Genomic DNA, 57,671 nt, shown 5'->3' with positions numbered 1-57,671 from the left:
CTCCAACAAAAGCAACTGAGTAGTTGTCATAATTTACAATTGTAGGTGTAGAATAGATAATATCTCCTAATTTCCAAGTATTACCTGCAGCATCTGCTCTTCTATCTCTACATCCATTAATATGTTCTCCACGTATATAATTAATTAAATTATCAATATCACTATTTAAACAGCTTGGAAATGTAGAAGTATTTCCTAAAAAGCTACTAAATTGAGAAGCGTTAGAAGTTGTGAATTCTATTAACGAATCAGAGGAACTAACTGTGTATATAACTCTATTATTTGGGCTTGTATCTTTTAATTTTTCTCCTGCTTCCCATAACGATTTTACTTCATCTAAGGAATTATAAGTAGCTTGTAGAGTATCACTATTATCATAAGCATTGATTTTTAAATTTCCGCTTGTATCTACTATAAAGTCTAATTTGTAGTCTTGATTTAAATCTAAGGAATAGTTTAGATTTGTATCTTCTCTTATACTTTGATCAGTTAAAGAGTAATAAAACCAATAATTATAAAGGTATCCAACCCAATCTATATTATTTCCATTTGGAAAAGATTTTTGAGGATAAAATACAGCTTGCAATACTGTATTTCCTGAAGTATTTCTTTTAGATAAAATAGATACAGAACTTGCAGAAGAAGTCCTTTTTAGTATGTCCCTTATAAATGCTAAGAGACTATCTTTAATTTGAGTAGCATTTTTAGCATTTAAGAATGTATCAGGAAGTCCATCTCCATTTTTATCCCAATCTGGATGAGAGTCTCCTGTTGGAAGAGGTGTACAAGCACTTCCTTTACCATTTCCACAATCATCCATATAACAGGTATCCCATGGATATTGTCTTCCATCTCCATCCCAATGGCTACCATCTGTTCCAGAAGGCCAATCTCCATAAGAGGTATCAAAAGAACCATACATTGCTATATTTTTTAGGGATTGTTCACCTCTTCCACCTAAAAATAACCCAAGTGAATAAACTGCAGAAATATTTATATCATTACCTAACAATGTTCTTCCTAACTTGGTATGCAACCAATATGCAGGAACAACAGGATCTGCTGAATTATCTTCAGAGCCAGAATCTATTGAGCAAGAAGCTCCTGTAGGTCCTCTATTCCATTGTCCATCTGAAGCTAATATTATAAAGTTTTTAGCACAAGGTGCAGGTTGACAGTTCTTCCCCTGATAATCACAAAAATACATAGGGTCTTTATATGTACCTTTTTCTAATTTAAATTGGTTAGTAAAATTATGATCATCACTTTGTTTAAAATAATCATAAGCTTCCCACATTGCTATAGATGTCCCGGTTCCACCATACGGTACCAGTGCATTTATAAATCTTTTAAAATATGTATAAGGATGATCAGGATCAGCATTACCAGCATTATTTCCACTAGTATATGGATAATCTCCAATATAAACTTTTGCTTGCATTATATTACTACTGAAAAATAGAGCTCCTAAACGAGGTTTTATATCCCCTTTTTCAAGCTGTTGTACAATTCCATTTAACCTTGATTTTGGAACTTTAACTTTAGCTCCATTTGTAGATTTTAATATACAATAACTTCCCGTACATGCTAAATCAGGATCACAATTTTGATCTGTATAATCATAGTCTGGACAATCTATAGGTTTACCACCAGTTGTCGCCCATCTTAATAAATCCATTCTTGACATGTAATACCAGTTTAATCTATTTCCAGAACATATACCTTTTTTTCTTCTAATCTTACATCCAATTTCGCTACTTGCTGAAGTTTCTTCCCATATACCATTATTATACTTATAAAACTTATTTGGTATAAAGTAACCCTCATAGGTGATACTAGAATCATAAGAATCTCCATATGCATCCCAACTCATACTTCCACTTTTATCAATTACAAATAGAATATTAGGTGGAACTGTTGTTGTGAGAAATGGTGGTATATTACATGAAGTTTGAGCTTTTACTAATGAAAAAATTATTATTGGTAATAATATTAATTTCTTCATTTCCCATTTCTCCAAATACGAATTTCCTTAACAATGAAAGGTTCTTTATTATTTGTGCTAAAACATAAACTTCTATCTGTTAAAAATAAAATATCTTTACCTTCTTCAATATTTGGTGGAAGTTTTTCTACTTTTAATTTTACTCCTTTTTCAGGACATTTATGTACCTTGACAAGTAGTATATGATCTTTTATTTTTTGAACAGTTCCAGTGAAGATATTTAGATCTGTTTCATCTAAAGCCCATGAAATATTCATTAAAGCTAATATTAAAAGAATTATCCTTTTCAATTTAACTTTTCCTCCTTTTAGGAAAAACACCAACAGGTATAATCCTACATGCTTTATAAATTTTGTCAATAATAAATATATAGTTTTAAATTTGATTATAATTCCCACAAAATTTTTAATCAATGTTATTCTAAATTTTACTTAAAAAAACTTGATTTTAAATTTTTATTATGAGACTGAAACAATATAAATTTTAAGAAGTTTTTTTATTCCATTTAGGTTAAATTTCCTTTAAAATATTCAAAACATTATTTTTTACAGGAGATATTTTATTGAAAATAAGAATTGGAACAAGAGGAAGTAAACTTGCTTTATGGCAAGCTAATTTTGTTGCAAGCAAGTTAAAGAAACATTTTCCTGAAATTGAAATAGAAATTATAAAAATAAAAACAAAAGGAGATAAAATTCTTGATGTTCCTCTTGCAAAGATAGGAGGAAAAGGCCTTTTTGTTAAAGAAATAGAAGATGCTCTTTTAAAAAATGAAATAGATATTGCAGTCCATTCTTTAAAAGATGTTCCAACTTACTTTCCTGATGGCCTTGGGCTAACAGCTATTATGGAAAGAGAAGATCCAAGAGATGCCTTTTTATCTGTTAAATATAACTCTTTAAATGAACTTCCTAAAGGAGCAAGTGTTGGCACTTCTTCTTTAAGAAGAAAAGTTCAACTAAAACTAAAAAGATCTGATTTAAATATAAAAGATTTAAGAGGGAATGTTGATACAAGAATAAGAAAACTTGAAGAAGGTCAATATGATGCAATAATACTTGCTTATGCAGGATTAAAAAGACTTGGCCTTGAAAATAAAGTAAAACAAATATTAGATATTGATATTATGCTTCCTGCAGTTGCTCAAGGCTTTCTTGCAATTGAAACAAGATTGGAAGATAAAAAAACAAATAATATAATATCTACCTTAAACCATAAAGAAAGTGAAATAAGGGCAAAAGCAGAAAGAGCATTTTTAAAAACTCTTGAAGGTGGATGTCAAGTACCTCTTGCAGGATATTCAGAAATAAAAGATGGAAAATTATATTTAACAGGTTTTATATCAGATTTAGAAGCTAAAAGAGTGTTTAAAGATAAAATTAGTGGTAATTTAGAAGAAGCAGAAGATTTAGGAATAAACCTTGCAAAAAATCTTTTAGAAAAAGGTGCAAAGGAAGTTTTAGAAGAACTTTATAGTGAGGAATAAGTGGAAAATCTATTAAAAGATAAGTTTAAGTTTTCTTTCTTGCTTATAATTTTAGCTATACTTTCTTTTTTTCCAAACATAAATTTTTACGAATTTAGAAATGAAGAATCTTTAAGAACTATTGTCGCCTTTGAAATGGCTTATAGCCATAATTTATTACAACCAACCTTTTTAGGAGATTTATATTTCAATAAACCACCTCTTTTTAACTGGTTTATTATTTTTTCTTCTTATCTTATACCTTGGTCAGAGCTTACTGCTAGGATTGTTAGTATATTTTTTGTAATATTAACATTAGTTTTAATTTATAAATTTAGTTTTAAACTTACAAAAAATAAAGAAATATCTATTTTGGCTTCTTTAATCTATATTACATTTGTTGACATTTTATTTTGGTATGGATATTTAGCAGAAATAGATGCTACTTTAGCATTTTTTGTATTTTTAATGTTTTACTTTCTATTTTGGGGTTATAAAGAGAAAAAAGGTATATTTTTAATTTTAGCAGGAATTATCACAGGTATAGCATTTTTATTGAAAGGATTTCCAGCTTATGCTTTTTTTGGATTATCTTATTTAGCTTTACTTATTTATTATAAAGATTTGAAAGGGTTATTTAATCCATATATATGGATAGGTGGTATATGTTCTCTTTTTATACCTTTAATATGGATATTTAATACTGCAAACCCAGATATATATTTACAAAAATTATTTGTTGAAAGTTTTAACAGAGTTGAACAATCTAAAGATTTTTCTAAATTTTTCATTCATTTAATATCTTATCCAGTATTAAACTTTAAGCAGATATTACCTGCAAGTTTATTTGTTTTGATAGGAATTTTCATTTATAGAAAAAATTTAAGAATACCTTCAGAAATAAAATTATTACTTTTTATAGCTTTTATAAATTATATTCCATACTTAATATCAGTTGGAAGTAGAGGGAGATATATAATACCTTTATTTCCTATATTGGCAGTTATTTTTGCTTATTTGATTTATTCTTTTAATAAAGAAAAAATCATTAAAATATTTTTATATACTGCTTTAAGTTTTATCATAATAAGATTTTTAGTAGGTTTTATTGGATTTCCTATAATGATGAAATATAAAGAGTCAAGAAAGAAAATAGCATATGATATTGCTAAAACAATAGATATACGCCAAAAAATAGCTTTTGACTGTGCATCTGAAAAATCTATATGTCTTTATTTAGATTTCATAAAAAACAAACCAATATTCAAATCAAGTCATACAAAAGATTGGAAATATTTAATAACTTGTGAAGAAAAACCCCAGTATAAAATTGTTAAATCTTATAAATTTAAGAAAAAAATTATAAAACTTTATGAAAGATAATGGAAAATTTGAAATTTTTAATTAATATCTATAAAAGATATTGGCTTTTATTTGTGTTTGCCTTTATTGGTTCTTTACTTGAATCTGGTGCTTTAGCAGGAATGGCATACCTTGTAAAAAATGTAATAGATGATGTATTTATATCTAAAAGTTATGAAAGTCTAATATTTGTAATATTTGTTTTAATTATACTTGCAATTATAAAACAAACAGGTTTTTTATTAAAAGATTTTTTATATCCATTAATTATATTTAAAGCATTAAAAAACTTAAGAGAAACTTTTTATAACAAACTTCTTTCTACAGAACCTTCCTATTTAATGAAACTTTCAACAGGTAATATTATAAGTAGATTTACTAATGATCTTGAAAGATTTTCGCAAATATCTTCAATGATAGGAATTAATGTAATTACAGAAGTTCTAACAATTATAGCTATAATAGGAGTTTTGATATATAGAGATTGGAAACTATTTTTAATTTTTGTAATTTCTGTTCCATTTTTAGCTTTAGCTTTGAATTATTTTGGAGAAAAAAGGAAAAAATATTCACGAAAACTGCAAGAAAGCCTTGCAGATTATACCCAGCATATAAGTCAAGTAATATCAGGATTTGAGATTGTTAAGATTTTTAATAGAAATATTTTTAAAAAAATATTTGAAAAAATAAACAATGAGCTTTATAAAAGAGAAAAAAAGAATCAACTTTATGAAAGCTTATATGTAGCTTCAGTAGAAATTATAGCCTATGCAGCTACTGCAGGAATAATTTTTTATGGTGGAGTTAGAATAATCAAAGGGGAAATTACCGCAGGTGATTTTTTTTCATTTCTTGGCGGTATTTTAATATTAGTTAATTCTTTACAAGTTCTGCAAAGAGGAGTTGTAAATCTAAAAGCTTTATCACCAGTTATAGATAGAATTAAATTTTTGTTAGACTTTCCAGAAGAAAAAGATGAAGGAATAGAGTTTAAAGGATTAAAAGAAAAAATAGAGTATAAAAATGTTTCTTTAAGAATAGACAAAAATCAAATATTGAAAGATATAAATCTTATTATAAAAAAAGGAGAAAAAGTAGGAATTGTTGGGGCAACAGGTTCAGGAAAATCTACATTAATTAAGATACTACCTGCTTTAATAAAAGATTATCAAGGTAAAGTTTTCTTAGACAATAATGAGTTAAGAAAGTATTCAGTTTCGTCATTAAGAAAGCATATAGGAATGATTTCTCAGGAAGTTTTTATTTTTAATGATACTTTAAGAAATAATCTTTTAATTGCCAAACCAGATGCTACAGATGAAGAGCTTTATGAAGCTTTAAAGAAAGCAAAAGCAGATTTTGTATTTAAATTAGAAAAAGGTCTTGATACAAATTTAGGGGAAAAAGGTTCAAGGCTTTCAGGTGGAGAAAGACAAAGAATATCAATAGCAAGAATATTTTTAAAAAATCCAGATATAGTAATAATAGATGAAGGAACTTCTGCTTTAGATGTAGAAACAGAAGAGTATATTATGGAGGAGATAAAAAAAGAATTTTCTGACAAAACAATAATAATGATAACTCACAGATTAAAAGTGCTTGATATAGTAAATAAAATAATAGTAATGGATAATGGAAAGATTATAGAAGAAGGTTCAAAAGAAGAGCTTTTAAAGAAAAAAGGTATATTTTATAAACTATATACCCTTTCTAATACATAGAAAAGGATATTTTTATGAAAAAAAAGGCTTTTATATCTGTTGGAGAAATTTCAGGAGATAATTATGCATCTGAGCTTGTAAAAAGATTACCAGAGTTTGAATGGATTGGTATAACTGGTCCAAAAATGGAAAAAGCAGGTGTTAAAAGCATAGAAAATATAAACAATATCTCTGTCGTTGGATTAACAGAAGCTTTAACTAAGTATACAAAAATAAAAGAAACATTTAAAAAAGTAGTTAATCAGCTTGATAATATAGATTTATTAGTAGTTGTTGATTTTCCTGGATTTAATCTAAAACTTCTTGAAGAAGCTAAAAAAAGAAATATCAAAACAGTTTATTTTATAGCACCGCAAGTATGGGCTTGGGGAAAAAAGAGAATTCCTAAAATAGCAAAAAATACAGACCTTTTAATATCTATATTTCCATTTGAAGAAGGTTTATATAAGCCATATATAAATAAAAACTTTAAATTTGCATATGTTGGACACCCTCTTTTAGACATTATAAAAACAACAGAAACAGAAGAAAGTTTTAAATATAAACTAAATATTCCAAAAGAGTATAAAATATTTGGACTTCTTGCAGGAAGTAGAGAAAGCGAGGTTAAAGCACTCCTTCCTACGCTTTTAGAAACTGCAAAACTTTTACATAAAGTTTACCCAAATCTTTATTTTGTAATTCCAGCAACAGAAAATCAAGAAGAGAGAGTAAAAAATTTAGTAGAAGAATATAAAGATTTACCAGTAAAAGTAATAACAAGAAAAAATTTCCTATATTCTTCTTATGAAGTTATGGAAAAAGCTATATTTTCTTTAATAGCATCAGGCACTGCAACCTTAGAAGCATCTTTATTTGGAAAGCCTTTTGCACTTGTTTATAAAGTATCACCAATTACTTTTGCTATAGGTAAAAGGCTTGTAAATATTAATTATTTAGGTCTTCCAAATATAATTGCAGGAAAAGAGATTATTAAAGAGTTCTTACAAGAAGAGTGTAATCCTATTAATTTAGCAAACTATACAATTGAAATTCTTTCTGATAAAAACAAGTATAATAAAATAAAAAAAGATTTAAAATCTGTAAAAACAAAACTTGGAGAAAAAGGAGCTTTAGATAAAACGGCCAAACTAATAAAAAATTTAGCAATGGAGGGATAATTTATGAAAAAAACAAAAATAGTTGCTACTCTTGGACCTGCAACAGCAGCAGAAGAAATGATAGAAAAACTTATAAATGAAGGAGTGGATGTATTTAGATTTAATTTTTCCCATGGAGACCATAAAACCCATAAAGAAAATTTAGAAAAAGTTAGAAAAATTAGTGAAAAACTAAATAAACATGTAGCAGTTTTGCAAGATTTATCAGGACCAAAAATCAGAATTGGACAAGTTGAAAAACCTTTTACTGTTCATTATGGAGATGAAATAAAAATAGTAAAAGAGGAAGTTATTGGAACAAAAGAGAAGATAAGTATAAATCATCCAGAGATACTAAATAAATTAAATATTGGAGATAGAATCTACATAGCAGATGGTTTAATAAGGCTAAAAGTAATAGATAAAGATGAAGAAGGAATTGTTGCAAAAGTGATTGTTGGTGGAGTTATATCTTCAAGAAAAGGAGTAAACTTTCCAAATGTGAAGCTTGATATATCAGCTCTTACAGAAAAAGATATAAAAGATATAGAATTTGGAGTAAAAGAAGGAATAGATATTATAGCTCTTTCCTTTGTAAAAACAGCAGAAGATGTTTTAAAAGCTAAACAGATTATCCAGTCTTATGGTGGAGATCAGCCATTATTTGCAAAAATAGAAAAGCATGAAGCAGTTGAGAATATAGATAAGATAATAGAAGTATCAGATGGAATAATGGTTGCAAGAGGAGATTTAGGAGTTGAAATAGAGATGGAAAAAGTGCCAGTAATTCAAAAAATGGTTATAAAGAAATGTAATGAAAAAGGAAAACCAGTAATTACAGCTACCCAGATGCTTACTTCAATGTTGAACTCACCAAGACCAACAAGAGCAGAAGTTTCTGACATAGCAAATGCAGTACTAGATGGTACTGATGCAGTAATGCTTTCAGATGAAACTGCAGTTGGTAAATATCCTATAGAAGCAGTAAATGTTATGAAAAAAACAATAATAGAAGCAGAAAAGATATATCCTTATATAAAAGAGTATCAATCAATAGATGATAAAACCCAATCTATAGCTTATTCAGCAACAAAACTTTCAGATAGGTTAAAAGCAAAAGCTATTGTTGCATTTACAAAATCAGGAAGGACAGCAAGAAATGTATCAAAATTTAGACCAAAAGCCCCAATTATTGCAATTACCCATGATTTAAAAACTTTTAGAAGATTAAATATTGTTTGGGGAGTTAATCCTTATATGATTATAGAAAAAGGAAACTCTGAAGAACTTTTATGTAAATTTGTAAAACAAGCTTATGAAAAAGATTTTAATAAAGAAGATATTTTAGTAGCACTTGTTGGATTTTTAGGGGGAATATCTGGTTCTACAAGTATTATAAGAGTTCTTGACAAAGATGATGTAAGTTATATGCTTAATGAGAAATGCTAAAAGTTTTTAAAATATTTTCTTTTAGCTCCTCTTTTACTTCTGATAGATGTATATTTTTATAATCAGATATATTGACAACAGGGGTATTTATTCCACAAGGATTTATATAGCTAAAATATTTTTTATCTACATTTACATTTAAAGATGCACCATGAATTGTTATATATCTTGAAACTCTAACACCTACAAATCCTATTTTTCCTTCTTTTGTAAAAACTCCCGGATATCCTTTTTTTCTAAAAGCATTAATTCCGTATCTTCTGCAAGTATCTAAAATTATTTCCTCAAGGGTATAAACATAATCTTTAACAGATAGATTATAATGTCTTAAATCTAAAATAGGATAAATTACAATCTGGCCTTCTCCATGAAAGGTTATACTACCACCTCTTTCTATATTTAAAACAGGTATATTTTCTGGATTTTTATATATATGTTCTGGCTTAGTTCTTTTTCCACAAGTATAAACATTAAAATGTTCTCCAACTAAAACAAAATCTTCCTTTAGTTGCCCTTCTAATTTCTTATTAAAAAAATTTTCCTGTTTTTTTAAAATTTTGATGTAATCTTCTTTTTGAAAGTCTATAATATTTAACATAATAAAAAAATTATCTCATAAAGAGGAGAAATATGCTAAAAATAAAAAAAGAACATATTGAACAGATAAAGAAACAAGGCGAAAAAGGTTATCCTTATGAAATATGTGGATTTTTAATAGGAAAAATAGATTATGAAAATAATATAAGAGAAGTTTTAGAAGTTTTTCAAGTTGAAAATCAAAATAAAGAAAGGGCAAATGATAGATTTGAGATAGATCCAAAGGATTATTTAAAGGTAGAGGAATATGCAGATAAAAATGGAATGCAGATAGTAGGTATTTATCATACCCATCCAGACCATCCTGATAGGCCTTCTCAAACTGATTTAATGTTTGCTCAGCCAGATATGTCTTATATAATAATGTCAATTGAAAATGGAAAATATAAAAGTTTTGGAAACTATGTTTTAGATTTAGATAAAAATCAATTTGTTGAAGAAAAGGTAGAAATATTATAAAAGGGACTAAAAAGTCCCTTCTTTATTTAATGTTGATGGCCACCTTCTCCATGAGCATGTCCATGAAGTATTTCATCAGGAGTTGCTTCTCTTACATTTACAACTTCTATTTCAAATACTAAATCTTTTCCTGCAAGAGGATGATTCATATCAACAGTAACTTCATTATCATCAAAATCAACAACTACCATATTTATTATTTGGCCTTCTGGTGTTTGAGCTTGTAAAGGCATTCCTTTTTCAAGAGGAATATCATTAAAATACTCTCTTGGTACTTTCTGTATTAAAGATTCATCTTTTTCACCATATGCTTCTGCTGCTGGAACTTCTATTTCCTTAGTTTCTCCTACTTTCATTCCCATCATTCTTTCTTCAAGTCCTGGTATTATTTCCCCTTTACCTGCTAAAATAGTAAGAGGTTGCCCATGCATCTGGCTTGAATCAAGAACTTGGCCTGTTTCTTTGTCTTTCAATGTGTAATTGAAAGATACAACTGTGTTTTTTGATACTTCTTGTGTCATAATATAACTCCTTTAAAATATTAATTAAAATTTTTTATTTTAGAATTTCTTCTATATTTTTAATTTCAAACTCTTTTTTGTTTTTATAAATATGTATTCTTTCTGTATTTTTTTCAATACCTATTACTATAACATTTTTATATCCTGATTTAAAGGCAAAATTTAAAGACTCTTCTAAAGGCCTATCTACAATATCTCTCCCAACTTTATATCCTTTTTTTCTTAATGTTATTCCTATTTTATAAGCTAACTTTTTATTATCTGTAAGGTCTATTATGAAATAATCTTTAAAAACAGATTTTGAAACTAAATCTTTTTCTTTCATATATTGCCATAAATTTATAATATCAAAAGCAAAACCAGTAGCTGGGATATTACCATTAAATTTACTTAAAAGGTTATCATATCTACCACCAATTCCAATTGGCTTTTTAAAATCTTTTATAAATATTTCAAATACTAAACCTGTATAATAATCAAATTCCTTTGGTTCTCCAAGATCAAATCTAATATTTTCTGTTAGATTGTACTCTTTTAAGATTTGATAAATATCAATTAATTTTTGAAGGGCTTTATTTATACTTTTAAATTTTGAAAGTTTTTCTTTTAAATCTATTATTAGATTTATATCTCCTTGATATTTTGGTAAGTTTAAGACAAATTCCTTTAAAACTTCATCTATATCTCTATCAGAGGTAAATCTTTTTATATTAAAAATTTCTCTTTTTTTAATAAATTCCATAAAAGTTTTAAACTCTTTATCTGTCAAATTAAGTAAATCTTTTAGAGAATAGAAAATAGCAACATTATTTATATCTATCTGAAAATTTTCTATATTTAAATTTTTTAAAGAGTTTACAGCTATTGCTATTACTTCTGCATCTGCTTCGTATCTATCACTTCCAATTAGTTCTATTCCTAACTGTCTTATCTGCCAAAGTTTATCAGCTTTTGGATATGTATATCTATAAACATCATCATTGTAATAAAATCTAAGTGGAAACTCTTTTTCTTTTAATGATGCAACATATCTTGCTATCTGAGCTGTAAAATCTGCTCTTAATGTAAGAATATCTCCTTCATTTCTATCAACAAATCTAAATGTAAGATTTTTTAAATTATCTCCTATCCCTTTTTTATGAACTTCATAATACTCAAAAATAGGAAGATATAATTTTTCATATCCCCATTTTTCTATAGTATCAGATATATTTTTTTGGATATATTCTATCTGTACAGTTTCCTGTGGTGAAAAAGATTTTACACCTTTTGGAAGTCCTATATTCACCTTTCTTTCTCTTTAAGTTTTTTTATTCTATAAAAAGTTGGAATTACCATAATTCCTATACCAAAAATTAAAAGTAATGTTTCTATTATTAATGTTTTATCCATTATTTAACCTTTATAAAGCATCTAATGCTGGAATAAATAAATCTCCTAAAAAATAAGTATTATTTAGTTTATATAAAATAGGTCTTACTTTATCAAAATCTAAAATTGAGTAAGAGGCATTATCACATCCAAAAGACCAGAATTTTTTTAAATCTAAATTAAGGCCTGCTACTAAAGAAGCTCTTATAGGTACTGTATGAGATACGGCTATTATAGTTTCTCCATCATGTTTTTCAAGCATTCTTTCTTGGAATCTTTTTACTCTTTCATAAACATCTAACAAAGATTCTCCATTTGGAAATTTTACTGTTTCAGGGTGATAAAGCCAGTCATGAAACATTTCAGGATATTTTTCTTTTACTTCTTCAACTAACATTCCTGACCAATCACCATGATCTATCTCTATAATATCTTCATCTACATTTATAGGAAGGTTTAATTTTTTGCTTATATATTCAGCCGTCATATAAGTTCTTTTAAGTGGACTTGAATATAAAGCAGTAGGATTATATTTTTCTAAAGCTTCTGCTAACCTTTCTGCTTGTTTATGACCTTTTTCTGAAAGTTCAGGATCAAGTTTTCCTTGATATCTTCCAATTGGATTCCATAAACTTTCTGCATGTCTTACATATATTATCCTTACTGCCAATATTTTACCTCTAATTTTTTTATAATTTTATTTTACAATAAAATTTATTTTAAAGATGTCCTAAATATTGTCCTAAAAAAGCCATTGCTAAAAAGCGAGGAAATCTTCCTAAGAATGCTCCTAATATAAATCCACCTAAGGGCATCTCAAATATACCAGCAAGCCAGCATATAACTTTAAAAGGAATAGGTGTTATTCCTGCTATTATTACTGCCCATATTCCATACTTTCTAAAAAGTAGTTCACCTTTTTCATAATGTTTTTCTTTAACAAACTTTTTTACAAAAGGTTCTCCTAAAAATTTTCCTAAAAAATATCCAACTATTCCACCTAAAACACTACCAATTGCGGCTATTATTGCTGCTGTAATTACATTTAAACCAAAAGCAGTACCTCCTGTAATAAATGGGTCAGGAGGCACAGGCTGGATTATACTTTCTGTAAATGCTACTAAGAAAATACCAATATATCCATAATCAGCAACAATTTCCTCTGCAAAAGATTTTAAGGTTTCAAACATATATTAACCTTCTATTTTTATATTTTCTGGTTTGATTTTGGCAAATTTTCTCTTTCCAACTTGTAAAACAAATTCTTTTGTTAAATCAACTTCAAAATTAAAATCAGTGAATTTTTCACTATCTATTTTGACTGCACCACTTTTTATTAATCTTCTTGCTTCTGATTTTGAAGGTGCAAATCCTAATTTATAAACAAGTTCATAAAGAGGTATTTTTTTATTTTCAGAGGCAATAATTATTTCCGGTTCAGGTAAATCTTCTGGAAGTTCTTTTTTAGAGTGTACTTTTTCAAAATGTTCTTTTGCTTTTATTGCATCTTCTTTTGAATGAAATCTTTCAACAATATACATAGCAAGTTCCTTTTTAACTTCCATTGGATGAAGAATTCCTTTTTCCACATCTTGTTTCATTTTGTTTATTTCTTCTTCAGTTAAATCAGTTAACAGTTCCCAGTAATTCCACATTAATTCGTCTGGAATAGACATTATTTTTCCAAACATATCTTCAGGTTTTTCAGTTATACCAATATAGTTTCCATAAGATTTACTCATTTTTCTAACGCCATCAGTTCCAACAAGAAGAGGAAGAAGAATAGCAACTTGAGGTTTTTCAATTCCATACTCTTTTTGAATATCTCTTCCTATTAAAAGATTAAATCTTTGGTCGGAACCTCCAAGCTCAACATCAGCTTTTATGGCAACAGAATCATAAGCTTGAAGAAGAGGATATATAAATTCATGTATAGCTATAGGTCTATTTTCTTTAAATCTTTTTTTGAAATCATCTCTTTCAAGCATTCTTGCTACTGTATATTTTGCAGTAAGTCTTATTAAATCCTCAGCTGACATACTACCAAGCCATTCACTATTGTAAACAACTACTGTTTTTTCAGGATCTAAAACTTTAAAAACTTGTTCTTTATATGTTTTTGCATTTTCTTCTACTTGTTCTCTTGTTAATGGAGGCCTTGTTTTATCTTTACCTGAAGGATCTCCAATCATTGCAGTAAAATCACCAATTATAAAATATACAGTATGTCCAAGCTGTTGGAATGTTCTTAATTTTTGAAGTAATACAGTATGCCCTAAATGAAGATCAGGAGCAGTAGGATCAAAACCTGCTTTAACTATTAAAGGTCTTCCTTCTTTTAGTTTTTCAAGTAATTCTTCTTCTGAAATTATATCTATTGTTCCTTTTTTGATATATTTAAGTTGTTCTTCTGGGGATAAATTTTTTAAATCTGCCAAAACTACCTCCTTTAAAATAAATAAGCTTAACTTACTATCTATAAATCATAAAACCTTATGAAGCTAATTTCAATAATTACAGGATATTAGTATTTAGTTAAAGAGTAGTTTTTGATTTTTAATAAAACTAAAAAATACTTTTAAAGCTTTAAATTTACTTTAATTAAATAAACGCACTAGATCCCTTTATGTAGAGAATCCTTAGATTTATCAAAGCCTTCTTATGAAGATCCATTTTTCTAAGAATTTGTCGATCAGGTAATTTTAGGGAAATTTTAGTGCTTTTAAGATGTTAAAATTTTGCCAAAATTTAACTCTAAGCTAATAATGATGCTGATTTGTCGATCCCCAAGGATTTTTACAGGATTGAAGGTCGACAGAAAATAAACTCAATTTGACAAAAAAAATTTTTTAATGTAAATTTTAAATATAGCTAATATTTATGCTGGTTTCTTGGCAATAGAATATGAATAAAGAATAAAGGGTTTGTAGCCTACCTATAAGGAATTGAAACGCTGATTTTTCATCTAATATAACATTTGCAGGAAATCTATGTTTGTAGCCTACCTATAAGGAATTGAAACAAGTTTTCACCTCTTGTTCTTTTACTTCTAATTCTTGTTTGTAGCCTACCTATAAGGAATTGAAACCCCCCAAATAAAAAGAAAGAACTTTTAGCTATTTACAAGTTTGTAGCCTACCTATAAGGAATTGAAACTTAGGATCCCACCATTTAAAAAAGTGCTTTGAGCAAAGTTTGTAGCCTACCTATAAGGAATTGAAACATAACTCTATCTACAATTTTCTTGGGGTGAGTAGATAGTTTGTAGCCTACCTATAAGGAATTGAAACAACTGTCAAGATAGTCCCTATAAATAAGTTCTAACTGTTTGTAGCCTACCTATAAGGAATTGAAACACAAAAAAGACGGCTTAAGCCGTCCAGGGGATTTGTTTGTAGCCTACTTATAAGGAATTGAGATCCTATAAAAATTGATATATTAGTTAAAGAGTAGCTTTTAATTTTTAATAAAAGTGGAAAAATATTTTTAAAGCTTTAAATTTACTTTAATTAGAATTGAAAATTACAATATGAGACATTTAAAAAGTATTTTGGCTTTAGGTTTGTTTTTTGCTTTTGCTCCTTTAATTTTATTTTCCATAGGTGCTTTTCTTTCTTTTTCTTTGCAATTTATAGTTTCTATTTTTTCATATCTTATTTCTTTTATATTTTTCCTTTTGCCATATGTGTTTACTGTTTTATTTTTTGTTTTTGTTTTCATTTTGCTTGCTATTTTAGTTTTTGGTATCAAATTTCTTATAGATTTAAATAGAGAGGTTAAGAAGAAGGTAAAGTTATACAAATATAATAATCATTTGTATTAATCTTATGGTTCTAACAGTTTTTTTCCTTTGTTTTATATATTCAATTTTTAAGTTAAGCAGAAAGAAAGCATTCTTCTATAGGTAAAAACTTAAGTTATAATTATAATTAAATACAAAAATACAAGTTGGAGTCTATAATGAGTTATAAATTTCCAGATGAAAAAGGATATTATGGTTTATATGGTGGAAAATTTTTACCAGAAACTTTAATTCCTGCCCTTCAAGAACTTGAAGAAAACTATCTTAAAATAAAAGAAGATGGAGATTTCCAAAGAGAGCTTGTTTATTATCTTAATGAGTATGCAGGAAGGCCTACAGTACTTTATTATGCTCATAGATTAACAGAGTTTGTTGGTGGAGCAAAAATATATTTAAAAAGAGAAGATTTACTTCATACAGGAGCTCATAAAATAAATAATACCTTAGGACAAGTTTTACTAACAAAAAGACTTGGTAAAAAAAGAATTATTGCAGAAACAGGTGCAGGTCAGCATGGAGTTTCAACAGCAACTGCTGCTGCTTTATTTGGATTAGAATGTGTTGTTTATATGGGAGAAGTAGATGCAGAAAGGCAAGCTTTAAATGTTTTTAGAATGAAACTTCTTGGGGCTAAAGTAGAAATTGTAAAATCAGGAAATAGATTATTAAAAGATGCAGTAAATGAAGCTTTAAGAGATTGGGTTACAAATGTTAGAACAACTCATTATGTAATTGGTTCAGCTCTTGGCCCTCATCCTTTTCCAATGATAGTTAGAGATTTTCAATCTGTTATAGGAAAAGAAACAAAAGAACAGATATTAGAAATAGAAGGAAAACTTCCAAATGCAGTTGTTGCGTGTGTTGGTGGTGGTAGTAATGCTATAGGAATGTTTTATCCATTTATTGAAGATGAAGATGTTGAGCTAATTGGTGTTGAAGCAGGAGGATATGGATTAGAAACAGGACAACATGCGGCAAGTATAAACGGTGGAGAAGTAGGAATTCTGCATGGTATGAAATCATATTTTCTCCAAGATGAATGGGGACAAATAGAAGATACTCATTCAATATCTGCAGGATTAGATTATCCGGGAGTAGGCCCAGAGCATGCACATCTTAAAGAGATAGGTAGAGCTAAATACATAACTGCTACAGATGAAGAAGCCCTTAAAGGTTTTCTTTTACTTTCAAGAACAGAAGGAATTATCCCTGCATTAGAAAGTTCTCATGCTGTTATAAAAGGTGTAGAAAAAGCAAAAGAGTTAGGTAAAGATGCAGTAGTAGTTATAAATCTTTCAGGTAGAGGAGATAAAGATGTTAATCAGGTAAAAAATTTCTTTGATACTAATCCAGAAATTCTTGAAAAGATAGAAAAGGAATTAAATCTTTAAGTTTTTGTATTTAGAGATTATAAAAAAAGTAAATTTAGATTGGAGCTTAATCAAAATCAGATAAAAGAGCTTATAGAAGATTGGGATTGGGTAATAAATTATAGTTTCCATGGAGATAAGGGATTACCTAACCTTTTAAATACAGATATAAATGATGTATGGATAGCATCAAGAGATAAAATTCACGATTTAGGATTAGATAACCTTCCAGAAGTAATAAAATTAGATAAACAAGCCTTAAAATTAGTATTTAAGTATGGTGGAATGGCATATAGAGTAAAACCAGAAGAAGCTAAAGACCAAAAAAGATGGTGGTGGCATTTAGATGAAATAGCAGAAAAAAAATATCCTGAAAATTTACTCCCGGATCATTTAAGAAATATTTATATTAAATTTAAGCAAAATTCTTAAAATTCTTATTTAAATCTAAGAGGTGAAAACTCTTTTAGATACCTGCTTTCTTTTCCTGAATAAATATATTCAGAAATAACTTTTGCAGTTATTGGTGCAAGTAAAATACCATTTCTGTGATGGCCTGTAGCATATATAAGATTTTCAATATCTGCCTCTCCAAGAATTGGAAGTTCATCTTTTGTAGCAGGCCTATATCCAAACCAAAGTTCTTGAATATTTTTATCTTCAAGAATTTTTAATGTATCTCTTGCACCTGTTAAAAGTTGCATAGTTCCTTTTAATGTATTTCCATCTTTAAACCCAACATCTTCTTGAGTAGCACCTACTACTAATCTATGGTAATTTTTTCTTGGTATTAGATAAGCTCTACTACTATATAAAACTCTATCTATATCCTCTTTTTCTATATCTAAAGCTACCATTTCTCCTTTTAATGGAAAAACATCAACTCCAAAATCCATACTCCAAGCCCCTGCTGATACTACACATTTATCTGCCTCTATATAAACATTTTCTCCAACTACTGCTTTAAACTTTCCATTCTCTGTTTTTATCTCTTTTACTTTTTCAAATTCATAAACATCTGCATTTCTTTTTACAAATTCTTCAAGAGCTAAAACTAATTTTCTATTATCTACCTGTGCATCATCTTCATATAAAGCGCCACCTAAAACTTCTTCTCCAAGATTTTTGTATATCTTTTCAAGTTCTTCTCTATCAAGCCACTTTGCTTTCAATCCTAATTTTTTGTATCTATTTATATCTTCTTGTAATTCTTTCTTCTCTTCTTCTGAAAAAGCAAGTTTCAATATTCCACATTGCCAATATCCTGTTTCTATTCCTGTATCTTTTTCAAGTTTTTCAACAAAATCTTTATATAAATTTCTACTTTCAAGGCAAAAATCTAAAAATGACCCTTCTTTTAATCCTTCTGATTGAGGAGCAAGCATTCCACCAGCTACCCAAGAAGCACTTCTTCCTACCCTGTTTTTTTCAATAAGAGAGACTTTTATATCAAGTTTTATTAAAGCTCTTGCTATTGATAAGCCTATTACACCACCACCAATTATTACTACATGCATTTTTAACCACTTGTTTTTTTATTTGAAAAATTTTAGCATAAAAGTATAAAAATAATAAAAAATATATAAAGGAGAGGCAATGAGTATACTTTTTTCAAAAGAAAAAGATAAAAAAATAGAAAAAAGATATATAAATGAAAAAGTAGCTATATTTATAGATGGTGGAAATATGTTTCATGCCTCAAACTATATTAATATAAAAATTGATTATAGAAAACTTGTAAATTTTTTAGCAAAAGATAGATGGCTATTAAGAGCTTATTTTTATACTGGAATTCCTCAAGGAGATTTTCCTGAAGAGATGAAAAAGCAATGGAAAAAACAGAAAAGTTTTTTAAATGAACTAAAAAATATAGGAATTAAAGTAAGAACAATGCCTTTAAAAAAAACACCTGAAGGTTTTATAGAAAAAGGAGTTGATATTTTACTTGCTACAGATATGTTAAGTCTTGCTTTTAGAGATGCTTATGATACTGCTATTTTAGTAAGTGGAGATAGTGATTATATTCCTGTTGTTGAAGAAATTCAGCAACTTGGAAAAAGAGTTGAAAATGTATCTTTTAAAAAAACAAGCTCTTATGAGCTTAGAAATGTATGTGATAAATATATGATTCTTGATAAATATATTGATTTATTTACTTATGTAGATAAACAGATTGAACTGAAAAAACAGCCTAAAATAACCTTTGTTGATAAAATAAAAGAGATATTAAAAAATATAATTAAGGGGAATAAGAAATGAAAAAAGTAGGTTATTTTTATAATCCAATTTATTTACAACATAGAACACCTGAAGGCCATCCAGAAAGGCCAGAAAGGGTGGAAGTTATAGATAATGCTGTTTCTAATATAGAAGGATTAATTCATCTTCAACCAAGAAGGGCTACTGCTACAGATATAGCCATGGTACATGATACATATTATCCTCAAGAAATAATGGATTTATGTTCAGCAGGAGGAACACAGCTTGATCCTGATACTTACTGCTCTATAAAGTCTTATGAAGCGGCTACTTATGCAGTTGGAGCAGGGCTTGAAGCAGTAGACAAAATAAAAGAAGGAGTTATAGAAAGAGCCTTTTGTAATGTTAGGCCACCAGGACATCATGCAGAATATTCAAAAGCAATGGGATTTTGTATATTTAATAATATAGCTATTACTGCAAGATATGCTCAAAAACAAGGATATGAAAAAGTATTTATTGTTGATTTTGATGTTCACCATGGAAATGGTACCCAAAAAGCATTTTATGAAGATGATACAGTTTTTTATTTTTCTACCCATGAATATCCATTTTATCCAGGTACAGGTTCAAAAGAAGAAAAAGGAGCAGGAAAAGGATATGGATATACATATAATGTACCACTTCCTGCAGGAACAGGAGATGAAGAATATGAAGAAATATATTCTGAAATACTGCCTGAACTTGTAAATAAGTTTAATCCGGATATTATTTTAGTATCTGCAGGATATGATTTACACAAAGATGATCCACTTGCTTATATGGAAGTGTCTACTGAAGGTATTGGTAAAATAGTTGAAAACATTTTAAAAACAAAAGATGTACCTTATATATTTATGCTTGAAGGTGGATATAACTTATCTGCTTTAGCAGAAAGCGCAAAAATAACAATAGAAAAGATGTTAAATGAATAAATATAAACTTTTGTATAAAGATTTTAAGATTTTAAAAGATTCTAAATCTGAAGAAATTATTCATATAACTAACAATACAAAAGATATAAAACCAAATTCTATATTTTTTGCTATTAAAGGTAGTAAATTTGATGGACATCAATTTATAAAAAAGGCAGTTTCTAAAGGCGCAAAAGTAATATTTATTTCTGATAAATCTAAAATAAAAGATTTAAAAAATATAAATGCAACAATTGTATTAGTAGATAATACAAGAAAAGCACAAGCTTTAGTAGCAAAAAAATTTTATGGTAATCCTTCAAAAGATTTAAAAGTTATAGGAATAACAGGGACAAATGGTAAAACAACTGTTTCAAATCTAATATATCAATATTTATCTATGTATGGAAAAGAAATTGGAATTATTGGGACTATATGGTATAGATTTAAAGATAAAATATATGATGCAGGAAGAACTACACCAGATTCTATAAAATGGAATGAATTACTAAGAAAAATGAAAAATCAAGGGGCTCAATTTATATCAGCAGAAATTTCTTCTCATGCTATAGATCAATACAGAGTTTATGGAACTAAATTTGAAGGTGGAATATTCACAAATCTTACACAAGATCATCTTGATTATCATAAAGATATGGAAAGCTATTTTCAAACTAAAAAATCCTTTTTTGATTATATTTTGCAAGAAAAAGAAGATGCATTAATATCAACTAATGTAGATAACTATTATGGAAAAAGAATTTATGAAGAATTTAAAAATAAAAATATAATTAGTTATGGGAAAGAAAGCAGTCAGTTTAAAATTAAAAATTTTGAAACATCTATGGAAGGTTTATATTTTGAAGTAAATTATAAAGGGAAAATATTAAAGTTAAAATCAAGATTAAGAGGAGATTTTAATATATACAATATATCAGCAGCTTTCTCATTTTTGGCAGAATATGGAATTGATATTGAGTTTTTGAAAGAGGCAACAAGAAAGCTTATTCCAATAAAAGGAAGATTTGAGATAATTCCTGCAAAAGATTTTTTAGTAGTAAATGATTATGCACATACACCTGATGCCCTTGAAAATATATTAAAAAGTTTATTGAAAATAAAAAAAAGAAGAATAATTATAGTTTTTGGAGCAGGAGGAGATAGAGATAAAACAAAAAGGCCAAAAATGGGGAGTATAGCAGAAAAATATGCAGACATTATTATACTAACCTCTGACAATCCAAGATCAGAAGATCCAGTTGATATTATAGAAGATATAAAAACAGGAATGGAAATGAAAAAAGATATAATTGAGATTGTAGATAGAGAAGAAGCTATAAAAGAAGCTATAAAAATAGCTATGCCAGAAGATATAGTTCTAATATCAGGGAAAGGACATGAAACGTATCAGATAATAGGAGAAAATATTTATCATTTTGATGATTCAGATGTTGCAAAAAAATATTTAAAAATGTTTAATAAATCAAGATGAGACTGATTTTAGCTATTTTAGTTTTTATATTTTCTGCAAAAGCAGAAAGTTTTAAAGATTGTTATAAGCTTTTTAAAGAAGAAAGATTTTTAAAAGCAAAAAAATGTTTTTTATCAGTTAATGATAAAGATTTAAAGCCTTATATTAATCATTATTTAATGCTAATTAATCAGATATATAATGAAGATTTTAAAATAAAAGATTCAGCTTATGCTATTAAAAGTTATGATTATTTAAAACTTTCAGCAGATAGTTTTTATAGAAAAGAATTTCAAAAATCCAAAAATTATTTCCAAAAGATAGATATAAAAGCTTTAGATAAAGATGATATACCTTTTTATTTATATCTAAAAGCAAATTTATATAATGATTTTTCAATAAAAAAACAGCTTGCTACAGAGTATATATACGATAGAAATTATGGATATAAAACATTCTTAGAAATTTATAAAAATTTATCCCAAAAAGATTTAGAAAAAGCAGTAAAAACTTTAATATCTTATAGAATGTATGAAAGAGCCTTAGGGATAATGCCTTTATTAAAGACTAATGATAAAGTTTTATACTACTATTTATATTTGTATGTAAAAACTGAAGATTTTGAAAAAGCAAAAAGCTTTTTAGAAAAAATAAATAAAAAATCAAAATATTATCCAGTAGCTCTTTATATTCTTGGATATTACTCAAAATCTTGGGAAGAAAGAAAAAGATACTTTGATAAATTAGTTGAAACAAAAAATAAAAAATATATAAACAAACTTGGCATTCCACTTACTAAAAAAGCTTTTCATTATAAAAAGCTAAATTATTTTAATTATTTTCTATCAAAATTAGATAAATCAGAAGATAAAGTTTGGTATACATTTTTGTATAAATACTTTTTTGACTCAAAGAAAAAAGCTTATTCATATTTATTAAAAAATACAAACTGGATAAAAGATAAAAATAAACTGTATTACTGGCTTTATTTAGCATCAGGAAATAAGCATTACATTATGAGAGTAAAAAATTCCAAAATTGATGATTTTTATAAAATAATAGCAGGTGGAAATGTATCAGTAAGAAGAAATATAAGAATTTGTAAAGGAATACCATATATAGAAAAAATAAAAGAAGTAGATTATAATCTTGCTTATATTGAAAGTAAGTATTTACTAAAAAAAGGAAAAATTAAAAATTTATACTGTACAATGCCAGAAGTAGTTGTTAGAAAGCTTCCAAAAAAAGAAAGATTTATTAAGCCTTTTGGAAACTTAAAAGATTTAATATATGCAGTTATGAAACAAGAAAGCCTTTTTTATTATAAAGCAATATCTTATTCAAATGCAGTTGGTTTAATGCAGTTTATTCCACCTACTGCTTACTGGGTAGCTAAAAAAAGGGATATAAAAAATTTTGATATCACAGATTTATTTAATCCAGATATATCTATAGATTTTGGTAGATGGTATTTAAAATATCTTTTAGATAAATTTAATGGAAATATATATTATGCAATAGCATCTTATAATGGTGGAGCTACAAATGTGTCAAGAACCCTACGAAGATTTAAACCTAAGAATATAGCCGAATTTGTAGAAACACATCCTTTTGATGAAACAAGAGATTATCTTAAAAAAGTTTATACTAATTATGTAATATACAGAAAGTTAAATGGAGTAAGTTATGTTTACCGGTCTAATAGAAGAAGTAGGTAAAGTTAATCAGATAATACCAAAACAAGATGGAATATTATTAAAAGTAAATGCTAAAAAAATTTTAGAAGATATAAAGCTTGGAGATAGTATAGCAGTAAATGGTGTATGTCTTACTACAGTAGATTTTGATAATAGCAGTGTATCATTTGAAGTATCAAAAGAAACCTTAAAAAGATCAAATCTTAAAAATATAAAAACTGGAGATTTTGTTAATCTTGAAAGGGCTTTAAAAGCTTCAGATAGACTTGGAGGACATATTGTCCAAGGACATGTAGATACAACAGGAACAATATATCAAAAATCAAAGGTAGGAGAGCATACTGAGCTTATAATAGAAATACCTTTAGATTACACATCTTTAGTAATAGAAAAAGGGTCAATAGCAATAGATGGTATAAGTTTAACAATAAACTATATAAAATCAAATAAAATTTATATTAATATCATTCCACATACTTTAGAAAATACAAATCTTAAATATAAAAAAGTAGGAGAGTTAGTAAACATTGAGTTTGATATATTTAGTAAATATATACTAAAGTTTGTTAATAGCGTAGATATAAATAAGCTAAAAGATAAAAAACTTGAGGAACTTCTAAATGAATTCTAATAAGAAAAAAACTCCTCATTATGGAAATGTAAAACCAAAAAACTATAAAGCAATATATGAAGAACAGTTTTATAATGTTCTTTTTAAACTTCGTTGGCCTTTAATGACAGTTATCTTTACAACAACTGTTGGTGTTTTACTTTTAATGATAATTAATGGAAAAACAGATGGAGAGAGTGTTTTAAACTATCTTTTTCATATTGTTATTACAATATCCACAGTAGGATATACTGAAGGATATACAGATCATATAGATTTAAATAGACTTTTTTCAATTTTATTTATATTAATAGCATTTCCTATTGCCTATCTATATGGTCTTGTTGTAACTGTTCAAGTATTTTTGCAAAGTGATATAGTAAATATTTATAGATATTGGAGGATGTATAAGGCTATGGAAGAACTATATGGGCATTATATTGTTTGTAATTTTAATGAAATAACTAAGGAAACTATAAAAAACTTAAGAAAAAGAGGTATAAAAGTTGTTTTAATAGAGCCTAATAAATCTAAAGAAAAAGATATCCGAGATTTTGGTGTTGAGTATTATGTATTTGATGAACCATATAAAAGAAGTGTTTTGCTTGGTGTTGGAATAGAAAAAGCCAAAGGGTTAGTATCTGCTTTTGAGGAAAATACTCAAGATCTATCTGTAATTGTTACTGCAAGACTTATAAGACCTGAAAAAGATGAATTTTATATAATAGCAACAGCTACTAATGAAGGTGCAGCTGAAAAAATGAAATTACTTGGAGCTAATGAAGTGATAGTTCCAAGTATAACAATTGGAAGAAGAATATCAACATTAATACTTCACCCACCTTCACCTACAGTTTCTAAATTCTTAGAAAAGATTGCTTATGGAGAAAGAACAGATATAGATATTGTAGAAATACATATTCCTGAAAATTCAGACTTGATTGGTAAAAAATTAAAAGATATTCATATGAGACAAGAAACTGGTGCAACAATTGTTGCAATAATAAGAAAAGATGGAAAAATGAAAATAGCGCCTTCTGGTAATGCAGAAATTAAAGAAGGAGATTCTTTATTAATTTTAGGACATCCCAAAGCATTAAGAAGAGCTGAAGAATTTTTTGAAAAGCATATAAAAATAGAATCTGAAGAAGAAAATATGGAAAATTTAGAAAAAATTAAAGAAGGAGAAGAAGTAAGATGATTAACTGGGGAAAAGTTTGGGCAGACTTTTTTATAGTTCTTGCATTGACAAGTAATGTAGGTTTTATTTTTAGTCATGATCCTTACCAACTTGTAATTGCAATTGGTGTTAATTTAATTGCTACTGTACTAAAATTTGGAGCAAAAAAAATATTGGCAGCAGAAATGCTTGCTACAGCTTTAGTTGCAGATTTACATCTAATACCAGCTACATTTTTATATTTCAGTGGTATTCATGTATCTCTTGCAATTGGACTTGCTATTGGTGCGGCAGTAGCAAATGTAATTTCTATAGTGTTATTAATAGTGGAAATGATTTTTGAATATAAAAGAGAAGAGGAGGGTTTTTAACCTTCCATATATTTTTTTAATGCTGTAGGAATTTCAAAATCTCCATCTTTAGTTTGATAATTTTCCATAATTGCAAGTAGCGTTCTTCCTACAGCAAGTCCTGAACCATTTAATGTATGAACAAATCTATTTTTTCCATTTTTATCTTTAAATCTTATTTTAGCTCTTCTTGCTTGGAAATCGTCAGTATTTGAACAAGAAGAAATCTCTCTATACATATTTTGAGATGGTATCCATACTTCAATATCATAAGTTTTTGCTGCTGAAAAACCTAAATCTCCTGTGCAAAGTTCTACAACTCTATATGGTATTTCTAAAAGCTGAAGTATTTTTTCTGCTTCTCTTACAAGTTTTTCAAGTTCATCATAAGAATTTTCAGGTTTTACTATTTTTACAAGCTCTACTTTATCAAACTGGTGTTGTCTTAATATTCCTCTAACATCTTTTCCATGGGACCCGGCTTCTCTTCTAAAGCAAGGTGTATAAGCAGTGTAATATTTTGGAAGTTCTTCTTCTTTTAAAATCTCTCCTGCATGTAAATTTGTAAGGGAAACTTCTGCAGTTGGAAGTAAATATAAATCTTCATCACAAACTTTATATAAATCTTCTTCAAATTTTGGAAGCTGTCCTGTTCCTTGTAAAATTTCTGATTTTACAAGCACTGGTGTCCATACTTCTTTATATCCATGTTGTTTTGTGTGAACATCAAGCATAAAGTTTATTAAAGCTCTTTCAAGTCTTGCCGCCTTTTCATACATTACAGTAAATCTTGAACCTGCTAATTTAGCTCCTCTTTCAAAATCAAGTATTCCAAGTTTTTCACCAATTTCCCAATGGGGTAAAGGTTCAAAATCAAACTTTCTTGGCTTTCCACATCTTCTAATTTCTACATTTTCAGTTTCATCTTTTCCTACTGGTACAGATTTATGAGGTATATTTGGAACAGATAAAAGCAGTTTGTTAAATCTTTCTTCTACTTCTTTTAATTGTTTTTCCAATAAATCTATTTTTTCATTTTTAGCAATTACTTCTTGTTTAGCTTTTTCTGCTTCTTCTTTTTTTCCTTCTTTGAAAAGTTTTCCTATATCTTTTGATAATTTATTTTTTTCTGCTTTAAGGCTTTCAAGTTCTTTTATTAGATTTCTTCTTTCTTTATCTACTGCTAAAATCTCATCTACAAGATAAGGTAAAGATTCATCTCTTGTTTTTAATCTTTCTTTAACATATTCTGGTTTCTCTCTGATTAATTTTATATCTAACATTTGCTCTCCTTTTTAGCTATATATATCGCTAATAATTTTAACAATTCTTTCTTTTAGAGGTAAATTATTAATTGCTTTTTTTCTTAATATATTTATCTCATTTTTTTCTTTTTCATATTGAATATAATCATCATTATTTACTAATCTAAGAGCAAAATCAAAATATAAAATAGCTTTCTGAGGATTTTTATCTATATTCATTTTACCAGCCTGTATTAATATATCTTTAAATTTCTCATTTAGTTTTAAATCATAATTTATTTCTAAACCTTTTACTGTATAATCTGCAGCTTTTTCTACATTACCTTTTTCATAACTTTCTTCTGCTAAAAGAAAATATACTGAAGATATTTCAACAAAAAATCTTTTTTCTTCAGGCATTAAAGTATAAGCTTTTTTAAAATCTTTTACTGCTTCTTCGTATCTTCTTATTTCTTTTAAAGCTTGTCCTCTTAAATCATAAGCATCAACAAGATATGGATTTTTTTCTATAGCTTTTGATAAATACTCAATAGCTTTTTCATAGTCTTTATTATTAAAATAGATTTTCCCAAAATAAAAAAAGTATTTATAGTCTTCACTACTACCTGCAGCTTTTTGTAGATATTTTAAAGCTTCTTCATCTTTACCTTCTGATAGTTTAATTTGAGCTAAATATACATAAGATTCTTTTAATTTTGGATTAAGTTCAACAGCCTTTAAAAAATCTTTTTCTGATTCTTTTAAATCTCCAAGTTGTAGATTTACTAACCCTCTTTCAAAATAAGCATCAGAAAAATCTTCTTTTAATCTTATAGCTTCTGTAAACTCTTCTTTAGCCGCTTTTAAATTTTCTTCATTTAGGTCTGTTGCTAATGTTTTCCCCCTCCAAAAATAAACTTCTGGCATATCAGGAACAGTGTTTGCTAAATCATCAAGCTCAACAAGAGCCATTTCATAATTTTTAGAGTTGTATAAGCTTACGACTTTGTTTAATCTTTCTTTTACTTCTTTAGCATCCATTTTAACCCTCCTTATCTAAACTGTTATAATTTTATCATTATGAGAAGAATAGTAAATAAATCTGTACCGGTTTTCATATTTATAAGTTTTATTTCTTTATTAATTCTAACAGGGATTTTTATTACAAAAAACTATAAAAAAGTATTGTCCTCATTGGGAATAGATATTGTTGATAATTGTAAATATGAAAATAAAAAACTTGTTTGTGATTATATAAATATTACTACTAAAAGGGCTAAAGTTAATATAAAAAATCTATCTTTGGAAATTTATTTAAGAAAGTTTTTTTCAGATGAAAAATTTATTTTTCTAAATGCTGGAAATATTGATATTTCTATTAAAAAAGAAAAACTTTCTAAAAAGCAAAAAAATTTTAATATACAAAAATTAAAAAAATACTTAAAATATGCTTTTTTTCTTATTTCAAGATCTGAAATAACTATTAAAAACTTAAATCTTGTTAGTAAAAATAATAAACTTTTTCAGATTAAGAACTTTTCTATCCAAAATAAAAGTAATAATATTTATTCATTAAAAACTTTTGAGATAATATACAATAAACAAAAATTTATAGTTAAAAAGCTTTCTGCATCTATTGATCCAAATGAAAATCTACTAAATATAAATAGCTTAAAATTTAAAGGATTTAATACTGATTTTACTATATTAGGTTCTATAGCTCTTAATGGAAAGATTAACTTAAAAACTAAAACAGATACTAAAAATTATACTTATGAAAATATAAATGTTAAAAATCTTAAAACAGAAACAAATATAACTGGAAATATTTATAAAAATCTATCATTAAATACAGATTTTGATCTTGAGAAAGGATTATATACAAAAAATGATATTTCTTTAGATAATCTAAAAGGAAATACAGATATTAAAATATCCAATTTAGATATAAACAACATATCAACTGCAAAAATATTTTTTGTTATAAATTCAACTCTTAAAGAGATTGTTAGTAAGAAAAATAATATTTTAGTAAAAAATATAAAAATAAATACAAAAGGAAATCTCAATAAAAATCTAACAGGTTATTTAGCACTTTCTTCTAAAAAAAATAGCTTTGATAAATATCGGTTAACTGATTTGAGTCTAAATACAGATTATAATATAGATTTAAAATCAAAAAGTATTTATACAAAAAATAACCTAAAAGCTAATAATTTAGGTTCGGCCGATTTTTCTATTCCTAGTATAAATTCAGACTTTTCTTTTAATTATGATAATAAAATATCATCAGAAGGTAATTTTTCCATAGATGGAATTATAGGAAAATTTAGTTTTAAAGAAGATAATCTAAATATATCTACTGATAAATTTAAACTATCAAAGGTTTTAAGCTTTATAAAAAGAAAAGTAGACAAAAATCTTAAGTATATTAATGCAGATTTAGCATTAAACCTAAATATTGATTTAAAAAATAAAGTATTAATAGCTAATCAAAACTTAGAAAATATAGATTTATTTGGAATAAAATATAATAAGGGTAATGGCTTTTTACAGATAGATTTAGATACTAAAAATGCTTATTATAGTTATAATCTATTTAATAATATTGGTTTCTTAAAGCTAAATGGAAGCCTTGAGGATGATAATATTATCCAGTCTTCTGTAGATTTTAAAAATCTTGATATCTCAAATCTTGTTTATTTAAAAGGTAAAAATCTTTCAGCAGTTCTATCAGGAACAGGAAAAATATATGGTAGTTTAACTAATCCAAAGGTTAATATTTCCGGTAAAACTCATTTATTTAAATATAAAACAATAACCTTAAAAAATCTTGATTTTGATTTTAATTATAAAAATTTTGTTATGAATATAGATGCAAAAAGAAAAGATATATATACGAAAGCAATAGTAGGAATTAACGAGTTCTTTATAGATTTACGCTTAAATCTTAAAGATTTTGATGGAAATACAGTATATTCTTACTTAAAAAGTATTCAAAAAGAAATATTTGAGAACTTTAAACCTGAAAAAGTTAGTGGTAATATACGAGCTGTATATAGAGATAATAACTATTTTGTAGATATTGATATTCCAAAAGCTTATGTAAATATAAATTTAATAAATAATGTATTTTTTGCAAAAATAAAAGGTTATATATCTTCAAATCAAAGAAAATTATATATAGTTGCTAAAAAGGATGATTTTATTTACAAAAATTTTAATATTAAAAATGTAGTTGCAAAGATTGAGCTTATAGATTCTAATCTATCTATAGATTTAAAAGGAGAAAAATCAAAAAATCTAAATGATTTTTCCTTAGATTATTCCATAAATCTAAACCTAAAAAACAAAAATATACAAGGAACAGGATATGCTTATTTAGAAAAAGATATATACTCTTTATTATTAAAAGATAAAATTTCTGGTAAATATGATGATTTTTCAGGAACTATAGATTATGAGTTTAAAGGTAAAAAAATTATATCTAAATCTACAGTAAACTTGAATTATAAAAAAGCATTAAATTCTCATTTAATAAACTTAACAGCCCAAATTATACCTGCTGAATTTCAAAATAAAATAAAAATATATTTACAAAATCTAAATTATGATATAAATATAAAAAATAGTAAATTTGATAGTTATTTATATGTAGATAAAATTTTTGCATTTTTTAGTAAAAACAAAATCATTAATATAGATGGATTTTTATCTAAGATAGATAATAATGAAATTTATATATATAAAACATACTTTAACGGTTTTGCTAAAGGAACAATAGATTATGCTGTTTATAATTTTAATACTCAAAATTTAGATATTTATTCTAAAGGAAGTTTAAATAAAGATGTATTATCTAAACTTATTCAAGTTGCTTCAATATATGGAAATATAAATTACACTCTCTTTTATAAAGGAAATGTTAAGAAATTTTTAGAAAATGCACAGATAAAAATCCAATCTAAAGATTTAAAACTAAAAAGTAATTATATATTTGGTTATATAAAAGTAAAAGAACTTTTTGGTATTTATAATAATGGAAAATTAAAATTACATTTATCAGGGAAAAACTCTTATTTTACTTTTAATGAAAATAAAATTAATGCTGATTTTACAAGCTATCCATTAAAAGGGTATTTAGAAGGTGTTTTTAAAACTCAATTTCTTCCTGTTAAGTATTTAAATATATTTAAAGGAAATATTAATACAGATATTTTTATTAACCTTAAAGATAAAAGAAAAATAGAAGGAAAAGTTGAGTTATCAGGACAAGCCAATCTTGAAAAAGATTCCTCTATATTTAGTAAAAAAGAAAATAAAGAAACGAAAGAAAATTTAGAAAAACCAATCTATCTTAATATAGAATTAAGTTCATATATACCTATTTATATATATGGAAATTGGGGAAAAGCATATGCAGAACTAAAGGGAAAGCTTACAGGAACATTAAAAAATCCAGTTTTTAATGGAGAAATAGATATAATTTATGGGAAAATATCTTATTTTAAAAATAATTACAATATAGATTTTGCTAATATCAAAATAATAGATAATATCCCATATATAAATGCAAGACTTTCTACAGTTGTTTCAAATGTATATATATTTGTAAATATTACAGGTAGTTTACCAGATGATATTCAACTTAATTTTAGTTCAAATCCACCAAAATCAAAAGAAGAGTTAATGACAATACTATTATTAAAAAATACACCAGGAACTTTAGAAAATTTTCCTGTATTTGGTGCCCTTGGAAAACTAATTTATTCTATTCTTCCTTTACAAAAAATACTTCCTTCTTATGATGATTCTGCAGGGTTCTTAGGTACAGGTTTTGAGGTTAGTATAGCTCCAAAATATTCTCCAACTCAAGGAATTGTAGCTTCTATTTATGCCAAAAAAAGTTTAACAAGAAGATTATTTTTAGCAATTTCAAGACCTATATATGAAGGGCAACAAACAGATATAATAGGATGGTATGAAGTTGGTATAAAGCTTACAGAGTATATTTCCTTAGTTGGGAAAAAATATGAAAATAATCAAAATGAATTGAATATTATATTTAGCTTACCTTTTGACTTTTAGTTTTTTCAATAATATTTAAAAAGTTTTTAAGTAATTCTATGCCATATTTTGTCAGTACAGACTCTGGATGAAACTGAATACCATAAATAGGATATTTTTTATGTTTTATTCCCATTATCTCGTCATCTTCTTTAGTCCAAGCTGTAATTTCTATATCTTCAGGTAAACTTGATTTATCTATAACAAGAGAATGATACCTTACTGCTTCAAAAGGATTTGGTATATTTTCAAATAAATCTTTTCCATTATGATAAATCATAGAAGTTTTTCCATGCATTAAGCATTTAGCTTTTATTATTTTAGCTCCAAATGCTACTCCAATTGATTGATGACCAAGACATACTCCAAGTATAGGATACTTATCTTTAAACTCTTTTATCACATCTACAGAAATTCCAGCTTCATTAGGACTACACGGGCCCGGGGATATTACAATAGCATCAAGATCTTTTATGTTTTTTATTTCCTCTATAGTGATTTTATCATTCCTTCTTACATCTACTTCTGCACCAAGTTCGTAAAAATATTGAACAATGTTATATGTAAAAGAATCATAATTATCAATCATTAAAATTTTCATTTTCTTTTACACCTTTTAAAATTTTATAAATATAAATTTTATCATTTTGTATTGCTAAAAATTTTTTTAAGTTTATATTTATATTCTAAAAAATTTCCTTTTCAAGTTTTGAGGATTTAATGGCTATATCCCCAGATAGTATTGAAGAAGTTAAATCAGTAGCAAATGTTTATGATGTTATATCTGAATATCTTGATTTAGAAAGAGTTGGTAGCTCATATAGAGCTTTATGTCCTTTCCATTCAGAAAAAACCCCTTCTTTTTATGTTTCTCCTCAAAAAAATATATGGAAATGTTTTGGTTGTGGAAAAAGTGGAAATGCTATTTCTTTTCTTATAGAGTATGAAGGAATATCTTATTCACAGGCAATAAAAAAATTAGCAGAAAAATATAATATTAACCTTAAATTTGTAGGAAAAGATAGAACAAAAGAATATAAAAATCTTTATGAAATTTTAAATAAAGTTCTAAACTTTTATAAAGAAAATCTAAAAAAATATCCAGAAGCTAGAAAATATCTTACAGAAAGAAATATATTACCTTCAACAATAGATAAATTTGATATTGGATACTCTCCTGAAGATAACTCGTTCTTAAATTGGATTGAAAAAGAAGGAATAAATAAAGAGTTTCTTGTGAAAGCAGGGGTTATATCATCTATAGATAATAAAAAAGATAGATTTTCAGGAAGAATAATATTTCCAATAAAAGATATACAAGGAAGAGTAGTTGGTTTTGGTGGTAGAACTATTAATAATAAAGGTGCTAAATATATAAATTCTCCAGATTCAACACTTTATAAAAAAAGCAAAATTTTATATGGCCTTTATGAATCAAAAGATGCAATTAGAGAAGAAAAAGAAGCTATTTTAGTAGAAGGATATTTTGATGTAATATCTCCATATCAGATAGGTATAAAAAATATAGTAGCAACCCTAGGAACAGCTTTAACTTTAAATCATGCAAAACAATTAAAAAAATTTATAAATAAAGTAATTTTACTATTTGATTCTGACGAAGCAGGTAAGAAAGCGGCAATAAGAGCGGCAAAAATATTTTTATATGAAGGCATAGAAGTTTTTTACAATCCTATATCTCAAAAAGACCCAGACGAACTTGCCAAAGAAGGATATAAAGCTTTTAAAGAGCAATTAGAAAAATCACAAAACTTTCTTGACTTTTTAATAGAAAGAATTAAATTAACACAGGATTTAAGAAAAAGGAAAAAACTTATAGATATATTTTTAGATGTTATTTCATATAGTAAGGATAAAGTATTGATTGGCGAATATATAAATCTACTTTCAAAAACTACAGGAATAGATAAAAACTTCTTAGAAGTTAAACCTAAGGAAATATCAGATTATATGGAAGAAAATTCAGAAGAAGTTTTAAATTTAGAAAATCTTAGTTTTAATGAAAAAATTATATTAAAGAGTTTGCTTTTAAATAAAGAAGAAACCTTGAATATTTTAGGTAAATATGATAAAATTTTAGGCTCTGATTATTTTAAATATTTATTAGATTATTTAGCAAATAATGAAGTTGAATATGAAAGTATAAAAGGTCTTGAAAATATACCTATAGACACCAGATCTCTCCATGAAGCTATTGAAAAACTTCTAATTGAAAAGAAAAAAGAGGAAATTAAGATAAGCTCCTTAATATCAGAAATAGATCCAGAAGAAGCTTTTAAAAAGAGATTGGAAGAAATAAAAGCTTTGAAACAATTAGATCCAAAATTTAAAAACCTTTAACAGGAGGAAAGACCTTGGGAATGATGTATGAAAGAGATGATGTTAGAAAAGTAATTATCTTAGCCAAGGAAAAAGGATATGTTACTTACAAAGAATTAAGCGATATTATTGATGAAGATTTACTTCTTTCAGATGAGCTTGAAGATTTAATAGAATACCTTAATGAATTAAATATTGATGTAGTTGATAATCCAAAGCCAGAAGAAAAATCTGAATTTTCTGAAGATGAAAATGAAGAATCTACGGGTTTAGGAATGGAATTATCAGATGATGTATGGGCAAAAACAGATGACCCTGTAAAACTTTATTTAAAAGAAATGGGTAAAATCCCTCTTCTTACAAGAGAGCAAGAAATACAACTATCTATGGATATAGAAAGAGGAAGAAAAAAAGTATTTAGAGGCCTTTTAAGAACTTCCTTTTTAATTGAAAGACTGCTTGATGACTGGGCAAAAATAGCTGATGGAAAAATGAAAGTTAAAGATCTTATAAATCTTGATACATCAGATTATGATGATAATGAAGATGTAGATGAAGAAATTATTATTGATGAAATTACAAGAGATTTTATCGATAAAGGTATTCAACTTGCTAAAATGTATAAAAATTTAAGAAAACTTGAAGAAAAAATAATCCAAAATCCAGATGATGAAAATCTTAAAAAAGAATTTTTAAAAAATCATGCAAAAACTAATAGATTTATAAAATCATTAAATATTAAATTTACAAAAATTGATAAAATAGCTGACGAACTTAGAAACCTTTATAAACAGTTAAAAACTAAACAAAGAGATTATGAAAAGAGAATTAGAAGATTAAAGAAAATAGATCCAACTCTCAAAATTCTTGAAATTCAAGAATATAATGATGAATTTTTAAAGAAAATTGAAGAAAATGGTCTTTCTTTCGGAAGATTTGAAATATTAAAATCAGAAACTTTAAAACTAAAAGAAGAAATAGAGCAATTAAAAGAAAAAATAGGAACAGTACCTACAGAGTTTGATCATGTAATGCAGATCATAAATGAAGGTAGAAAAGAAGTTAATGATACAAAACAATTTATTGTTCAATCTAACTTAAGACTTGTTGTATCAATAGCTAAAAAATACACAAATAGAGGTCTTCAATTCTTAGATTTAATTCAAGAAGGAAATATTGGTTTAATGAAAGCTGTTGATAAATTTGATTATAAAAAAGGATATAAATTTTCAACTTATGCAACATGGTGGATTAGACAAGCAATTACAAGAGCAATAGCAGATCAAGCAAGAACAATAAGAATTCCTGTTCATATGATAGAAACAATTAATAAATTAACAAGAGTATCAAGGGCTATGTTCCAAGAACTTGGTAGAGAACCAACTCCTGAAGAGATAGCTAAAAAAGTAGGAATGCCAGCAGATAAAGTTAGAAAAATATTAAGAACATCTCAAGAACCTATATCACTTGAAAAACCTGTTGGAGATGATGATGAATCACATCTTGTTGATTTCTTAGAAGATAAAACAGTTGTATCTCCAGAAGATTATGTACTTAAAAAAGCATTAAGACAACAACTTGAAGAAGTTTTATCTACATTATCAGAAAGAGAGGAAGAAGTATTAAGATGCAGATTTGGACTTGAAGATGATACTGAATATACATTAGAACAAGTAGGTAAAAAGTTTGGTGTTACAAGAGAAAGAATTAGACAAATAGAATCAAAAGCATTAAGAAAATTAAGACATCCTCACAGAGCTAAATTCCTTAGACCTTTCTGTGAAGATTAATAAAAAAGGGCTTTAAAGCCCTTTTTTCATTTATCAAATCCTTCTTCTTTTATTTCTTTATCTAATTCTTCATCATAAGGTATAAGGCTTTCTTCTAAATAATCTTTATAAACAGAATCTGGAGTTAATTGATATTTCTCTGCTTCTTTTGCATGCTCAATGCAGAGTGTAGTCCAAGGAATAGCTTCTAATCTTTTTTCTTCTATAGGTTTTCCACAAACTTCACAATATCCGTAAGTACCATCGTTGATTCTTTCTAATGCTTTATCTATCTCACGAATAATCTTAATTTCAACATCTTCCATTTCTCCAAGTAATATTTCTGAAATATTAAAATTGGCATAATCTTCAAGTTGTTCTGGTATTGTAAGCTCTTCTTCTTTCATTTTTCTTATTATTTCTTCATTCTCTAAGTACCTACTTAAAATTCCTTTCTTTTTTTCAAGTAAAAGATTTCTAAAATACTGTAGTTTTTCTTTGTCCATATTTTTCCTCCATAATTTTTTCATATTAAATTATTTAAAATTGACTTAAAAATCAATAAAACCTTTACTTTCTAAAGTTTTTATAGAATTGTAATCTGTTAAATCAAGCTTAATAGGAGTTATAGATACATATCCTTGTTGTACTGCTGTATAATCTGAATCTTTTTCACATATTTCACATAGAGATTCTTCACCACCAATCCAGTAATAAGTTTCCTTAGATGGAGATATATACTTTTGAATTTTTTCTTGATAAGCACCTCTTCCTTGTTTTGTTATTCTAAAACCTTTTATATCTGAAACTGGGAAATTTATATTAAGAAATGTTCCTTTTGGAAGAGATTTTTCTAAAACTTTGTTAATTATTTTTAAAGATATATTTGCTATTTTTTTAAAATCTACATTCTTTGAAGATGCTGGAGATAAAGCAATTGAAGGTATTCCAAAAGATGTTCCTTCTCTTGCAGCTCCTACAGTTCCAGAATAGAAAATATCATTTCCTAAGTTTGGACCTGTATTTATTCCAGAAACTAAAATATCAGGTTTTTCTTCCTTTAAAATTACGTAATAGCCTAAGTGTACACAATCTGCAGGTGTCCCATCTATCACATAATAAAAATTCTCTTTATATTTTTCTATTTTTAAAGGTCTTGTGAAAGTTAGAGAATGGCTTGTTCCAGACATATTTCTATCTGGAGCAATGGTGATAACTTCAAAATTATTTTCAAGAAGAACATCTCTAATTGCATTTATACCAGGAGATAAATATCCATCATCATTAACAAGAAGAACTTTATATTTTGACATTTTTTTTAATTTCTCCAAAGAATTATAGAGTTTAATTATAACTCAAATTTCTCTAAAAGCTTATACACTTTTCAGCTTGTTTTCCGCAATATTTTTACCCCACATAGTTCAGATAAAACATCTTTTACAATAGGCATATCCGTAGCTAATGTATAGGTCTTTTTACCCCACATAGTTCAGATAAAACTCTTAAGAAGAAAGATGTAAATGTGAAAGGGGAAGATTACTTTTTACCCCACATAGTTCAGATAAAACTAGTATATTGATGTATTTCTCATCTATGTAAATCTTACTCTTTTTACCCCACATAGTTCAGATAAAACCTCCTGTTATTTAATTAATCACAAAATAAACTATCTCCTACTTTTTACCCCACATAGTTCAGATAAAACACAATCACCAATTGATTCATTATCAAATGCTGGAACTCTTTTTACCCCACATAGTTCAGATAAAACATAGAAGCTTTTAAGCAATCGTTTAAGAAGAAACTTCTTTTTACCCCACATAGTTCAGATAAAACGTAGAAAGAATAACAAATGGAACAAGATTTGAATATCCTTATCTTTTTACCCCACATAGTTCAGATAAAACTTGGGATAAAGTAGCTAAAGCTATAAATTGCTCTGTCTCCTTTTTACCCCACATAGTTCAGATAAAACATGAAAAAACATAAAATAAATAACAAATGACCAAAAATACTTTTTACCCCACATAGTTCAGATAAAACTGTTTGTCAATATTTTTAAAAAGAAAAAATAAAGCAAGACTTTTTACCCCACATAGTTCAGATAAAACTTGGATAACGAAAAGATAATAGAAAAACTGAAAAGAAACTTTTTACCCCACATAGTTCAGATAAAACTTAGTTATGAAAAATTTAGTAAAAGAAGTAAAAGAAGGATCTTTTTACCCCACATAGTTCAGATAAAACTTAGAGGAAGAATTGAAAAAGATTAATTTAAGGAAATACTTTTTACCCCACATAGTTCAGATAAAACAGTTTGAAAACAAATTCAAAAAAAGAGAACAATACAACTTTTTACCCCACATAGTTCAGATAAAACTATCTTTTCCACCAGATAAGACAGCTCCTTTCATAAAGACTTTTTACCCCACATAGTTCAGATAAAACTTGAGCTTGGGCTGAATGTTAATGCTGAAAACAATACTTTTTACCCCACATAGTTCAGATAAAACATTAGAAGATGTTCCAGAAGATATATTTAAAAAGTCTTTTTACCCCACATAGTTCAGATAAAACCTAACTTCAAGATTAATAGAAATATTCACTCACAAAACTTTTTACCCCACATAGTTCAGATAAAACTACTGCCAGTTGGTCTTGGCTCAGTTGTGTATAAGCTTTTTACCCCACATAGTTCAGATAAAACAAAGAAAGAAAAGTTTCAAAAGAAGCTATCGAAAAAGACTTTTTACCCCACATAGTTCAGATAAAACTGAAAGAAAAGAATATACATATGATTATGATGAAGATACTTTTTACCCCACATAGTTCAGATAAAACTAATATTTAAGATAAAATACTCTTAAATCTTAATTGACCTTTTTACCCCACATAGTTCAGATAAAACAAGTCCCTCTGAATACTCTCAACTCAACCGTGTGCGACTTTTTACCCCACATAGTTCAGATAAAACAAGTGTTAAGTGGTTTGATTAGAATATTAAAAAAGGACTTTTTACCCCACATAGTTCAGATAAAACCCGTTAATTTAAGTTAATAAAAAAAATTGCTCTTGTCAAGTAATTTTGCACTTTTCAGAGGATTTAAAAATTTTTAAAAATCCTCGCAAATGATAGTAAGTTGCATCAAACCTCCAGTAATGCAAATATATTTTCTGTTATATTCTCGCAAATTATTACAAAAAGCCAACTTACACAGAAATATATTTTCTATTCAAAATGCAACTACATATCAAAATTTGTTATGTATTTTCATAAAAAGTTATAAAAAAACAAAATCTGAACTAAATGGGACCCCTACCTATTCTATTTCCAAGTAGCCTTGCAAATTAATTATACCTTAAAGAATATTATCCATATAATTTTTTTCTATTCCTATTACTTTCTTTACTATATTTTTCGGATTTTTAACTTCAAAAAAATATATGCTATCCTCTTCAAAATTTATTATATCAAAAATTTCTGATTTGCACTTTTCAAGTTTTCCTTCTGATATTTCCCCTTCAAAAGTAGAAAGCTGACACCAATAAAGATATTTCTTTAAAACTTTTCTTACTTTGTTCAATCTTTTATCATCTGTAATATCATAAGTGACAATTACATACATTATTACCACCAAGCTTTAAAAGGTTTGTAATCTTCATCTTCAATAAAATGTTTTATAAGCTTATAGCATTCAAGTCTTATTAACTGTTTATACGATACTTTTCTTTTTAGTTTTCTATGTTTTATAGTTTTTGCAAGCTTTTCTTCATAAGCTTTAAGAAATTTTTTTCTTCCTTCTTCATTTAGGTATGCATAGTTTAAATCAGTATCAAAATCATTTAAAGAAATAACTTGATTATTTATCAAAGAAAATATTATAGGATCAACTATAAATGGTTTGAAAATTTCTGCTAAATCTAAGGATAATGAAAATCTTTTTTCTTGTGGTGAATGTAAATAGCTAATTGTTGGTTCTAACTGGGTTCTGTAAATCTCTGTTAATACTGTGTTATACATTAATGTATTTCCAAAACTAATTAATGCATTTATCGGATTTGATGGTGGTCTTTTATCTCTTTTTTCTATATAAAAATTTTCATTTTCTATTATTTTGTTAAAAAGCTGATAATATTTATCTCTTATATTACCTTCAATTGCCATTAGTTCTTCTGGTGTTTTTGTTTTAAATATTTTTGGAAATAGCTCTTTTTCTATATCTTGATAATCATCTTTATTAATTCCATTTTTTCTTAAATTTCTTAAAATATGATAGACTGCCCCTTCTATAAAAGAAATTGCTAAATATTGCCTTTTTTGATTATCTATATGATGTTTTACTTGTTCTACTATAAGACTTCCTGATACATTTTTTTTACGAGGTAAAAAAGAACCTGAATAATATCCATAATAATTAAATATATGAAGAGGTATATCATTTTGAGCTAAAAAGTTTAATGCTTTTGTGTTTATATTAATTTCTCCAAAAATATAGATTGAATCTATATCATTTATTGGTAATGCTTTTTTCTCTATTTCTCCATCTATTTCTCTTTCAAAGTATAATGTGTTTTCTTTTCTTCTTATTCTACCATTTGAGTTTATATAAAATCTTCTTGCCATTTAAAACCTCTATGCATAACAAAATTCAAAATATGAGCATTTTTTGCATATAGGTGAATTAATTACTGGTGGTGGTTTTTCTGATTTTAAAATTTTATTTATTTCAATTAATGTTTTCTCAATTTCTTTTTCATCTTTTTCTGTTAATTCTAAAAATTCTCTTTTTCTTAATCTTGGATAGTTTATTATTCCTTTTTTATTTATTCCAAGTTTTTTTAAGTAATAAAGATAATATAAAATCTGCATTTTATCTGCTAATGCCATTTTGTCTGACAATTTTACTTCTCTAATGTTTAAATTATCAACTATATCAATAGATATAAGATTATCTATTAAAACTTCTTTTGGTTTGTCTCTTTTATAACTTTCTTGATGAACAATTTGACCTAATATCATTCTATCTGAAAGTTCCATAGATATTTTTCTATCAAAAAGCCAAAGCTTTCTTTTACAAACATAGTAATAATTAATTTTTATTCCATTTGTTTTAAGTTCTTCAAAATTTATATCTTCCATTATAAAATCTCTCCAAGTTCTGCTTTTTCTTTGTCTATTCTAAGTCCAAGTTCATTATCGTAATCAATATTTACTGAAAATATTTTTTGTCTTATTTTGGAAGATGTTATCAATGTAGGTTTTTCTTTTATTCTAAAGAAAGGCACACTTAAAGTAAAAGAGTTTAATTTTTGTATATTTAAAAGTTTTTCTATTTTGTTTGTGCTTTTATCTAATATTTTTTCAATTAAATTTTCTATTAAGTCAAGATTTTCCTGATATACTTTTTCTGGTATAACATCTACATTTAATATTTCTCTAAAAATTCTTTGAGCTTCTGATTTGCTTTCTGACTCATAACCATATTCTAAAAGTTTTAAGTTTTTTTCAAAGGTTTTATAAAAGTTTGTATCTTTAATCTTTTTTATATCAAATACTTCCTCTATAAGATTTTGTTTTTCTTCATCTGATAGTATTTTTTCATTATATTTTTGTAAAGCATCTTTTGTTAGATTTACTATATCTTTATTGTAAATTTTTCCTTTGTCTGAAGGGTTTTCTGTTAGGATATAAATATTAGGTTTATCTTCTTCTGTTATAGTTCTCCCTTCTTTTCTATAAATTCTTCCTATTCTTTGTATTAATGAGTCAAGAGTTGCTATTTCTGTAAATAAAACATCATAATCAATATCAAGAGATGCTTCTACAAGCTGTGTTGTTATCCATATTACAGGCTGGTCTTTTTCAAAATCTGCTTTTATCTGTTTTTCTTTTTCTGCTCTGTCTTTTTTTATAAATAATGAATGAAGTAGTTTTATATTTGCATTATCCATAGATATTTCTTTTAATCTTTTGTAAATCTCTTGGGATTTTTTTACTGTATTTGAAATAATTAAAACTTTCTTTCCTTCATTGTATAAATCTAATATTTTATTTAAAATCTTTTCATCATCTATACTTGTATCAAGCAATTTAATTTTATGTTTTTTTCTTTTATCAAATACAGCTTCAAGCTGTATTAAATTATCAATATCTTTTAAATACTCTTTTATAAATGGGTGTATTGTAGCACTCATTAAGCAAAATTTACCACCAAGCTTTGATATTTCTTGAAGTCCTTTTATTATTATTGCTAATGTATCTGGTGAATAGCTTTGAGGCTCATCTAAAACTATTTTAGAGTAGCTTAAAGTAGCATATATTTTTTCAAATCCTGGATATTTTAAAACAGAAGTAAATAACTGGTCTGCTGTAGAAATTGTAATAGGCATTGAAAACTGACGAGTTGTTTGAGTTCTTATAATATGTTCTTCTATTTCTAAATCTTTTTCTTCTTTTTCTAAGGATTTAAGTCCATAAAAAATTGAGTCAGAATGTAAAAGTCCTATTTTTTCTTTATCTTCTTCAAAAACTTCTTTAAATCTTTCATACATAGCGTTTACAGAAACTCTAACTGGAAGGGTATAAAATGCTTTATTATCTCCTATCCAATTAATAGCAAACTCTGTTTTTCCCATTCCTGTTGAGGCTGTTAGTAAGACATTTTTATCTCTTAAATCTTTTGCTTTTTCTTGGAATGGTTTTAAAGTGGAATTTTTCTTATTTTTTATAAAAAAGTGTAGATTTTGTTCTACATTGTATATTCTTTCTTCTTCTACTGGTAAATGGGCTGATGCACTATGGTCTATTCTGTGTAATAAACCTTTTAATAAAATGAAAAATTTATCTTTTTTTAAATCTTTTACTTTAGAATTTGAATTATTCTTATACTCTGTTATTTTGCTAAAAAGTATATCTGCTTTTTCTACATTTATATTTTCAATTTTTATTCCGTAATTTTTTAACCAGTTTAAAAATCCAATTTTTTTAGATATATCTTTTTCTAAAACTTCTTTTAAATAATCTTCTGTAAAATCTATGTTTCTATCGTGGTGGAATACTACTGCATAAAATATAGACTTGCGATAGTCTTTTAAGCCAAGTTCTTTTAGTAGTTTTTTTATATCATCTGAATAGAAAACTATTCCTGATAAATAGTTATGTGGAATTTCCTTTTTTAAATCTTTTGGGATTTCTTGTTTTTCTTTTAAAATTTTCTTTATTTTATTTTGAAATAATGATGATATTTTTCCTATATCGTGAAATAAACAAGCAAGTTTTAAACTTTCCCAAAATTTTTCATCTGTGTTTATATCTTTTTCATATAGTTTTCTTAATCTTTTAAGTTCATTTAAAAGGTTTTCAGTATGTTCTTTTAAGGTTTCAGGAATTGGTTTTCCTTCTTGGAAGTATATCTTTGCATATACTTCATTCAACTTTATCACCTATTAAATCTATAATTCTATTTTCTTCTTTATCAAATAATGCCTCACCTTCTTCTAAGGTTCCATTATCTACATAAACAACATCTTTTTTTTCAAAATATCTAATACCTGTTTTTTCTAAAAGTTCTTTATCATATTTAAAGTTCATTCTGTAATGGATACCATCTAATTTAAAATTTTCTGCTGTATCTTTATTAAGATAAATTCCATATTTTATAGAATGTTCGTCATCGTAAAAATCAATTATTTCAGGCTCTATAATTTTTAATTCATCAATTCTTAATAAATCTTCATATCTACCTAAGGATGGGTAGTCTAATTTAAAAATATTTTCAATAAATCTATTTAGAAATTTTTCTTCTGCTTTTATATAGATATTAAGCTTTACATCAAAAATATTTGCTACATAGGTTGGTGATTTAGATAATACTTTATTAAAGCCTTCTAAAATAGGTTTTCCTTTTGCGTTGCTTTTTCTATCAAACTTTATTAAGGTTTGTAAATCTTGAATTACAGATGAAGATACTCCTTGAATACTCATAGCCATTGGAATGTAATGTCTATTTTCATCTTTATTTTTATTCCAAACTATATAATGAAACCAACCTCTAATTGTTGAAAGAGGGGGAAGGGGATAAGTATCCCAGTAGTTAAAACTCATAGGTTTTCTATAATTTGCAAAAAGCTGATAAGCTTTTATTCTTAAAAGCTTCATTTTTTAAGCTCCATAATATTCATTAACTTTTTGTTTTAAAGTTTCAAAGAAATCATTTACATTAAAGATCTGATTTGCTGGTAAAAGATTTTTTATTTCTTGCTCATTATCAAAATATCCTTCTATTAAACCTATATAAGTATTATCTTTAATAAACTTACCATTGAAGCTCATATTTAATACTGAAGATATAATTGTTGGTTCTACTGAGTATTTTCTACTTTCTTTGTTGTAATTTATTTTTAGTCTTCCTAAGAAAAATGGATTTTTTACATCATAAACTCCACCTATTGCAAAAAGAGGGTTTAAGCTTTCCATTCTACCTTTTATATTTCTGTTTAAAACTTTTAAAACATCAAGTAGCATATTTACTCTTCTTGCTTTTTCTTGAGGTTCTAAGTCTATATCATCATTTTCATCTTTCCCAACTCTATCAAGCTCTACAGTGATTGTATATGTATATAAAGATGATTGATGTTCAAACTGGAATGGATTTGGATTTGCTCCTGCTCTTTGGGCAAAATTCAGATTTGTTCCAAACTCAATATCCAAATTCATTGGTTCTAATGCTACTGCTGGGGATATTCTAACAACTGCTGGTCTTGTTAATGAGCCTTTATCTTTTTCTGTTTTCATATATCCAAAAAGGTCTGCTTCAATATAATCTTTAATATTTGCATCTGGTTTAAACTGAACAACTTCATTTTGAGCTGTTAATGGGTCTTCCTTGTCATCAATATTAAATATCTCTTTTAACATTCTGTAAATATCGTATCTTATAGCTTGTCTTGATTCATAAGAGTATAACTGTCCACTTCTGGATAGTTTTTTCAGTTCTGAGATATTTCCTATTCCTTCTCCGTAGTTTAAGCTCATTGCATCAAAAATAATTGAAACTGTTAATCCTTTTGGTGCTAAATTACTCATTATTTAATCCCTCCTTATTTAATTCTTTTCCAAGAAATCCATTTAAAAAGCTATATCCAAGTGGATATAATAAATTTTTATCTGATATTGTTTTTACAAAACTTGATGGTATTTCTTCTTCAAAAGCCATATAAGTTCTTATTAAAATATCCATAAACTGATTTGTATTTCCTACTCTTAATGCATTTAAAAGTTTGTAAGCTATAGACTGGATTTTATTTTCTGCATTTTTATCTTTTAACTTTTTAGCAAGCTGTGCACCTTTGTTATAAACAAACCAAAGTTCATTATTTGAAATATCCATACTCCTTCCTCCAAATATAATTTTTTCTAAAAAATCCTTTATTAAAAGATTTAAAATCTGCATTTGATAAGGATTAATATTTGTCTTGTAATACACAGAATTATTAACTTTTTTTAAGTAAATTCTTAATAAATTATTCAAAAATTCATAAGAAAGACTATTATCTAAAATTTTCTCTAATATTTGAGGAAGTATTGAAAATCTTTCATTTTTTATTTCATAAAAGGTTTTAGATAACTTTTTTAAATCTTCTTTATTTTTTTGTAAATATTCTGCTTTTTCTTTTGAAATATTAAAAGAATAAATTTTTGGCATAGTATCACTGTTTAGATCAAGTTCTATAACTACTGTATTTGCTAAAAAGTATCTTGCTTTTTCTGATTGAGACATTAAAACAAGTTCTGTAAAGAAATCTATAAATTTATTTTCTGAAATATCAGTTGTTAATTTCTGTTCTAATATTAAATTTTCTTTTAATAAATTTTCTATTGAAGTATCTGAATTTACAAAATAATATACAGGTTTATTATCCTTTCTAAAAGGTGTTAAACCTGCAAAATATGAAAAGTATATAATTTCACATATCTCACATAAAGGAAGTTTTGAATTAAAATTCCATACAAAATTTATACTATCTGGGTTTAATCCATAAAATTTTGAAATTCCTGTATCAAATATAGTATCTTTTTTTGCCTGTCTTATTGAGCAGTTTATACATTTATATTTTTTGTCTTTCTTATTTTTGTTTTCTAATAAAGTTTCTTCAAAATCTTTTTGGAATTTTTGAAATCTATTTTTATTTACTGATAAATTTAAAAAACTTTTTTGTCCATAAATCCCTCTTAAGTATATTTGCACATCAGTTTCCCAAAATTCTTCTTTATCTTCTTTTAAAATTTTTAAAGCATTTTTCAGAAAGTTTGTAAGTTGAGTTAAATCTTTTTTAACTATGTTTTTAGAAGGTAATTTCCCTAATTTTTTCTTCAAGAGGCTAAAGCCTGATAGTATTTTATTTAGTCTTGTATGTATTTCAGATATTATTTCCTCTTTTGGATTTTCAAGACTTTCTAAATCTTTTAAATATTCATTAAATAATGAAACTATATGATCATATCTTCCATATTGGTTAAATGCATAATCAAAATATCTTTTTGCAAATCCATCAAATATTTTTCTATCAAACTCTATATAGTTTTCCCCTATCTTTAATAAATTTTCATCTTTAGATTTTAATTCGTGATTTTTAACATCCCATAAATGAGAATTTATCTTTAAAAATCCTATAATTCCTGCATTATAAAGCCAATCTCCTAAATAAACCCTCTCCATTATCCTAATACCTCCACCATTCCAAAGCCTTGTCCTGTTCTATTTCCTATACCTATTTTGTATAAAATTTCTAAATCTTTTGGATGTCCGGAGAGCTTGAATATTCCTGAATTTCCTGTTAGATACATTATTGGTTTTCCTGTTTTTTCTCTAAAATCTTTTAAAGTATGTTTTACTACTTGTTTTTGCATTTTTATTGGCTCAAATCTTAAAGGTTTTTCTAATCCTTTTCCTTTTATATGTGGTGATTTTAAGATTCTGTTTGATATTTCATTTAAATGAGATTCAAAATTTTTATCATCAAAAAGAACTGGATTATCTTCTTTGTCTTCTATTATTATTGGTGAATTAGTTTTAAAAATAATTACATCGTTTTTGATAGGTCTTTCATTTAAAGAGTAAACATTTTTTATGTAAAACTTGATTTTTTCTCCATTTACTAAACTATAATTTCCATAACTAAAATCAAAAGTTTTTAATCTTTTCAATCCATTAAATAAGCTTATTATAAATCTATAATCATATGCTGAAATATATAAATTTAATGGTTGATTATCAAAATAAAAAACTAAATCTTCTATCTGGAATTTTTCATCTATTTGGATTGTTTCTTTTTTTATTTCTTTTTTCTTTGGAATTACAAGGTTAAAACAGAAAGGCTTTGTTATTTTATTGTTGTATAAAAATTCTTTGTAATCTTTATCTGATTTTTTTAAAGCTTCTTTAATAAGAGATATTATCCTATGACGATAAATTATAGGAAGTTTATTAGTTTGAATAGTTATTTTTATTCTCATTGAACCCCTCTTTAGATTTTATCTATGTTCTATTAACGAAAAAAATCTTAATTTCTGACTTTTTTGTTTATTCTAATATTCCATATCCTAAGGATGTTTTTGCTCCTATTCCTATTTTTTCAAAAGCTTCTTGTAGGTCTATTCTTAATTTTTCTAAATCTCTATCATAACTTTCAGCATTTTTAAAGTAAAAATTAAAAGTTGTTCCTTCTGGAATAGCTAAAAATGTTATTGGTGTTGGATTTTGCCAGTCTGCTGGTGGCTCTGGATTTTTATCATTTGTATAATAATTAGGATAATGGGGGTTCATAATATCTACATCAAATCCTTCAAATTTCTCCGGATATGCATCTAAGATTATTAATTTTCCTTTTTGATTTTGGTTTCCAAAAATTTCAATAATTTTCTTTTCTTCTTCTGATATATTTTCCTCTGGTTTACCTTTATAATCATCAATTCTGGTTTCTATTTCCTTATATTTTTCTTCATCCCAATTTGCTAATTTCCAAATTCTGTAAGCTCTCAGAACTCCTTTTATAGCTGACGATGGAATATAAGGAATTCCATAAATATGATGAAGTTTTATAGAGGTTTCTAAAACAGAAGATATACCAAGACCAATTATTAGTCTTGATTTAGTTGTTAACTGATAAGAACAATCAGATGAATTTTTTTGCCTTTCTTTAATTTTTTCCAAAATTTTATTTAAATTTTTATTCCCATTTCCTTTTATTAAATAATTTCTATAATTTTCAACTCTTTCTTTTGTGTTTTCTACAACTTCCTTTTCAAAATTTTTACTATTTATCTTAAATCTATTTCTTCTATAGTTTATTTCAAAAACCTTCTTCAAAGCCTCATTATAAACTTCATCATCTTTTATAAAACTTATGTAATTTATTGCTTTTATAAATGAGATTTCATTTGCATTTAATTTATTTTTATTAAAAGTTAAAAAATCTAAATATTTATTTAACAATAAAGATATATTATCTATATGATTAAAATTTTTCAAAATTTGACTGGTTTCTTTAGGGACTACTTTTCTTGTTTCCATCTTATTGTTCCTCACTCTTTAGCATTGAACTTGCAAATCTTCTAAGCCAGTTTAAAAGTCTTAAACTCTCTTCAGTTGCAAAAATATAGGTTTGTGTATCTGCTTGTAATACTAATGGATTTAAAATCTGATCTATTTTTTCTTTTATTTTTCCTAAATTATCTAAGGATATATCTTCAATTTCTTGATTGAAAATCTTTATATCAAATTCATTAAATAGCCAGTTGGAAATTGTATATATTGTAGCCAAATGGTGATCTTTTCCTTTAGAAAATAGAAAAGCAAAAGAATTACCAAGTCCATTAGTTAATATTAAAGTTGGCATTTTTGATATTAGAGAGTTAAAATCCTTTTCATAATTTTTACCTTTTATTTTATTTATCATATCAAATGCATATTTTGCTCTTTTTTGCTCTAATGTTTGATTTTCTTTAGTATTCATTTTATCCCTCCTTAATATAAACCTTAGTAAATCCTCTGCCTAAAGTTTCATCTCCACCAAATTGGAAAACCTTTTTATCAATAAAATTCTTTACTTTATTTAAATTTTTTTCTTTTTCTGTTCTTGAAAAGATAGCATTATAAAAAACAGTTTCTGCCGGTACTAATTCTTCATACCATAAACTACCTGTCTTAACTGTTCCTGTTGTTTGATCTATTCTTGTTCTTGCATTTACTTCTGTATGATTTTTTACAAAATATTTAAAGTTATCATCAGAAAGGATTATTATTTTTTCTTTTTCTATATCTTTTTGTAAATCCTGAGGAAGATTTTTATGAATATTTTCTATTACATCTGAATTTTCATTATTATTTTTAACTTTAAAACTAAGCTCTTCTAAAACTACATATTTTTTATTTCCATTTCCAATTGTTATTTTATCCCCAATAGCTATTGCTTCATCTTTTTTAATATCAATTTCTCCAAAATTATCTAAGCCTATATCCCTTGAAAATCTTTTTAAAACTAATGGACAAGTTATCCAAGCGAAAACACCTTTTACTGATTTAACCGGAAATAATAATATTTTTCCATCTGTAAAGATGATATCTCCTTCTTGATCTCCATCTCCGAAAATCTCAAAAAATTCTTTACATATTGTTTTTTCCTTTTTACAATCTTCAAGTTTTTCTGGAAATTCTTCAGGTGTGAAATTTGATTCTTTCAATCCATACTCCGCTCTTATTACCCCTTTAATAGCTGTTGATGGCATTACTGGATAATCAGTATGTGCTTCTCTTTGAATTGGCAAATCAATAACATCTAAGGTTGTTCCACTTCCAATATGTAATGGTGTATGGCAGTGGTAAAAAGCTATTTTTTTACTCATTTTTTCCCTCCAAGTTTACTGCTAATATAATAGATAATCCAAATCCTATTGGAAATTTTTTATCAAAAAATGGATATTCATTTACAAAAAATGATGGTTTTAGCCAATATTTATTAAATATCTCACCTAAATTATTTTTATCTTCTAATTTATAATAAAAGACAGAACCTTCTGGAATAATTTTAAACATTCTACTTGGATATTTATCTCTTTTATCTTTGTAAATATTTATCCAACTGCTGTAATTTATTACTGGATATGAAACCTGTAAGATAAGTTTAGCTCCTTCTATTTCAGGAATAGCATTGGTAGGTGTTAATAAAACTATTTTAAAAAATCCTGTTTCATTGATTTTTTCCATTATCTTATTTTTTTCTTTTTCAAATTCTTCTCTATAGTCAATATCCTCATCAACTATAGATATTTTACTTTCTCCCCCTAAGGTTAAAAATTCTATACTTTTTATTTTTTCTTTATATTTATCATTTTTTAGCTTTACTACTAATGAAACATCTTCTTTAAATCTAATAAAATCTTGAAAGTATAAGAATCCTTCTTTTGTATTTCTTGTTTTTCTATCTAATGCTATTCCTACTCTTGACTCAACATCATATAATTTTGCAAATGTTAATTTTTTATTTTGCTTTCCTTTATCATTTTTATTATTATCTTTGTTTTCATCTTTTAATAAGTAAGATAATAAATCTTTTAAAGATATATATTCGTTTATAGATTCTGTTTTTCTTTCTTCTTCATAATCTAAAATATATTCTATATCTTGGTCTAAGTTTGAGTAAAACTCTCCTTCTAATTTTTTCAGTTTTGGAAATTTTATTTCGCCTGTATTTTTTACTTTTAATATATCTGCCGGTGTTTTAAAAAATACTTCTCCATTCTTTTTAAAAGCTAAAAATTCTATGCTACTTTCTGAAAATTCTGAATTTTCTTTAAAAGTTAATATTTTATTAACTGCAGATACTACAGGAATAGGATTTAAAAAGAATCTTCCCTGTCTAAAATTTTGCTGTGAGGCATTAAAAGGTTTTCCATCTCCAAAAATTAATAAATCGTATGGTTTAAGCTGTAGCATGGCTTACTTCCTTTACTGTATTTGATTTTATGAATTTTGCCATTTTTATTCTGTATGAAAAATCTTTTATAGTTGTTTCATAATCTGTTAAATCAATTAATAACTGCTTTATTTCATCTTTTAAATTTTTCTTCTTCATTAAGTATGTAGCAAGTTCCATTACTAAATTTTTATCATAACTTTTATCATCAAAAGAACTTACCAACTCATAATATTGAGTTGCTAAAGTAGCTGGTATTTTTTCTGCTTTTTCTACAAGATTATTAAATGTTTCTATTTGATCCCATTTTAAAGAAGTTTCTGCAAAAGAATAAGAATGTTTTATATATTTAATATGTATCTGATTTTTGCCATCTTTTTTAGCTTTTGATTCTGCATTTCGCACTTCTGATAATACATAATTAAGTGGAAGCCTATGATGAGCTAATATAAGTCCTGCGCTCATTGTAAAATGATAATCTAAATCCTTTTCATTTGGAAAATATTTATCTTTTATCTTTTTATTTAAATCTTGATTAAATTCTTTTTGAATTTCATTAGCACAATCTAAAGCTGACTGAACTGGCAATAAAGCTAAAACATCATCTCCACCTGCATAAACAAGAAAACCTTTATGATTTTTTTCAACTATACCTTTTACTTTTTTAGTAAATTCTGAAAGATATTTACTAAGTTCTTTTTGTTTTTCTTCTGTTTCTAATTTGGAAATTTTTTTACCCATATTATCGCCATCCATAAGTAAGACTGCATAATGATATATAGGTTTAAAATCTTTATCTTTATAGAACTCTTCTAATCGTTTCTTAATTTCTTTTAATATATTCTTTTTATTTTCATCTTGTTCCTGCTTTATGTAGTTTTCCCAAGTAATTGGCATTAGCCATTCACCATCTAATTTGGATATATCTTTATTTTTGATGGCAGAAGTTATATTTTGATTATCTTCATATAAATCTTTTCCCAAATCTAATATGTTAAGTATTTCTTCTTGATAATTTTTCTTAACTATTTCTTTAACAAATTTCATAGAAATATCACTTGTAGATGGTATATTATCAGTTTTATTGAGAGTATCTTTTAAAAATCTTTTTCCAAGACAAAAGCCGCAAAGCCTTTCATTTTCTTCTATTAAGATGGAATATTTTTTATTTAAAAATTCCCAAAATTCTTTTCCTGTAAAATCTTTTTCTGTAGCTCCAAGAATGAATCTTTCACCACAGATAGAGCATTTATAAGCTCCTCTAATTAATGCAGGTTTTATTTCATTTGTTATCTGCATATAATCTTTATAATTTTTATTATCAGGAAATAGGTTATTTTCTTTGCTTATTAACTCAAAACTTTCAATTTTATCTAACTCTTTAAATTTAAAACCTTTTAATGTAGCTATATATTTTGATAATTCTTTTCTACTTTCTGAATAATTTGTTAATTTTGTTGCACCTATTATTAGATTTAAAGAATTTTCTATTTGAAATTCTGCTAAATTTTTAATGTTTTCAGTTAGATAATTTTTTTCTTCTAACTTCTCATATACTTCACTAATGCCTTTATTTTTTTGATTATTATTTCCAAGAAGAACTTTTATTAAATGCTTTTTAAAAGAATTTTGTATACAACCTATTACATCTTTTATTTGATTTTTATCTTGAATATCTATTGTAAATATGACAATATTAGTGATGTCTGCAGTAAAACTGTTTTCAATATCTTTTTTTATTAAATCTTCATGAGGGATAATAAATTTAGTAGAGCTATATTTTCCTGCCAAATCTTTTAATGTATTTTTCAAAATATATGAAATTAAAAAACTTCCGGCCCATAAATCTGCAGTTTTCCTTGAAGCTTCTACCAATTTTTGAACAGATGGTATTGTTATTTGGAAAAGGTATTTATCTGTTTTCATTTTTTACCCCAAAATTATCTTTTAATTTTTCTATTACTTCTTCTGTCCCTTTTTGCCAATTTTTATAAAATTTATCTTTATCTTCATTAAACCTTCCAAAACAGTTCTTATCTTTATAAAAAAAGGAAAATATAAAAATTTTATTGTTATATATAGAAAAATTTATAAGTGAACCTTGTCTTTTTTTTGCAGAACCAAGCAAACAAGAATAATCACTTTTACTTTCTATTTCGTGAATTACATTCTCATAAACTTTTTTTAAAAATTCTTCATAATTTAATGATTGTCTAAAAGGTTTTTTTAAAGGAATACTAAAAACCTTATAAACTTTTTTAGGCTTTTTAGCTAAAACTGGGAATAAAGGTACGTCTATATCCTTTTCACTTTCGTTAAATAAAGCTTTACAAATATTATCTATTTTTTCTACTTCTTCTGATAGAGAAAATTTTTCTAATTCAAGATTACCATTGAATCTATTTTTTCTATAACCTATACCTATTAAAGAAGCTACATTTAATAATGCTTTAAAAAAATCTAAACTTTCTTGTATAGATATATCTTTGTTTATTGGCCTTTTAACTTGAATTTTTAAATCAAATTTACTATTTGGACTTATCATATCTCTTTTATTTTTAAATCCATTTTTATGTGGAAGTAAAGCAATTTTTTTAATATCTAAAGATTGATTTTTTACTATTAATGAAAAAATACTTTTTTGATTTGTACTACCGAAAATTAAGCTTTCTTTTTCTTTTAATTTTATTAAACCTTCTTTATTATGTTCTATATATTTTCCTGCGACAAGTCTAAAGGCAAATCTCATTATTGCTTTTATTTCGGAAGGACGAATGCCATCATTTTGAGAAAAAGCTCCTCCCATCAATGTTGGAGTTATTGTTTTTACTGTTAATGTTATTTCTTTCATATCCCACTCCACTAATATTTTCTACTATTTATAAACGAATTTTATTTTTATTTCTGACTTTATTCTTTTATTTTCTTTTTTAATTTGTTATACTATATAAAAAATTAAATTGCAAGTTTTTTAGATATTCATTGGCTACTTGGAAATAGAATAAGTAGTCCCATTTAGTTCAGATTTTGTTTTTTTATTAACTTTTTATGAAAATACATAACAAATTTTGATATGTAGTTGCATTTTGAATAGAAAATATATTTTTGTGTAAGCTGGCTTTTTATAATAACTTGCGAGAATATAATAGAAAATATATTTGCATTACTGGAGGTTTGATGCAACTTACTATCATTTGCGAGGATTTTTAAAAATTTTTAAATCCTCTGAAAAGTGCAAAACTACTTGACAAGAGCAATTTTTTTTATTAACCTAAATTAACGGGTTTTATCTGAACTATGTGGGTTAAAAAGCCAGTTAAAAAAATAGCAGTATTTGCACCAGCAACGTTTTATCTGAACTATGTGGGTTAAAAAGTTCATCTTTAATAGAGCTTTGTAAGAAATATCCAGGTTTTATCTGAACTATGTGGGTTAAAAAGTTTGTTCTACCAATGTGTCTTTTAATTTCTTTAAAATAAGTTTTATCTGAACTATGTGGGTTAAAAAGTTCTAAAATACTTTTTAATCTTTCCTTCCTATCATGTTGTTTTATCTGAACTATGTGGGTTAAAAAGATAAATCAAAATAGTTTTTATATAACAGCTTTGGAGTTTTATCTGAACTATGTGGGTTAAAAAGTAGTTTCATCTACTAAGTTCCATTTTCCTAAGAACGGTTCGTTTTATCTGAACTATGTGGGTTAAAAAGTGTATTGAAGTCCTTATATTATCTTTTCCTTCTATCTGGTTTTATCTGAACTATGTGGGTTAAAAAGATAAATCAAAATAGTTTTTATATAACAGCTTTGGAGTTTTATCTGAACTATGTGGGTTAAAAAGCCTTAAATTTTGTAATTTCTTTTAAATGATACACATTGTTTTATCTGAACTATGTGGGGTAAAAAGCTACTGATGAGAAGATTACATAAACAAGAATAGAAGTGTTTTATCTGAACTATGTGGGTTAAAAAGGCGGATAAAGGAGTAGTAGGTTCGTTTTCTTTTATAGTCTGGTTTTATATGTAAAAAATGTTTGTATCTCTTTGGTTTAGAAATAAACGATTTAAAACCTTATTTATAAAATTGAAATCAATAAGCCATTTTACCTGGAATAACTCCTCTTACTCCACCTTTAGGATTTTCCATATCTCCTTTATATCTTGGAATAAGATGAATATGTACATGAAAAATTGTCTGACCTGCATATTTCCCTATATTAACTCCTATGTTATATCCATCTGGTTTAAATTTTTTATCTAAAAATTCCTTTGCTTCATCTATCAAATCTAATATACTTACTTTTTCTTCCTTAGTAGCATCAAAATAATTATCAAAATGCCTAAATGGAATAATAAGCATATGTCCTTTATTAACAGGATATTTATCAAATATTGCATAACAATGCTTATTTTGAATGATTATATTTTCATTTGACATATTACAAAAAGGACATTTTTCATTTATGGTTTCCATGGTTCATAACCTCTATCTATTAGAAATTCTGCCCTTTGTTTTAATTTATCTATTGCATTATTAAAAAGACTTTTTTCTGATGTTGGAATATTTATTCTTCCTGTTAAACCTATTTCCACTTCTTTTTTAAATCTATCTTTATATTCTTTTAAAAGTAAATTCCAGTAGTATTTTATTTGATTTTTTCTAGATTCTATTAATGATGGCGTTGGAACCATATCACTTTTTTTTCTATTTATTTGCGAATGGGCAGGTAGTAAATTCCATAAATCATTAATATATGTAATAGAATAAGGTAAAGCATGGTCAACTTCGTAATTTTTCTTTGTTAGTTTTTTATTTGTCCATACACATCTTAAATTTTTTATATACTTGTCATAAACTTTTTTAGCATCATAAACATCTCTTTCTATTTCTTCTTTACTCTTAAGTAGTAATGATATTATTTCTTCTTGATTTAATGAATTATCTATATTTTTTGAAAATTTTGCCCATTTAAAAATTATAGACTCTGTTCCATTTATAAAAGACCCAAATTCTTTTAATAAAATATATAGATTTTTATCAAATTTTATATAACCATAATTATTTATTAGATATTCTTTAATGTTTAAATCCTTACTTTTTACCTTTAAGTTAGGATTTTCATATCTAAATATTGAATATTTTGTTTTATTGGTGGTATATCCTAAATGTTTCATTGGACCAGTATAAATAGCAGTTTTTATTTTAGTGAATAGTTTCTTTATTTCTTTGAAATTAACTTTTGAATGTCTATAATCATTATAAAACTGTAAAAATCCACCATTATTTTTGTATTTTTCAATGAAATATTCTAATTCTTTTCTAAAGGTTAAAGCTTTTTTTCCATAGATTTGAGGAATATTATTTTCTATTAACGGGTAGTAATAAAATATCCATTTTTCAATTAGTAAACCTAAAGGAAAGGATACTTCTTCCTCTGTTTCTAATTTTAAATGATCATACTCTTGGATTATTTCAATAATTCCTCTTAATAATGCAAACTTATAAGATGCATATTTTGATTCTCTTTCTATAAATCTTCTTAAAAATTTAGCTTCTTGCATATTTGTCTCTTTCAAAAAATATCCAAAATTTTATCATCTTAAAATTAAAATTTTTATCTGTTCTTAAAATTTAATACTAATTTGGATTAGATTTATACTAAATAAATAACTTTTGTTAAACAAAAGCAAGAGTAATATTGTCAGAATTTATCTATTTCTGTAGTTTATAGATATTAGATACCTTCTGAGAGAGGTTCTTTTAGTATGGATACTTTTTGGTTAATATTTTTAGGTTTTATAGGTGCCTTATTTATTTTATCTTTATTCAGTCAAGATTCAGAAGAAAACACAGATTATCAAGATGAAACAGATTACCAAAATGAAACTTATTATCAAGATGAAGATGAAGATGAATATCTATATAATCAAAATGCAACCTATGCTGATGATGATTTTTTATCTTCAACCTCTTATTTTTCTGATGATGATTATGATGATTATCTTACCGATCCTGCTTATTGCCATCTTGCTTCCAATATATATCATGATATTTGCTACGATGATGATCTTTGGAATGATGATTTTTTGAATAATGATTGGGATGATACTTGGAATAATAGTTGGGATGATGATTACTAAAAATTGTCAAAAAATACAAAATGAAATTTTTTTATAAAATATCACTTTTAAAACTATCAAAATATATATTTCCAAAATGAAAAAACTAAAAATTAAAGGAGATTATAAAGAACATTGGTAATCATTTAAAAATAAGTTCATTGTTGAATTTAGAAAGTCGCAATACCTTCAGAAAGTTGGGTAATTGCAAGAGATCCTATACAACCCTAGTTATATTTAAGATACTAAATAACCAAAAGCTCTATAAGTTAACCTTAAATATTCTTTTTAAATTTTTGTTTTTAAAAACAAAATCAAGGTTTTATACAGGTTTACTGAAAAAGACTTTTTTTACATATAGAAAAATATATAAAGTTTTATTAAAACTTTACTTTCTGTATAATATTTGAAAATATAAAATTAGGAATTTAGCTATGCTAAA

Annotated in this window: 50 protein-coding genes and 3 CRISPR repeat arrays (1 of these 53 running past the window's edge); of the genes, 19 read left to right on the top strand and 31 right to left on the bottom strand. The window is 26.1% G+C overall.

The window, feature by feature from the left end; all coding sequences use genetic code 11:
* Nucleotides 1–2,005, bottom strand: the 5' portion of a protein-coding gene (locus tag CLV39_RS03240; RefSeq protein WP_121922805.1) for a pilus assembly protein. The gene continues 1,451 nt to the left of window position 1, outside the view; the window shows 2,005 of its 3,456 coding nt (coding positions 1–2,005); it begins with the start codon at nucleotides 2,003–2,005; its stop codon lies beyond the left edge, outside the window.
* Nucleotides 2,002–2,295: a hypothetical protein gene (locus CLV39_RS03235; RefSeq protein WP_121922804.1), complete on the bottom strand. Its 294-nt coding sequence runs from the start codon at nucleotides 2,293–2,295 to the stop codon at nucleotides 2,002–2,004. Before CLV39_RS03235 ends, CLV39_RS03240 begins: the two co-directional genes overlap by 4 nt.
* A 272-nt stretch (nucleotides 2,296–2,567) precedes the next feature.
* Here CLV39_RS03235 and hemC point away from each other — a divergent pair, with 272 nt between their 5' ends.
* From hemC to pyk, 5 genes are read left to right on the top strand one after another with little or no spacing between them, the layout of a single operon-like run.
* Entirely contained in the window at nucleotides 2,568–3,491 is a 924-nt protein-coding gene (hemC, locus tag CLV39_RS03230) for a hydroxymethylbilane synthase (RefSeq protein WP_121922803.1), read from the top strand.
* Nucleotides 3,492–4,853, top strand: a complete 1,362-nt coding sequence (locus CLV39_RS03225) for an ArnT family glycosyltransferase (protein WP_121922802.1) — start codon at nucleotides 3,492–3,494, stop codon at nucleotides 4,851–4,853. It abuts the gene before it with no gap.
* Nucleotides 4,853–6,553, top strand: coding sequence for an ABC transporter ATP-binding protein (locus CLV39_RS03220; RefSeq protein ID WP_170145595.1), 1,701 nt, complete (start codon nucleotides 4,853–4,855; stop codon nucleotides 6,551–6,553). Before CLV39_RS03225 ends, CLV39_RS03220 begins: the two co-directional genes overlap by 1 nt.
* Nucleotides 6,554–6,567: 14 nt before the next feature.
* On the top strand, nucleotides 6,568–7,713 hold the full coding sequence (lpxB, locus tag CLV39_RS03215; protein ID WP_121922800.1) for a lipid-A-disaccharide synthase: 1,146 nt from the start codon (nucleotides 6,568–6,570) through the stop codon (nucleotides 7,711–7,713).
* A gap of 3 nt (nucleotides 7,714–7,716) precedes the next feature.
* Complete coding sequence (pyk, locus tag CLV39_RS03210) at nucleotides 7,717–9,141, top strand: pyruvate kinase (protein WP_121922799.1); 1,425 nt, start codon at nucleotides 7,717–7,719, stop codon at nucleotides 9,139–9,141.
* On the opposite strand, the gene lipB is transcribed toward pyk, so the two are convergent.
* Nucleotides 9,125–9,739: a lipoyl(octanoyl) transferase LipB gene (lipB, locus tag CLV39_RS03205; RefSeq protein ID WP_121922798.1), complete on the bottom strand. Its 615-nt coding sequence runs from the start codon at nucleotides 9,737–9,739 to the stop codon at nucleotides 9,125–9,127. The genes pyk and lipB overlap by 17 nt on opposite strands.
* Before the next feature lie 32 nt (nucleotides 9,740–9,771).
* Between lipB and CLV39_RS03200 the strand changes: the two genes are divergently transcribed.
* Nucleotides 9,772–10,197 carry a Mov34/MPN/PAD-1 family protein gene (locus tag CLV39_RS03200; RefSeq protein WP_121922797.1) on the top strand — a complete coding sequence of 142 codons (426 nt, stop codon included), beginning with the start codon at nucleotides 9,772–9,774 and terminating at the stop codon, nucleotides 10,195–10,197.
* Nucleotides 10,198–10,223: 26 nt separating this feature from the next.
* Here the strand turns inward: CLV39_RS03200 and CLV39_RS03195 are convergent, their stop codons facing one another.
* The 6 genes from CLV39_RS03195 to CLV39_RS03170 form a co-directional block, all read right to left on the bottom strand.
* A complete protein-coding gene (locus CLV39_RS03195; protein WP_121922796.1) occupies nucleotides 10,224–10,718 on the bottom strand; it encodes an FKBP-type peptidyl-prolyl cis-trans isomerase in 495 nt (164 codons plus the stop codon).
* A gap of 34 nt (nucleotides 10,719–10,752) precedes the next feature.
* Nucleotides 10,753–12,006 carry an ATP phosphoribosyltransferase regulatory subunit gene (gene hisZ / locus CLV39_RS03190; protein ID WP_121922795.1) on the bottom strand — a complete coding sequence of 418 codons (1,254 nt, stop codon included), beginning with the start codon at nucleotides 12,004–12,006 and terminating at the stop codon, nucleotides 10,753–10,755.
* A gap of 114 nt (nucleotides 12,007–12,120) precedes the next feature.
* A complete protein-coding gene (gene pspA, locus CLV39_RS03185; RefSeq protein ID WP_121922794.1) occupies nucleotides 12,121–12,759 on the bottom strand; it encodes a phosphoserine phosphatase PspA in 639 nt (212 codons plus the stop codon).
* Between the two features lie 49 nt (nucleotides 12,760–12,808).
* Nucleotides 12,809–13,279 (bottom strand): YqaA family protein, encoded by a 471-nt coding sequence (locus CLV39_RS03180; RefSeq protein ID WP_121922793.1) that lies wholly within the window; start codon nucleotides 13,277–13,279, stop codon nucleotides 12,809–12,811.
* 3 nt (nucleotides 13,280–13,282) lie between these two features.
* On the bottom strand, nucleotides 13,283–14,527 hold the full coding sequence (gene tyrS, locus CLV39_RS03175) for a tyrosine--tRNA ligase (RefSeq protein ID WP_121922792.1): 1,245 nt from the start codon (nucleotides 14,525–14,527) through the stop codon (nucleotides 13,283–13,285).
* Between the two features lie 484 nt (nucleotides 14,528–15,011).
* A CRISPR array of direct repeats spans nucleotides 15,012–15,509; the repeat unit is 30 nt; unit sequence GTTTGTAGCCTACCTATAAGGAATTGAAAC.
* A gap of 102 nt (nucleotides 15,510–15,611) precedes the next feature.
* Nucleotides 15,612–15,809: a hypothetical protein gene (locus CLV39_RS03170; protein WP_147435393.1), complete on the bottom strand. Its 198-nt coding sequence runs from the start codon at nucleotides 15,807–15,809 to the stop codon at nucleotides 15,612–15,614.
* A gap of 240 nt (nucleotides 15,810–16,049) precedes the next feature.
* Between CLV39_RS03170 and trpB the strand changes: the two genes are divergently transcribed.
* The gene (gene trpB, locus CLV39_RS03165) at nucleotides 16,050–17,282 is read left to right on the top strand and encodes a tryptophan synthase subunit beta (RefSeq protein ID WP_121922790.1); all 1,233 of its coding nucleotides are present in this window, start codon (nucleotides 16,050–16,052) and stop codon (nucleotides 17,280–17,282) included.
* Nucleotides 17,283–17,321: 39 nt separating this feature from the next.
* A complete protein-coding gene (locus tag CLV39_RS03160) occupies nucleotides 17,322–17,693 on the top strand; it encodes a hypothetical protein (protein WP_121922789.1) in 372 nt (123 codons plus the stop codon).
* A gap of 5 nt (nucleotides 17,694–17,698) precedes the next feature.
* Here the strand turns inward: CLV39_RS03160 and thiO are convergent, their stop codons facing one another.
* Nucleotides 17,699–18,778: a glycine oxidase ThiO gene (gene thiO / locus CLV39_RS03155; RefSeq protein WP_121922788.1), complete on the bottom strand. Its 1,080-nt coding sequence runs from the start codon at nucleotides 18,776–18,778 to the stop codon at nucleotides 17,699–17,701.
* A 79-nt stretch (nucleotides 18,779–18,857) separates the two neighbouring features.
* Here thiO and CLV39_RS03150 point away from each other — a divergent pair, with 79 nt between their 5' ends.
* Genes CLV39_RS03150 through CLV39_RS03120 form a run of 7 tightly spaced genes read left to right on the top strand, consistent with a single transcriptional unit; the run spans nucleotide 18,858 to nucleotide 25,742 of the window.
* Nucleotides 18,858–19,520: a LabA-like NYN domain-containing protein gene (locus tag CLV39_RS03150; RefSeq protein ID WP_121922787.1), complete on the top strand. Its 663-nt coding sequence runs from the start codon at nucleotides 18,858–18,860 to the stop codon at nucleotides 19,518–19,520.
* Nucleotides 19,517–20,434 (top strand): histone deacetylase family protein, encoded by a 918-nt coding sequence (locus CLV39_RS03145; RefSeq protein WP_121922786.1) that lies wholly within the window; start codon nucleotides 19,517–19,519, stop codon nucleotides 20,432–20,434. The genes CLV39_RS03150 and CLV39_RS03145 overlap by 4 nt, the downstream gene beginning before the upstream one ends.
* A complete protein-coding gene (locus CLV39_RS03140; RefSeq protein WP_121922785.1) occupies nucleotides 20,427–21,905 on the top strand; it encodes a UDP-N-acetylmuramoyl-L-alanyl-D-glutamate--2,6-diaminopimelate ligase in 1,479 nt (492 codons plus the stop codon). Before CLV39_RS03145 ends, CLV39_RS03140 begins: the two co-directional genes overlap by 8 nt.
* Nucleotides 21,902–23,602, top strand: coding sequence for a lytic transglycosylase domain-containing protein (locus tag CLV39_RS03135; RefSeq protein ID WP_121922784.1), 1,701 nt, complete (start codon nucleotides 21,902–21,904; stop codon nucleotides 23,600–23,602). Before CLV39_RS03140 ends, CLV39_RS03135 begins: the two co-directional genes overlap by 4 nt.
* Nucleotides 23,571–24,212 (top strand): riboflavin synthase, encoded by a 642-nt coding sequence (locus tag CLV39_RS03130; RefSeq protein ID WP_121922783.1) that lies wholly within the window; start codon nucleotides 23,571–23,573, stop codon nucleotides 24,210–24,212. Before CLV39_RS03135 ends, CLV39_RS03130 begins: the two co-directional genes overlap by 32 nt.
* Nucleotides 24,202–25,392, top strand: a complete 1,191-nt coding sequence (locus CLV39_RS03125; RefSeq protein WP_121922782.1) for a potassium channel family protein — start codon at nucleotides 24,202–24,204, stop codon at nucleotides 25,390–25,392. The genes CLV39_RS03130 and CLV39_RS03125 overlap by 11 nt, the downstream gene beginning before the upstream one ends.
* Nucleotides 25,389–25,742: a DUF6394 family protein gene (locus CLV39_RS03120; RefSeq protein ID WP_121922781.1), complete on the top strand. Its 354-nt coding sequence runs from the start codon at nucleotides 25,389–25,391 to the stop codon at nucleotides 25,740–25,742. Before CLV39_RS03125 ends, CLV39_RS03120 begins: the two co-directional genes overlap by 4 nt.
* Here the strand turns inward: CLV39_RS03120 and serS are convergent.
* Nucleotides 25,739–27,004, bottom strand: coding sequence for a serine--tRNA ligase (serS, locus tag CLV39_RS03115; protein ID WP_121922780.1), 1,266 nt, complete (start codon nucleotides 27,002–27,004; stop codon nucleotides 25,739–25,741). The genes CLV39_RS03120 and serS overlap by 4 nt on opposite strands.
* Before the next feature lie 12 nt (nucleotides 27,005–27,016).
* A complete protein-coding gene (locus CLV39_RS03110) occupies nucleotides 27,017–28,006 on the bottom strand; it encodes a tetratricopeptide repeat protein (RefSeq protein ID WP_121922779.1) in 990 nt (329 codons plus the stop codon).
* Nucleotides 28,007–28,159: 153 nt separating this feature from the next.
* Between CLV39_RS03110 and CLV39_RS03105 the strand changes: the two genes are divergently transcribed.
* Nucleotides 28,160–32,053, top strand: a complete 3,894-nt coding sequence (locus tag CLV39_RS03105) for a translocation/assembly module TamB domain-containing protein (protein WP_121922778.1) — start codon at nucleotides 28,160–28,162, stop codon at nucleotides 32,051–32,053.
* On the opposite strand, the gene CLV39_RS03100 is transcribed toward CLV39_RS03105, so the two are convergent.
* Nucleotides 32,031–32,633, bottom strand: a complete 603-nt coding sequence (locus tag CLV39_RS03100) for an anthranilate synthase component II (protein ID WP_121922777.1) — start codon at nucleotides 32,631–32,633, stop codon at nucleotides 32,031–32,033. The genes CLV39_RS03105 and CLV39_RS03100 overlap by 23 nt on opposite strands.
* A 119-nt stretch (nucleotides 32,634–32,752) precedes the next feature.
* Here CLV39_RS03100 and dnaG point away from each other — a divergent pair, with 119 nt between their 5' ends.
* The gene (dnaG, locus tag CLV39_RS03095; protein ID WP_121922776.1) at nucleotides 32,753–34,390 is read left to right on the top strand and encodes a DNA primase; all 1,638 of its coding nucleotides are present in this window, start codon (nucleotides 32,753–32,755) and stop codon (nucleotides 34,388–34,390) included.
* A 20-nt stretch (nucleotides 34,391–34,410) separates the two neighbouring features.
* Nucleotides 34,411–36,159, top strand: coding sequence for an RNA polymerase sigma factor RpoD (gene rpoD / locus CLV39_RS03090; RefSeq protein WP_121923125.1), 1,749 nt, complete (start codon nucleotides 34,411–34,413; stop codon nucleotides 36,157–36,159).
* A gap of 26 nt (nucleotides 36,160–36,185) precedes the next feature.
* Here the strand turns inward: rpoD and CLV39_RS03085 are convergent, their stop codons facing one another.
* From CLV39_RS03085 to CLV39_RS03000, 18 genes are all read right to left on the bottom strand, one after another.
* Complete coding sequence (locus CLV39_RS03085; RefSeq protein WP_121922775.1) at nucleotides 36,186–36,644, bottom strand: TraR/DksA family transcriptional regulator; 459 nt, start codon at nucleotides 36,642–36,644, stop codon at nucleotides 36,186–36,188.
* A gap of 45 nt (nucleotides 36,645–36,689) precedes the next feature.
* Nucleotides 36,690–37,451 (bottom strand): 5'/3'-nucleotidase SurE, encoded by a 762-nt coding sequence (gene surE, locus CLV39_RS03080; protein WP_121922774.1) that lies wholly within the window; start codon nucleotides 37,449–37,451, stop codon nucleotides 36,690–36,692.
* Between the two features lie 90 nt (nucleotides 37,452–37,541).
* Nucleotides 37,542–39,178: a CRISPR direct-repeat array (repeat unit 29 nt; unit sequence CTTTTTACCCCACATAGTTCAGATAAAAC).
* A 319-nt stretch (nucleotides 39,179–39,497) separates the two neighbouring features.
* Nucleotides 39,498–39,764 carry a CRISPR-associated endonuclease Cas2 gene (gene cas2, locus CLV39_RS03075; RefSeq protein WP_121922773.1) on the bottom strand — a complete coding sequence of 89 codons (267 nt, stop codon included), beginning with the start codon at nucleotides 39,762–39,764 and terminating at the stop codon, nucleotides 39,498–39,500.
* Between the two features lie 2 nt (nucleotides 39,765–39,766).
* The gene (gene cas1b, locus CLV39_RS03070) at nucleotides 39,767–40,762 is read right to left on the bottom strand and encodes a type I-B CRISPR-associated endonuclease Cas1b (protein WP_121922772.1); all 996 of its coding nucleotides are present in this window, start codon (nucleotides 40,760–40,762) and stop codon (nucleotides 39,767–39,769) included.
* A gap of 9 nt (nucleotides 40,763–40,771) precedes the next feature.
* The gene (gene cas4 / locus CLV39_RS03065; RefSeq protein WP_170145594.1) at nucleotides 40,772–41,278 is read right to left on the bottom strand and encodes a CRISPR-associated protein Cas4; all 507 of its coding nucleotides are present in this window, start codon (nucleotides 41,276–41,278) and stop codon (nucleotides 40,772–40,774) included.
* Nucleotides 41,278–43,581, bottom strand: coding sequence for a CRISPR-associated helicase Cas3' (gene cas3 / locus CLV39_RS03060; RefSeq protein WP_245960300.1), 2,304 nt, complete (start codon nucleotides 43,579–43,581; stop codon nucleotides 41,278–41,280). The genes cas4 and cas3 overlap by 1 nt, the downstream gene beginning before the upstream one ends.
* Complete coding sequence (cas5b, locus tag CLV39_RS03055) at nucleotides 43,565–44,296, bottom strand: type I-B CRISPR-associated protein Cas5b (RefSeq protein ID WP_121922769.1); 732 nt, start codon at nucleotides 44,294–44,296, stop codon at nucleotides 43,565–43,567. The genes cas3 and cas5b overlap by 17 nt, the downstream gene beginning before the upstream one ends.
* 3 nt (nucleotides 44,297–44,299) lie before the next feature.
* Nucleotides 44,300–45,223: a type I-B CRISPR-associated protein Cas7/Cst2/DevR gene (cas7i, locus tag CLV39_RS03050; protein WP_121922768.1), complete on the bottom strand. Its 924-nt coding sequence runs from the start codon at nucleotides 45,221–45,223 to the stop codon at nucleotides 44,300–44,302.
* Nucleotides 45,216–46,856, bottom strand: coding sequence for a type I-B CRISPR-associated protein Cas8b1/Cst1 (cas8a1, locus tag CLV39_RS03045; RefSeq protein ID WP_121922767.1), 1,641 nt, complete (start codon nucleotides 46,854–46,856; stop codon nucleotides 45,216–45,218). Before cas8a1 ends, cas7i begins: the two co-directional genes overlap by 8 nt.
* Nucleotides 46,856–47,653, bottom strand: a complete 798-nt coding sequence (gene cas6 / locus CLV39_RS03040) for a CRISPR-associated endoribonuclease Cas6 (protein ID WP_121922766.1) — start codon at nucleotides 47,651–47,653, stop codon at nucleotides 46,856–46,858. The genes cas8a1 and cas6 overlap by 1 nt, the downstream gene beginning before the upstream one ends.
* Nucleotides 47,654–47,720: 67 nt before the next feature.
* Nucleotides 47,721–48,710 carry a type III-B CRISPR module RAMP protein Cmr6 gene (gene cmr6, locus CLV39_RS03035; RefSeq protein WP_121922765.1) on the bottom strand — a complete coding sequence of 330 codons (990 nt, stop codon included), beginning with the start codon at nucleotides 48,708–48,710 and terminating at the stop codon, nucleotides 47,721–47,723.
* Between the two features lies 1 nt (nucleotide 48,711).
* Entirely contained in the window at nucleotides 48,712–49,152 is a 441-nt protein-coding gene (gene cmr5 / locus CLV39_RS03030; protein WP_121922764.1) for a type III-B CRISPR module-associated protein Cmr5, read from the bottom strand.
* A gap of 1 nt (nucleotide 49,153) precedes the next feature.
* Nucleotides 49,154–50,041 (bottom strand): type III-B CRISPR module RAMP protein Cmr4, encoded by an 888-nt coding sequence (gene cmr4 / locus CLV39_RS03025; protein ID WP_121922763.1) that lies wholly within the window; start codon nucleotides 50,039–50,041, stop codon nucleotides 49,154–49,156.
* A complete protein-coding gene (locus CLV39_RS03020) occupies nucleotides 50,034–51,131 on the bottom strand; it encodes a type III-B CRISPR module-associated Cmr3 family protein (RefSeq protein WP_121922762.1) in 1,098 nt (365 codons plus the stop codon). Before CLV39_RS03020 ends, cmr4 begins: the two co-directional genes overlap by 8 nt.
* Entirely contained in the window at nucleotides 51,118–53,037 is a 1,920-nt protein-coding gene (cas10, locus tag CLV39_RS03015) for a type III-B CRISPR-associated protein Cas10/Cmr2 (protein WP_121922761.1), read from the bottom strand. Before cas10 ends, CLV39_RS03020 begins: the two co-directional genes overlap by 14 nt.
* On the bottom strand, nucleotides 53,024–53,962 hold the full coding sequence (gene cmr1 / locus CLV39_RS03010; protein ID WP_121922760.1) for a type III-B CRISPR module RAMP protein Cmr1: 939 nt from the start codon (nucleotides 53,960–53,962) through the stop codon (nucleotides 53,024–53,026). The genes cas10 and cmr1 overlap by 14 nt, the downstream gene beginning before the upstream one ends.
* Nucleotides 53,963–54,394: 432 nt before the next feature.
* A CRISPR array of direct repeats spans nucleotides 54,395–55,082; the repeat unit is 29 nt; unit sequence GTTTTATCTGAACTATGTGGGTTAAAAAG.
* A gap of 117 nt (nucleotides 55,083–55,199) precedes the next feature.
* Nucleotides 55,200–55,583 carry an HIT family protein gene (locus CLV39_RS03005; protein ID WP_121922759.1) on the bottom strand — a complete coding sequence of 128 codons (384 nt, stop codon included), beginning with the start codon at nucleotides 55,581–55,583 and terminating at the stop codon, nucleotides 55,200–55,202.
* The gene (locus CLV39_RS03000) at nucleotides 55,571–56,671 is read right to left on the bottom strand and encodes an HNH endonuclease domain-containing protein (protein WP_121922758.1); all 1,101 of its coding nucleotides are present in this window, start codon (nucleotides 56,669–56,671) and stop codon (nucleotides 55,571–55,573) included. The genes CLV39_RS03005 and CLV39_RS03000 overlap by 13 nt, the downstream gene beginning before the upstream one ends.
* 204 nt (nucleotides 56,672–56,875) lie before the next feature.
* Between CLV39_RS03000 and CLV39_RS02995 the strand changes: the two genes are divergently transcribed.
* Nucleotides 56,876–57,250, top strand: a complete 375-nt coding sequence (locus CLV39_RS02995) for a hypothetical protein (RefSeq protein ID WP_121922757.1) — start codon at nucleotides 56,876–56,878, stop codon at nucleotides 57,248–57,250.
* Nucleotides 57,251–57,671 lie beyond the last annotated feature (421 nt).

Origin of the sequence: Hydrogenothermus marinus (assembly GCF_003688665.1) — a bacterium.
GTDB lineage: Bacteria > Aquificota > Aquificia > Aquificales > Hydrogenothermaceae > Hydrogenothermus > Hydrogenothermus marinus.
Note: the sequence above shows the minus strand (reverse complement) of the source record. Positions and strands in the feature narration are given on the sequence as shown.

Bases quoted from the DNA above. Each gene is read 5' to 3' on its own strand.
- CLV39_RS03220 (WP_170145595.1), top strand. From the start codon at position 4,853: ATGGAAAATTTGAAATTTTTAATTAATATCTATAAAAGATATTGGCTT.
- lpxB (WP_121922800.1), top strand. From the start codon at position 6,568: ATGAAAAAAAAGGCTTTTATATCTGTTGGAGAAATTTCAGGAGATAAT.
- pyk (WP_121922799.1), top strand. From the start codon at position 7,717: ATGAAAAAAACAAAAATAGTTGCTACTCTTGGACCTGCAACAGCAGCA.
- lipB (WP_121922798.1), bottom strand. From the start codon at position 9,739: ATGTTAAATATTATAGACTTTCAAAAAGAAGATTACATCAAAATTTTA.
- CLV39_RS03200 (WP_121922797.1), top strand. From the start codon at position 9,772: ATGCTAAAAATAAAAAAAGAACATATTGAACAGATAAAGAAACAAGGC.
- CLV39_RS03195 (WP_121922796.1), bottom strand. From the start codon at position 10,718: ATGACACAAGAAGTATCAAAAAACACAGTTGTATCTTTCAATTACACA.
- CLV39_RS03180 (WP_121922793.1), bottom strand. From the start codon at position 13,279: ATGTTTGAAACCTTAAAATCTTTTGCAGAGGAAATTGTTGCTGATTAT.
- CLV39_RS03170 (WP_147435393.1), bottom strand. From the start codon at position 15,809: ATGAAAACAAAAACAAAAAATAAAACAGTAAACACATATGGCAAAAGG.
- trpB (WP_121922790.1), top strand. From the start codon at position 16,050: ATGAGTTATAAATTTCCAGATGAAAAAGGATATTATGGTTTATATGGT.
- thiO (WP_121922788.1), bottom strand. From the start codon at position 18,778: ATGCATGTAGTAATAATTGGTGGTGGTGTAATAGGCTTATCAATAGCA.
- CLV39_RS03150 (WP_121922787.1), top strand. From the start codon at position 18,858: ATGAGTATACTTTTTTCAAAAGAAAAAGATAAAAAAATAGAAAAAAGA.
- CLV39_RS03145 (WP_121922786.1), top strand. From the start codon at position 19,517: ATGAAAAAAGTAGGTTATTTTTATAATCCAATTTATTTACAACATAGA.
- CLV39_RS03140 (WP_121922785.1), top strand. From the start codon at position 20,427: ATGAATAAATATAAACTTTTGTATAAAGATTTTAAGATTTTAAAAGAT.
- CLV39_RS03135 (WP_121922784.1), top strand. From the start codon at position 21,902: ATGAGACTGATTTTAGCTATTTTAGTTTTTATATTTTCTGCAAAAGCA.
- CLV39_RS03130 (WP_121922783.1), top strand. From the start codon at position 23,571: ATGTTTACCGGTCTAATAGAAGAAGTAGGTAAAGTTAATCAGATAATA.
- CLV39_RS03125 (WP_121922782.1), top strand. From the start codon at position 24,202: ATGAATTCTAATAAGAAAAAAACTCCTCATTATGGAAATGTAAAACCA.
- CLV39_RS03120 (WP_121922781.1), top strand. From the start codon at position 25,389: ATGATTAACTGGGGAAAAGTTTGGGCAGACTTTTTTATAGTTCTTGCA.
- serS (WP_121922780.1), bottom strand. From the start codon at position 27,004: ATGTTAGATATAAAATTAATCAGAGAGAAACCAGAATATGTTAAAGAA.
- CLV39_RS03110 (WP_121922779.1), bottom strand. From the start codon at position 28,006: ATGGATGCTAAAGAAGTAAAAGAAAGATTAAACAAAGTCGTAAGCTTA.
- CLV39_RS03100 (WP_121922777.1), bottom strand. From the start codon at position 32,633: ATGAAAATTTTAATGATTGATAATTATGATTCTTTTACATATAACATT.
- dnaG (WP_121922776.1), top strand. From the start codon at position 32,753: ATGGCTATATCCCCAGATAGTATTGAAGAAGTTAAATCAGTAGCAAAT.
- rpoD (WP_121923125.1), top strand. From the start codon at position 34,411: ATGATGTATGAAAGAGATGATGTTAGAAAAGTAATTATCTTAGCCAAG.
- CLV39_RS03085 (WP_121922775.1), bottom strand. From the start codon at position 36,644: ATGGACAAAGAAAAACTACAGTATTTTAGAAATCTTTTACTTGAAAAA.
- surE (WP_121922774.1), bottom strand. From the start codon at position 37,451: ATGTCAAAATATAAAGTTCTTCTTGTTAATGATGATGGATATTTATCT.
- cas2 (WP_121922773.1), bottom strand. From the start codon at position 39,764: ATGTATGTAATTGTCACTTATGATATTACAGATGATAAAAGATTGAAC.
- cas1b (WP_121922772.1), bottom strand. From the start codon at position 40,762: ATGGCAAGAAGATTTTATATAAACTCAAATGGTAGAATAAGAAGAAAA.
- cas4 (WP_170145594.1), bottom strand. From the start codon at position 41,278: ATGGAAGATATAAATTTTGAAGAACTTAAAACAAATGGAATAAAAATT.
- cas5b (WP_121922769.1), bottom strand. From the start codon at position 44,296: ATGAAGCTTTTAAGAATAAAAGCTTATCAGCTTTTTGCAAATTATAGA.
- cas7i (WP_121922768.1), bottom strand. From the start codon at position 45,223: ATGAGTAATTTAGCACCAAAAGGATTAACAGTTTCAATTATTTTTGAT.
- cas8a1 (WP_121922767.1), bottom strand. From the start codon at position 46,856: ATGGAGAGGGTTTATTTAGGAGATTGGCTTTATAATGCAGGAATTATA.
- cas6 (WP_121922766.1), bottom strand. From the start codon at position 47,653: ATGAGAATAAAAATAACTATTCAAACTAATAAACTTCCTATAATTTAT.
- cmr6 (WP_121922765.1), bottom strand. From the start codon at position 48,710: ATGGAAACAAGAAAAGTAGTCCCTAAAGAAACCAGTCAAATTTTGAAA.
- cmr5 (WP_121922764.1), bottom strand. From the start codon at position 49,152: ATGAATACTAAAGAAAATCAAACATTAGAGCAAAAAAGAGCAAAATAT.
- cmr4 (WP_121922763.1), bottom strand. From the start codon at position 50,041: ATGAGTAAAAAAATAGCTTTTTACCACTGCCATACACCATTACATATT.
- CLV39_RS03020 (WP_121922762.1), bottom strand. From the start codon at position 51,131: ATGCTACAGCTTAAACCATACGATTTATTAATTTTTGGAGATGGAAAA.
- cas10 (WP_121922761.1), bottom strand. From the start codon at position 53,037: ATGAAAACAGATAAATACCTTTTCCAAATAACAATACCATCTGTTCAA.
- cmr1 (WP_121922760.1), bottom strand. From the start codon at position 53,962: ATGAAAGAAATAACATTAACAGTAAAAACAATAACTCCAACATTGATG.
- CLV39_RS03005 (WP_121922759.1), bottom strand. From the start codon at position 55,583: ATGGAAACCATAAATGAAAAATGTCCTTTTTGTAATATGTCAAATGAA.
- CLV39_RS03000 (WP_121922758.1), bottom strand. From the start codon at position 56,671: ATGCAAGAAGCTAAATTTTTAAGAAGATTTATAGAAAGAGAATCAAAA.
- CLV39_RS02995 (WP_121922757.1), top strand. From the start codon at position 56,876: ATGGATACTTTTTGGTTAATATTTTTAGGTTTTATAGGTGCCTTATTT.